Source organism: Mesorhizobium sp. M0715 (assembly GCF_040320355.1).
Lineage (GTDB): Bacteria > Pseudomonadota > Alphaproteobacteria > Rhizobiales > Rhizobiaceae > Mesorhizobium.
Window position 1 is genome coordinate 1 of sequence record NZ_JAMYPL010000023.1, and the last position, 57,671, is coordinate 57,671.

Sequence of the window (57,671 nt, forward strand, 5' to 3'; positions counted from 1 at the left end):
GGCATCTATGCGCAGTCGGCCGGCGCCGCCGTCACGGTGACGGCGGGCGACGTGACGTCCACCGGCAACACGGCCATCATCGCCCAGCAGACCAAGGCAGCAGGCTCGGGTGCGGTCAACGTGACCGTGGGCAACGTCTCGGGTACGACCGGTATCCGCACCCTCAACAACGGCACGGGCGCGATCGGCATCATCACCAACGGCACGGTCGAAGGCGATATCGCCGCGATTTCGGCGCAATCGAACAGCGGCAATGCGATCGGCATCACCCTTTCCGGCGCGACGCACAACACCGCCCTGACGGCCGCGGCGCTGGCCATCACTACCTCTGATGGTGCCACGACAATTCTCAATGGCGGTGCACTGACCGGCCGGGTGGAGCTTGGCGGTTATGCCGACCTCCTGACCAACCACGCTACCTGGACAACCGGCGGCACCAGCCTGTTCGGCGCCGGCATCGACACCGTGACGAATACAGCCGCAGCCTCTCTCAGAACCGCCAGCAATGGCGCAACGCAGGAGACCACCACCTTCAGCGGGCTCGAGTTGCTGTCCAATGCCGGACGTCTCACCATGCAGGATGGCGGCGCCGGCGACCGCACGGAGCTTGCCGCCACTGTGGCTCTGGCGGCCGGTTCGACCTACGCCGTCGACATCAACGCCGCACTTCAGTCGGATCTCCTTCACACCACCGGCACTGCCACCATCACCGGCTCGACCCTGGCGGTGACGGCGCAAGGCATCACCGCCGGCCGCTACACCGTGCTGACCGCCGATCTGGGACTCACCGGCGAGTTCGCCTCTGTGACGGGGATCACCAGCACCGCGTTCCTGTCGGTGACGGATGCCTACGACTTGAACAATGCCTATCTCGATGTGCTGGTGTACGGCTTCACCGATATCGGGCTGACACCCAACCAAATCGCCACCGGCGGCGGCGCTGAAAGCCTCGGGGCCGGCAATCCTATCCATGACGCCCTTCTGGCGCTGCCGACAGCAGCTTCTGCACGCGCTGCTTTCGACCAGCTGTCTGGCGAGGTCCACGCCTCGGCCAAGGGCATGCTGGTCGAGGACAGCCGCTTCGTCCGCGACGCAGTCACCAATCGTATCATGTCCGCTTTCGGCGATGTTGGCGCGGCCGCATTGCCGGTCATGGCTTATGGCGAAGGTGGCCCCGAAATGGTCGCGGCCGACACCGACCGTTTCGCCGTCTGGGACCAGGCCTTTGGGTCGTGGGGCAATACCGACTCCGACGGCAACGCCGCCGCCTTCGATCGTTCGACCGGCGGCCTGCTGGCGGGCGCCGACACGCTGGTGGGCGGCTGGCGCGTCGGCCTGCTCGGCGGCTACAGCCATTCGAGCTTCGACGCCGACGATCGCAACTCTTCGGGCAAGAGCGACAGCTATCATCTCGGCCTCTATGGTGGCACCAACTGGGGCGCCATCGCTTTCCGTACCGGTGCCGCCTACTCCTGGAGCAGCCTTTCGACCAAACGCTCGGTTGCTTTCAACGGCTTCAAGGATGGGTTGTCGGCCGACTATGATGCCGGCACCGCGCAAATGTTCGGCGAACTCGCCTACAGGGCCGATGCCGGACAATTCAAGTTCGAGCCCTTCGCCAACCTCGCCTATGTCAGCGTCCATACCGATGGCTTCACCGAAGACGGTGGCGATGCGGCACTGACCAGCGCCGGCTCGAACACCGAGGCGACCTTCACCACGCTGGGCCTGCGCGGTTCGACCGATTTCGCGCTCGGCGGCATGAACGCCACGGCGCGCGGCATGCTCGGCTGGCGCCACGCGTTCGGCGACGTCACGCCGACCTCCAGCTTCGCCTTCGCCGGCGGCGATCAATTCAGCATCGCCGGCGTGCCGATCGCCAGGGATGCGGCCGTCATCGAGGCCGGTCTCGACTTCAACATGTCGGCCAACGCGACGCTCGGTGTGTCCTATTCCGGCCAGTTCGGTGGCGGCGGTGTCGACCAGGGCGCCAAGGTCGATCTCGGCATCAAGTTCTGACGGCAACGAAGCGCGCCGGCCGGACAAAGGCAACGCCCGAACGGCGGTCGGCGACGGGACCGGCTTTACGGCACGTTCCCGCATATCCCACCCACCCTACTCCGCCCCACCCTACTCCGGCGATGGAACCGGCGGCCGTGATGTCAGCGCCGTGCCGAAGGCGGCGACAACGACGGCTGCGATCCCGGCCAGTTGCGTTGCGGTCAGGCTTTCATGCAGGAACAGGAAGCCGGCCAGTGCGCCCAGCCCCGGCTCCAGGCAGGTCAGCGTGCCGTAGATGCGCGCCGGCATGCGGGTCAGCGCCACCATCTCAAGGAAGAATGGCAACGCGCTGGAAAACAGGCCGACCAGCAGCGCGCTGACCAGGATCGACGGCGCCAGCAGCGCGGTTCCCGCCTGTGCCACGCCGAAGGGCAGCACCAGCACGGCGGCGATCGCCATGCCGTAGGCGGTGGTGCGAGTGCCAAGCTCCGCGCCGGCCTTCTGGGCCAGCACGATGTAGAGCGCCCAAAACCCGCCGGCCGCCAGCGCCAGCATCACCCCGATCGGATCAAGCGGCGCGAGGGAATGAACGAAGGGCGACAACAGCAGGATGCCGGCCACCGCCAGCGCGATCCAGGCAAAGTCGCTGGCGCGCCGCGAGCTCAAGGTCGCCACCAGAAGCGGGCCGGTAAACTCCAGCGCCACCGCGATGCCGAGCGGAATCCTGGCCAGCGCTGCGTAGAACAGGAGATTGAGCGCGGCGAGCGTCAACCCATAGGCGACCAGCCACGGCATGGTGGCACGCGAGGGCCGCATCTGCCAGGGCCGCAGCACCGCGATCAGCATCAGCGCACCGATGACCAGCCTGAGCGTCGTCGTGCCTTGCGCGCCGATCTGCGGGAACAGGCCCTTGGCGAAGGTGGCGCCGATCTGGATCGACACCATGGCGCCCATCAGTGCCGCGACCGGCAAGGGCGCTGCTTCGCGACTGGCAATCGGCGTCGATGTCACGTGATCCCATCCTCCATACCGCCGGGTCCAAACCCGACCGGCGGCATGGAGATAGGGCGAACCGGCCGACCTGTCGTGAGGCAGCCGCAACTGGCTGCTGGGGCAAGGACTGCAGGCACGCTATGAGCCTCCCGGCCGCGAAGCGTTCATTGCCGCGGCGGACAAGGAATAGCTGGAGATGATCCTGTAGGTGTGAGAGCGCAACGACAACGCTTTAGGCGGTGGCAGCCGAGCGCTTGAAGACGATGGTGACCCGCGTACCCTCGGCAGCGCTCGACTGCACGTCGAACTCCGCCCTGGCATTCTCGGTTAGCGAGCGGGCGATCAGCGCGCCGAGCTTGCCGCTCTTGGGCCAGGTCTCGCCGTCCGGCAGGCCGATGCCGTCATCGGCGATCACGATGCGGCAGCCATCACCGTCGACGATGCTGTGCAGCGTGATCGTGCCGCCGTCTCGCCCCTGGAAGGCATGTTTGAGCGCATTGGTCAAAAGTTCGTTCACCACCAGTCCGGTCGGCATGGCGACATTGATCGACACCGGATAGGTGTCGACCTTCATGTCGAGGCGGATGCCCTCGACCGCATGCGAGTTCATCACCGCCGACGCGATCTGGCTGAGATAGACGCCGAGATCGACCTCATCCTTGCCATCGTCCCCCGACAGCGTCTGGTAGAGGATCGCCAGCGCGTCGACGCGCCCTGCCAGCCTCTCGAAACGCTTCTGGTCCGGCTCGGCCGCGTTTCGCGTCTCCATCCGGATCAGTGCGGTGATCATCTGCAGATTGTTCTTCACCCGGTGCTGCAGTTCGCGCAGCAGCGTGTCCTTCTCGCGGATGCGCTCATCGATCGATCGCGCATCTTCGGTTTCGCCATGGGCAGAGACGTCGACCAGCGCCACCAGCCGGAAGCAGGCCTTGCCATTGTCGTCCTCGATGACATTGGAATAGACGTCGACGATCGCCTGTTGGTCTTCCTTCCGCTCCAGCCGGAACGTGCCGATGAAATCGGTGTCCTCGACCACGGCCTCGAACAGCGGCCGGCCCTTCTGCTTGTGCAGGCCGGTGCCGGAAAGCGCCGCCCAGTGTTGCCGAGCGAGCGTCGCCGCCTTGAGGCCGGACAGTTTCTCGAATTCCGGATTGGCATAGACGACACGCTCCTTCGCACCGAGGTCGGAGACGGCAATGGCGATCGGCACCTGGTCGAGGAACTTCTTGAACTGTTCGCTTTCCAGCGCGCTGGCAAGGTCCGGCGTTTCGAGCAGCTGCCCGACCGCTTCGGCCTTCTGTGTATCGGATGTCATCTGCGACGCCTGTGCTGTGTGATCACCATCAATAACAGCGATGCGATCTCCCCGCCATCGCCAAAGCACGAGCCGGCATTTCACGCGCCGCCACGAGCGGTGTGTCGCACAATCTCGAAATCTGCGTAGCCGCGTCGAAATACTTGACCGAGGCCCGCTCACGAGGCCGGCTTCGACGCCAGCCGTGGACCGGTCTTGACGTCGACGATCTCAGGCTTGGCACTGTCCACCGCGCCGTCCCAACCGCCGCCGAGCGCCTTGTTGAGGGCGATGTAGTTGATCGCCAGCAGGACGCGGCTTTGCAGCAGCGAGTCCTCGGCCGAGTAGAGAGAGCGCTGGGCGTCGAGCACATCGAGAAGGCTTGTCTCGCCGGCCTTGTAGAGCGTGCCTTCGAGACTTGCCGCCTCGCCATAGGACCTCGCCGACGAGGCGAGCTTGCCGATCCGGATGCGCTCCTGTGACAACAGCACCAGCGCATTCTCGACATCCTCGAGCGCCGTCAGCACCGAAGACCGGTATGCGATGAAATATTGATCGCGCTGCGCCTTGGCGACCTCGACGGCGGCCTGCAATTGACCGGCATTGAACACCGGCACGCTGAGCGTCGGCCCGAACGACCAGCCAATCGACGAATTCTTGCCGAGATCGCCGAGCTTCAGCGCCGCCGTGCTGATGTCTCCCGTCAGGCTGACCGAGGGATAACGGGCGGCTTCGGCCTGGCCGACCTTGGCGGTGTATTGCGCATATTGGCGCTCCGCCATGCGCAAATCGGGCCGCGACAGCAGGAGGTCGGCGGGAATTCCGGTGGGCATCGGCAGGCGTGGTGCAGGGATTGGGGCGACCCGCTTCAGCCGCTCGTTGAGCGAGGCAGGCGGCCGGCCGGCCAGCACCGCGAGACGATGCACGGCCTAGGCATAGCTTGCCTCCAGCGTCGGCACCGCGGCTTCGGTGCTCGCTGCCTGCCCCATCGCCTTGGCGACATCGGCGGCGGTCGCCGTGCCCGCCTGAGCCATGGTGCGGGTAAGTTCGGCGGTCTGCCTTTGCGACGCGACCGAACGGCGGGCGAGCGCGATGCGGGCCTGGTAGCCGCGCGCCTGGGCATAATAGGAAGCGACATCACCGACCAGGGTGAGAAGCGTCGAGCGCAGTTCCTCCTGTGAGGCGTCCAGCCCGTAACGCGCGGCCTCGACGCCCCTGCGGTTGGCGCCGAACAGGTCGAGTTCCCAGCTGGCGTCAAAGCCGGCCTGATACTCGCTGTAGGTGGCATCAGAGCCTGACGTGGCTTCTGACGACTTGTTGCGGGAGACCGAGCCGGAGCCGTCGGCCGACGGCAGCAACGTGCCGGCACACTGGCGATAGCTGGCGCGCGCCTCGCGGATCCTGGCCTTGGCGGTGGCGACATCGAGATTGCCGGCAACCGCTTCCTCGACAAGCGTGTTCAACTCGGGATCGCGCAGCCGCTGCCACCATTTCGACAGTTGCGCCGGCAGGGCAGGCTTTGTCGGCTTCTGGCCGCTCCAGCTTGCAGGCATCGCCAATATCGGCGTCTGATAATCCGGACCGACGACGCATCCCGCGAGCAGGACAGCGGTAAGCATAGGCGCAAGGAGCCGCCTCGCGGCCACCGAGCCACGTTCCAAGCCTGTCATGTGAAGTTTTCCTTATTGCTGGTTGGCCGTCACCGGCGTCTCGCCCGTATCTGGTTTGGCCGCCCTGCCCTTGAAGATGCGTCGCACCGTGACGAACAATAGCGGCACCAGGAACACGCCGATGACCGTCGCCGCGATCATGCCGCCCATCACGCCGATGCCGACCGAGTTCTGCGCGCCCGAGCCCGCGCCGCTGGCAATCGCCAGCGGCAGCACGCCGAGGATAAAGGCCAGCGACGTCATCAGGATCGGCCGCAGCCGCTGTCGCGCCGCCTCCAGCGTCGCCTCGACCAGCCCCATCCCGGCGGTCTGCCGCTCGATGGCGAACTCGACGATGAGGATGGCGTTCTTGGCGGCTAGACCGATCGTGGTCAGCAGGCCGACTTTGAAATAGACGTCGTTGGACTGGCCGAACAGGCTTGCCGCCAGCAGTGCGCCGAAGATGCCGATCGGCACCGACAGCATGACCGCGAACGGGATCGACCAGCTCTCGTAAAGTGCTGCCAGGCACAGGAACACCACAAGTGCCGAGATCGCATAGAGCGACAGCGCCTGGTTGCCGGAAAGCTTCTCCTGGTGCGACAGCCCTGTCCATTCGTGGGAATAGCCGGCGGGCAGTTGCGCCATAAGCTTGTCGATCTCGTCCATGGCGGCACCCGAGCTGATGCCCGTGGCCGCCGCGCCCTGGATCTCGACCGCCGCCGACCCATTGTAGCGCTCCAGCCTGGGCGAACCGAATGTCCAATGGCTGGAGGCAAAGGCCGAGAACGGCACCATCGCCCCGCTGGCGTTGCGGACCTGCCATTTGTCCAGGTCTTCCGGCTGCATGCGGAAGTTCGGGTCCGACTGCAGATAGACCGGTTTCACCCGCCCGCGATCGATGAAGTCGTTGACGTAGTCGCTGCCCCAGGCGGTGGAAAGCGTGTTGTTGATGTCGGCCAGGCTGACGCCCAGCGCGCTGGCCTTTTCCTGGTCGATGTCGACCGAGAATTGCGGCTGGTCTTCCTGGCCGTTGGGCCTTGTGTTGGCGAGCAGCTTGCTCTGCCCGGCCAGGGCCAGAAGCTGGTTGCGCGTCTGGATCAGCGCGTCATGGCCAGCGCCGTTGACGTCCTGCAGGTAGAAGTCGAAGCCGTTGGTGTTGCCGAAGCCCTGGATGGCCGGAGGCGCGAGCGCGAACACCTGCGCATCCCTGATCTTCGAAAACGCGCCCATCGCCCGGCCGGCGATTGCCTGCGCGGCGGAAGCCGGCGATTTGCGCAGGTCGAAATCCTTCAGCCGCACGAAAGCGATGCCGACATTCTGCCCTGCGCCGCCGAAGCCGAAGCCGGAGGCGGTGAACACCCCGTCGACGACGTCCTTCTCCTGGTTGAGATAATGGTTGGTCACCTCTGCCAGCACGCGCTCCGTGCGATCCTGCGTCGCGCCGACCGGCAGCTGCACGCTGGTGATCAGGATGCCCTGGTCCTCTTCCGGCAGGAACGAACTCGGCAGCCGGGCAAACATCCAGCCCACGGCAACGACGATGGCCAGGAACACGACGAGGAAGCGCCAGGACCGGTTGATGATGCCGTGCGAGCCGTCGCGATAGGCAAGCGTGCCGCGATCGAAGACGCGGTTGAACCAGCCGAACGGACCGGTCTGCGTCGCATGGTCCTTGGGCGGCCGCAGGATCGTGGCGCAAAGTGCGGGCGTCAGCACCAGTGCGACCAGCACGGACAGCACCATCGCCGAGACGATGGTCACCGAGAATTGCCGGTAGATGATGCCGGTCGAACCGCCGAAGAAAGCCATCGGCACGAACACGGCCGAAAGCACGGTGGCGATGCCGATCAGCGCGCCGGTGATTTCGTGCATCGACTTGCGCGTCGCCTCTTTCGGCGGCAGGCCCTCTTCCTGCATCACGCGTTCGACATTCTCGACCACGACGATGGCGTCGTCGACCAGCAGGCCGATCGCCAGCACCATGGCGAACATGGTCAGCGTGTTGACGGAATAGCCGAACAGCGACAGCACGCCGAACGTGCCGAGCAGCACCACCGGCACGGCAATCGTCGGGATGATGGTGGCGCGCAAATTCTGCAGGAAGATGAACATCACCAGAAACACCAGCACGATCGCTTCGGCCAGCGTCTTGACCACCTCCTCGATCGACAGCCGCACGAAAGGCGAAGTGTCGTAGGGATAGACGACCTCGACGCCTTGCGGGAAGGTCGAGCTCAGCCGGGCGATCGTCGAACGCACCGCTTCGGCGGTGTTGATGGCATTGGCGCCGGTCGCCAAATTGACGGCGACGCCCGCCGCCGGCTTGCCGTTGTAATTGGCCTGCGTCGTATAGCTTTCGGCGCCGAGTTCGACGGTGGCGACGTCGTTGAGGCGTACCAGCGAGCCGTCCGTCTGGCTCTTCAGGATGATGTTGCGGAACTGTTCGGCGGTCTGCAGCCGGCTCTTGGCCGTCACCGTGGCATTGAGCTGCTGGCCCTTGCGCGCCGGCAGGCCGCCGAGCTGGCCGGCCGAAACCTGCGTGTTCTGCGCCTCGATCGCGGTAGCCACGTCGCTCGGCATCAGGGCGTATTTGGCGAGTTGGTCCGGGTCGAGCCAGATGCGCATGGCATAGCCGGAGCCGAACAGCTGCGTCGAGCCCACGCCCTCGACGCGCTTCAGAGTGTCGTTGACGGTGGCGTCGACATAGTCGGCGAGATCGGTAGAGTTCATCTTGCCATCGGTCGAGACGAAGCCGATGACCATCAGGAAGCCGGTCGAGGATTTGGAGACGGTGATGCCATTGCTCTGCACCACCTGCGGCAGCTGCGACTGCACCAGTTGCAGCTTGTTTTGCGTCTGCACCTGGGCGGTGTCGGGATCGGCAGCCGTGGTGAAGGTCAGCGTGATCGAGGCCGAACCGGTCGAGGTCGACGTCGCCGTCATGTAGTCGAGATTGTCGATGCCGGTCATGCCCTGCTCGATGACCTTGGTCACCGAGTTCTCGACGGTCTGCGCGTCGGCGCCCGGATAGGTGGCGCTGATATTGACCGTCGTCGGCGCGATCTGCGGATATTGCGAGATCGGCAGCGAGGTGAGCGCCAGGAGCCCGCCCAGCATGATCACGATGGCGATCACCCAGGCGAAGATCGGCCGGTTGATGAAGAATACGGACATCGCTCAGTTCCCGGTCGCGGCGGCAGGCGCCGGTTTGGCAGCGTTGGACGCGGCGGGCGCGGCGGAAGTGCCCTGCCCGCGGTCCTTGACCTCGCCTGTCGTCTCGTCGATCGTCACTTCGACGCCCGTCGCGTCGCCGCCGGGGCGCACCAGCTGCATGCCCTCGACGATGACGCGGTCGCCGTCGCCGACACCCGAATCCACCAGCCAGTTGTTGCCGACGCTGTTGCGCACTGCGAGCACGCGCGTCTCGACCTTGCCCTGCGCATTGATGACCATGGCGGTGGCCTCGCCCTTGGTGTTGCGGCTGACGGCGCGCTGCGGCACCAGGAAACTATTCTGCGCGACGCCCTCCTCGACCAGCGCCCGCACATACATGCCGGGCAAAAGCAGGCGATCGGGATTGGGAAACTCGGCTCTGAGCGCGAAGGTGCCGGTGGTCTGGTCGACATTGGCGCCGGCGAATTCCAGCTTGCCGGTCTGCGTGTAGATGGTGCCGTTCTCGAGCTTCAGCTTGACGCTGACATTGGGGCCGCTGAACTTCAGCCGCCCTTCCGAGATCGCCTGGCGCAGATTGAGCAGGTTGGTGCTCGACTGTGTGACGTCGACATTGATCGGATCGAGGGCACGAATGGTCGTCAGCACAGTGTCCTGGTTGGCGGTCACCAGCGCACCCGGCGTCAGCGTGGACTTGTCGATGCGCCCGGCGATCGGCGCGGTGATCGAGGTCCGGTCGAGGCTGATGCGCGCGGTCTCGGCACTGGCCTTGGCCGAGGCGACATCGGCTTGCGCCTGTGCCAGCGTGGCGGCGGCATCGTCATAATCCTGTTTGGAAACAACGTTCTGCTTCAACAGACCGGCATAACGGTCGAACTTGGCCTGTGCGGTGGGCACCGCCGCTTGCGCCTTCTGCTGTGCGGCGACCGCGCTGTCATACGACGCTTTGTAGCTCGCCGGATCGATGAGGTAGAGCGGTTGTCCAGCCGCCACCTCGCTGCCCTCCTTGAACAGGCGCTGCTGGATGATGCCGTTCACTTGCGGGCGCACCTCGGCAACCAGCGAGGCCGCCGTGCGTCCCGACAGTTCGGCGGTGATCGCCACCGATTGCGGATGCAAGGTGACGACGCCGACTTCCGGTTTGCCGGGCGTGCCCATGCCGGCGGGGGCGCTGCCCTCCTGCGAGCAGGACGCCAGCAGAAGAGTGGCGGCGAACATCGCGGCCCAGGGCGCCAGACGACGCGCCGAAAAACGAGGCTGGCTAGACTTGGAAATCATGGCCTGGATCTTTCCCTGGAGTTGCGTACGCGCTGGCAATGGACCGCTTGGTCGAGGGCATGCCGATCCATATGATGATAGGCCGCACCCGTCGGCGGGCGGCGACGAGCAATGCTTCGAAGCGGCTCATGTCGCGCTCCTTCTCGTCGGCCGGAGCTGCTCGAAGGTCGAGTAGCTGGCCGCGATGCCTACCAACATCATTATGCCGATCAGCGAGGACATGCCAAGCGCCTTGCCGGAGTTCACGCGATCTTGCGGTCATGATGTCCATGGTTGTCGAGCGGCTGCGAGAGCGGAAGCGACAGCCGCCAGGCGGCGAAGCGCAGGCGGATCGCGCCCTTCAGCGTGTCGGCCGGCAGAGCCAGTGGCAGGCCGCGTCCGGCATGGTCGAGTGACAATCTCGGGCTGGCGGACGCGAGCAGCCGCAGCAGTATCATGGCTTCCCACATCGTCGTGCTTCCGTTTGATTTGAACTGGGCATGATTTGAAAAATAGGGATGGCGAAGATACGCCCGCCATCCCTGAAAGAGACCGGCCGGCCCGAGAACGGGTTGGGTACCGGGCCGGCCGGCGCAGCCGGTCAGAGTTCTCAGCCGTTCCCGGGCTGGGGCGGCGGACTGCCATCGTTGGGCAGACCTCGGGGGCCGGCTGCATCATCCGGCGGACCGCCCCAGGGACCGGGGGGTGGTCCGTGGGGACGTTCCGCCGAAGCGAGGATTTCGAGCTGTTCGGGCGTCAGCTTGGCGCGCAGTGCCGCGATCGCGTCTTTCAGCTTGCCGGCCGAAACCGCGCGGGCCGTGACGTCGTCGGCCAGTTTTTCCTGGAAGGCGAAGGGATCGCGCTTGCCGTCAGGGCCGGCTGAGTCGGAGCCCTTCGCTTCAGGACTGCCGGAGCCATCAGGACCACCGGGCCGCCCATGATCGGGCCGTGGCGGCGCCAGCACGGCCTGCAGCGCGCTGGTGTAGTCGCGCCAGGCGTCGAGCTGTTCGGAGCGGATGCCGACGCGGGTCTCGAGCGCTGCCAGCCGGGCGGCCAGCATGAATTCCGGCGGCGGACCCATGCGGCGGGGGCCAAAGCCTTCCGGTCCAAAACCTCGCGGGCCAAAACCCTGCGGACCATGCCGCATCGGCCCGTGCGGGCCGGGTCCGGCCATCGGGCCATGATCGGGTCCATCCTGCATTGCCCCACTCTGCTGGGCCATGACCGGTGGCGGCTCGCCGGGGGCGGCACCCGGATCGCGCTGTGTCGCCAGCACGGGGTGAATTGCGGCGACGGAAAACAGGCCGAGCGCAAGAAGTCTGCTTCGCATGACGGTGTTCCTTTCTCTCATGCTTCGGACAAATGAGAGGATAGGAAGCGTGTTTGTCCGCTTCGCGTCGGCGTATTGCCGAAGGTTTCCGCAAGAGGGCAATTTGTAACTGAATGTTTCCCACGGCCTGCCGGAAACATTCAGTTGCAATTTTCCGTGCCGCTTGGATGCGGCTCTCCCTATAATCGCGGCCAAGGCAAGGGCACGGTCATGCAGTCACAACCCCATATCCTCGTCGTCGACGACGACCGCGAGATCAGGACGCTTCTCCAGCGCTATCTCGACAGCCAGGGCTTTCGTGTCACAGCTGCGGCGGACCGGCGCGAATGCGAACAGAGGCTGGGCGCGGGCCAGTTCGACCTGATCGTGCTCGACGTCATGCTGCCGGACGGCTCGGGGCTCGATATCTGCCGGGCCTTGCGTGACCGCAAGCCGCATATCCCGGTCATCCTGCTGACGGCGCTGAAAGAAGATGTCGACCGCATCATCGGCCTGGAACTCGGCGCCGACGACTATCTCGGCAAGCCGTTCAACCCGCGTGAGCTCATTGCCCGCATCCGTGCCGTGCTCAGGCGCTCGGCTCCCGAGGAGGCGCCCGCCTCCCCTCGCGCGCGTACCTACCGCTTCGCCGGCTACAGGCTGGAGCCGGACACCCGCAAGGTGACGGATGCACAAGGCGTGGCCGTCGACCTTACGGGCGCCGAGTTCGACCTCTTGCAGGTGTTTCTCGACCGCCCCGGCCGGCTTTTATCGCGCGACCAGCTTCTCGACCTGACGCAAGGCCGCGAGCGCGACCCGCTGGAGCGTTCGGTCGATGTGCTGGTGAGCCGGCTGCGCCGCAAATTTTCCGACACCGGCGACGGGCCGCTGTTCAAGACCGTGCGCAATGGCGGCTACCAACTCACCGCGCGCGTCGACACCGTGGAGAGCCACGCGTGAACTCGCTGCGCCGCCGTCTCATCCTGCTGCTGGTCGCCTCGATCGTCGGCGTCGTCGGCCTGGCGACGGCCGCCGTCATCAGCGTGCGCGGCGGCGGACCGCCGCCGGAACTGACCGTGCCCTGGATTGCCCAACAGATGGAACTGGTGGTGCGGCTTTTGCCGGGGCCGATCCCCGACGTCCTGCGGGTGCAATTCGCCGACCATCCGGCGGGCGGCAAGGTGGCTCGTGCGGAAACGGCGATGCTCAATGACATCCTGCACCGCCGTGGCCTCGACTTTCCGGCGGTCGTCAACGAGAAGACGGACGAACCCGGCCAGATCGCATCGATGCACCTGCCTGACCGCCGCTGGGCGATCATGGAGGTGCCGCATCTCAAGCCGCCAAGGCGCGAATGGCTGGTCTTGGCCGGCTGGATCTCGCTGATCGTCGCCGGCGCCACGGCGGTGTCGGTCTATTTCACCTCGGTGCTGATCCGCCCGCTCGAGATGCTGGAGGCCGCCGTCTCCAAGATCGGATCGGACGGCGTGCTGGCGGCGGTGCCGGAAGTGGGCTCGGCCGAGGTCAAGGCTACCGCGCATGCGCTGAACCAGCTCTCGTCGCGGCTGCGGACCGCCATGGAAAGCCGAATGCGGCTGGTCGCCGCCGCCGGCCATGATCTGCGAACGCCGATGACGCGCATGCGGCTGCGCGCCGAATTCCTCGACGACGAACGCGACAAATGGCTTCACGACCTCGACGAACTCGACCGCATCGCCGATAGCGCCATCCGCCTGGTGCGCGAAGAAGTGAACCAGGACGCCGTCGAACCGGTCGACCTGGCAAAGACGGTGCGCGATATCGAAGCCGAGATGGTATCGCTCGGCCATGCCGTCTCGATCGGGCACCTGGACAAGGTTTGCGTGCGGGCCGGCGCGTTTGGCCTGCGCCGCGCCTTGCGCAACCTGATCGTCAACGCCGCCACCCATGGCAAGGCGTGCCGCATCGACCTGGCCGCAGCCGACAATCGCGCCGTGCTGACCATATCTGACCATGGCCCGGGCATACCCACGGAACTCCTGAACAAGGCGTTCGAGCCCTTCTTCCGCGTCGACCCCGGCCGCCTGCAATCCGTCCCCGGAGCCGGTCTTGGCCTCGCCATCGCCAAGGAAATCATCGAGCGCTACGGCGGCATCGTGACGCTGCAAAACCGCCGGGGCGGCGGGCTGGAACAGACGGTGGTGTTCGAGGCAGTGTGAGGAGCGTTACGTGCGAGTTCCCGTTGGACGGAATGCCTGCCTCGGGAGCAGTGAGCCTTACGGCAAGAAAAAGACGGCGACGATGCTGCACCGCGCAAAGCCAATGGTTCCAGCCCATTTCTCGGCGTAACCAGAGCCAATCCACTCGGCAAAAAACACAGACTCCGAAATTTCGCCTGGTTTAACAAAAGATTAGGCCTATCTTATTGCGTCAGCCTACGACGTCCTCCCAATCAGCCGAAGCAGGAATCTTTAGCGCTTGCTCACATAAGTATTTCATCCCGGTAGATTTTTTGTGTTGCGCCGCACAATAGGGTGGCCGAACCATTCCTTTGGGGTTCGTTTGCGACTGGACATACGCTGTGGAGGATTCCGGCACGTTGACCAACTTGTGCTGTTCGTCCGTCGATTTCGAGCCCGGCCCGATCGGACTCGCCGCGATCGGACCCGCAAAGCGAAGGTTTGACGGTGCCGGTGCCCTGGCGGATCTCGTCCGCCTGGTGCCCGAAACGACCGGCTGGCGGATACGTCGCGGACATCAATGCCGCGGAAGCCGCTGATGGGAAGCGCCCGTGACATCCAACTTGATGCGTTGAGAGCCATCGCCGTAACGATGGTGTTGTATTCCCATTTCTTCGCGGAGGGACCTTCGTTCTGGGGCCATATCGGCGTGCGGCTGTTTTTCGTGCTGAGCGGCTTCCTGATCACGCGCCTGCTGCTGGAGGCGCGTTCGGCCACCGAATTCGAAACCGGCCCCGCGCTGCGCTCCTTCTACATCAGGCGGATGTTGCGGATATTCCCGCCCTATTTTGCCGTCCTGGGTTTCGTCTGGCTGGTTGACCTGGATCAATCCAGAGGATCGCTGGTCTGGCATGCGCTTTATCTGTCGAACTTCTGGTATGCGCAGCACAATAACTGGAACCCTTGGGTGCTGGGCCATTTCTGGAGCCTGAGCATCGAGGAGCAGTTCTATCTTGCCTGGCCGCTGGTCGTCCTGCTGGCCCCACGCCGCCGCTTCGAGGCCATCTGCATCGCCGTCATCGCACTGTCGCTGGCCTATCGCTTCTATTGGCCGATCACTGCCACGCCGGCGCTGGCGCGCGAACTGCTGCCGCCGGCATCCATGGACGCGCTGGCTTCGGGCGCGCTGCTTGCCTGCTGGCATTTTAGGGGCGCCGGCCTGCCGCACTGGATGCGGCTGGGCTGGCCTGCCTTCGCCGCCGCATTCCTGGCGATTGAGTGGTTAGTCCCAGAGCCCGCCGATCCGACATTGGAATGGGCCCGCTGGGTGCTGCGAGAAGTCCTGCCCCTGGTGCCACTGATGGTCATCGTAGCCGCCTGTTCGCGCGGCCTTGGCGGCATCCTTGGCAAGCTTGCCGAACTGCCGCCGCTGCTTGGCCTCGGCCGCATCAGCTACGGTATCTATCTCTACCATCCAATATTGCTGTCGCTCGCCGTCAAGGCGCAGCCCTGGATTCCGCTCAACGTCTCGGAGCAAGGGCCAGGGCGATTCCTGGTTGCGAGCGCCGCCACGATTGTCGCGGCCTCGATTTCCTGGGTGGTTTTCGAGAGGCCGCTCAACAGCCTCAAGCGCCACTTCCCTTATGTCGCGCGCACCCGCTCCGCACAGGGCAGCCCTGGCGGCTGGCTCGCGACAGCGGCCGGCGGATCGCCCGATGGCCGCACACCGTCGCTCGAACTCCAGCGCACGGATGCGAGACGATGACCGCCGCGCCGCTCGTCTCCGTCCTGTTGCCGGTCTACAATGCCGGTCCCTATCTCGCCGCCGCGCTGGGAAGCATCCTGCGGCAGGATTACGGCCGCCTGGAGATAATCGCGATCGATGACGGCTCGACCGACAATTCGCTCGAGATACTCGAGCGATGCCAAAAGGCCGACAGCCGCATTTCGATCATCTCGCGCGAAAACCGCGGCCTTGTCGCGACGCTCAACGAAGGGCTGGCGGTCGCCCGGGGCGAACTGGTCGCGCGGATGGACGCCGACGACGTCGCCTATCCCTGGCGTCTGTCGCGCCAGGTGGCGCTGTTCGAGCGGCGGCCCGAACTGGGCTTCTGCGGCGCCGGCGTCGACATGTTGATCCGCGGCCGCATCGCCATCGGCAGGCCGGATCCGGTGTTCCAGTTCGGCCGCATCCCTGTATTGGCGATGTTCTTCACGATCTTCATGCACCCGACGGTCGTCTACAACAGGAAGGTCATCGACGACGGCGTTCTCCACTACGACCAGACCTACAGGCACGCCGAGGACTTCGATCTTTTCAGGCGGCTGGCCAGCCGCTACCCGGCAGCCATGATGCCCGAAAACCTGGTCGTCTACCGCGTCCATGAGGCAAGCGTGACCAGCCGGCACGTCAAGGAGATGCGCAGGACGCATTTGCGCATCGTGGCCGAGAACCTCGAGCGCGAGGGCCTGGCGCAGGCCACGCGGGACCTGCGCGACATCGGCGATGCGGTCAGCCACGACACGGTCGCCCGTGCGGCCAGCTTCATCGTCGCGCTGGAGGAGGAAATCCGCTCGCTGCCGGCGGCGACGCGGCCGAGCTTCGAGGCTGGCGCGCTGAACCTGTTCTATTTCCTTTACCAGCTGGTGGCCGACGAAAAGCAGCCCGCGCTGACGCATGAATTGCTGACGCGGACCGCGAAATGGAATGCCATCCGGCGCCGCGAGCAATATGCGCTGCGGCCCGGCGCCTGGGCGCCCTGGCTCAGCCTTGCCTCGCTGTCGGCCGCCAGACAAGCCGATGCCATGGCATACTTCTTCAAATCCGCGCCCGCCGCGGCGGTTCTGGCGTCTCATCGGTTGAGTTAGGGGCATGATCGTCAAAGCCAACCAACCTCTGCAGCGCGATCGTTCGACGGCGCTTGGCCCTGCCCCGGCCGGTCCCCGCCCGGAACGAGCGGCGCCGGAAGTCAGCTTCATCATCTGCACGCGCAATCGCGTCGCCGTGCTCGATGCCTGTATCAAGTCGGTGCAAGCCGCGTGCCGCGCACATGCCGGCTTCGCCGCCGAACTCGTGGTCGTCGACAACGGTTCGAGCGATCGCACGGCCGAACGCCTGGCCAGCATCGCCGCTGCGTCGGACATTCCGTTCACGCCGGTCTGCGAGCCGCGCCCCGGACTGGCGGCCGCGCGCAACGCCGGGCTGCGGCGCGCGCGCGGCCGTGTGCTGGTCTTCGTCGACGATGACTGCGCGGTCCATCGCGACTATTTGCGCGATCTGGAGCGACACTATGCGTCCGGGGAACAATGGCTCATCCGGGGCGGACGTGTCGAGCTTGGCGATGCCAGGGATTTGCCGTTCACCATCAAGCGGTCGTGGGCGCGCGAGCGGCTGACGCCAGATGTTCATCCCGGCGGTTTCGTGCTGGGCTGCAACATGACGATGCACCGCGACGTCGCGGCCCGCATCGGCTATTTCGACGAACGCTTCGGCGCCGGCGGACCATTGCGGTCGGCCGAGGATACCGATTATCTCGTGCGCGCGATGCTGCTCGGCATCGCAGTCGAGTATGTGCCTGATATGACGATATTCCATCATCATGGCCGGCGGGATCGCAAAGCCATCGAAAAGCTCCACCGCGACTACAGCCTGGGCAATGGCGGGCTCTGCCTGAAGCATATTCGCCATGCGCCCTGGCTGCTTCGCCATTTCTACTGGGCCGCAAGAGGGGCTATCCGGGAATTGGCGGGAGGCCCCGCCTTCGATCGTGAACTCAACCTGCCGCACTGGCCGATCGTCGCCATGAATTTGCTCGGCGCGGCCAGGTTCGCGGTTCTCCTTCTGGCCAGACGGCCGCGGGCCGAGCCAGTGCGGCAAGATCAGCAAGCCAATGCCCAGGCGAGGTGAAACGCTATAATGCCGATGCTGCCGCCAAGCCTGCCGATGCTGTTCCGGGCGTGCGGAAAGCGGCAACTGCGCCTGCTTCCGGCGGTGGTGGTACTCGGCCTGCTCAGCGCCGTCCTCGAAGGGTTCGGCATCGGCCTGATCATCCCATTGCTGGGCATCATCATGGGACATGGGGATGCGGCCGGAATGGGCGGCTTCTCCGCTGTCCTCCAGCATGTCGGATCGGGCTTGAGCGAGCGCGACCGGCTGATCGTCATTTCGGTCGCCATCCTCGGCTCGATCATCCTGAAGAACGTCTTCGCCTTCGCCAACACGCTGCTGACGACCTTCATCTCCGGCAAGGCAAGCCATTCCATCCGCAGCGCCCTGTCGGAGCAGCTGTTGCGGGTCGGCTACCCATTCTTCCTGCGGCAAAGCCCCGGGCGCCTGCTCAACATCATCTCCAACGAATCCTGGCGGGCCTCCGATGCGATCCAGATCATGCTGTCGGCCATCGTCAGCGCATCGGCCGCCATCATCCTCTTGGCTTTCCTGTTGCTGCTTTCGTGGCGCATGACGCTTCTGGTCACGCTCGGACTGGCGCTCGTCCAGATCGCGCACGCCATCCTCTCTGCCAATCTGAAGGAGCCCAGCCGCAGCGTCGCTTCGCGCAACGGCCACCTCGCCTCGCAGATGCTTCACCTTGTGCATGCCGGACGGCTGATCCGCATCTTCGGACAGGAGAACCGGGAAAAGGCGATATTCGACACGGCGTCGGATGCGGTTCGCCGCGCCTCCTTCGCGCTGCTCGTGCGCCAGGGAGCGCTGCCGCCGCTGACGGAGGTTCTCCACGCCATGCTGTTCCTGGTGGTGGTGATCGGCGCCTGGCTGGCGCAGGTGAGTTTCCCGCTGATCATCGCCTTCGTCATCCTGCTCTACAGGCTGCAGCCGCATATGCGGGCCCTGCAGGGGTCGTGGAGCCAGTTGCAGGGCCTGAGCGGATCGCTCGAAGAGGTGACATGGCTGCTGGATCCCGCCGGCAAGCCGCAACCGCCGCAAGGCGACGAGCCGTTCCACGGCCTGCGCCAGGGCATCAAGTTCGACGATGTGACATTCACCTATTCCGGTACGGACCGGCGCGAGGTCGTGCTGCATGCGGCGACATTCGAAATCCGCGGCGGCCGCTCGACGGCGCTGATCGGCCGCTCGGGCGCCGGCAAAACGACGATCGTCAATCTCCTGTGCCGCTTCGTCGAACCGGACACTGGCAGCATCCTCGTCGATGGATCGCCGCTCGACGGGATCGACGCCAGCCAGTGGCGACGGCACATCGCCCTGGCCAGTCAGGAACTGGAACTGGTCGATGGCAGCATTTTTGAAAACATAACCTACGGGCAGGATACGGCGACAGCCGGCGACGCCGAGGCCGCCGCAAGACTGGCCGAAGCGCACGAGTTCATCGAAAGGCTGCCTCAGGGCTACGAGACGCTGGTCGGCTACAGGGGCGTCAATCTGTCGGCGGGACAGAGGCAGCGGATCGCCTTGGCGAGAGCCCTGGTCCGCGATCCCGATCTCCTCATCCTGGACGAAGCCACCAATGCGGTGGACGGGCTGTCGGAAGCGGCCATCGTCGAGACCCTGAAGTCGAGAGCCGGCCGCCGCACGACTATCGTCATCAGCCACCACCACAGCACAATCTCGTTCTGCGACGACGTGGTCATCCTGAGCGGCGGCCGCGTGAAAAAGCAGGCCCCTTTCGGCGCCCTGGCCTCGCTCAGCATGGACGAGCTTTATCAGCACGAGCCGCTCGACTGAGGAGGCACCGGGCCGGCCGCGATCGTTTCCCGGGCGTGTTTGCAGCCTCCGGCCGGCGGGTCGTCGCAAAGGTTCGAATCAGAAGCTTGGGGAAGTGCCGCTGGCACCTTCCGTGATCGCACCAATGCCGTGCGGGACCGAGGCGCGCTACCTTGCCTGTGCGGCGGACCTGTCGATCCGCCTGGCCGGTGCCCCATTGGGCTTACTCTCCGGGTGAGGTGCCGGCCTCCCATGCACAAAAGACCTGAAGCGGGTCACCTGAAGCCCTTCAGCGCCACACTTCAGCTAACGGCGCCAACATTCCTGCGCATGCGCCGCCTGCCCGTCGTCCGTGCTTTCTTCGCCATCGCCCCGGCTATCTCGACCACGCCGTCCTCGCGCGGCCTGCCATTGGTGGCCTTGTGGAGCCGCTCGTAGGGCAGCAGTTCCTTGATGCGGGCATTGAGCGATGCGATTTCAGCTTTGAGGTCCTCGCATTCCTGCCTCTGCACGTCGAACTGTATCTGTTCGGACGCCTGTTGCAGCGTCAGCTGAGAAAGGTTGGCGTTCACCTTGGAAAGACTCATCTTGTCGCTTTCGCTCTCCTGGGTCAGCGCGGACAATCTTTCATCGGCGATCTTCTTTTCGGCCAAGGCATCGTTCAGTTCGCTCTTGAGCCTGGCGATCTCGCCTGCGGCTTCGCTGTTTTCGGTCGAGGTTTGCTCCAGCCGCGATTGCAGGTTCTGGATCTCCGAGCTCAACCCGCGCATTTCCGCCTGGCTGCGAGCCAGCTCGGCTTCCTTGTCGCCTTCCATCATGCGTGCTGCTTCGTTCGTTTCCGACAGCTTCGCCTGTGCGGCCTCGAGCGACTTCTGGAGCCGCATCTCCTCTTTCTCGCTCTTGCCGAGCGCGGCCAGCAGCTCCGCCAGCCGCGCTGCTTCGCTGGCATGGATCGTCGAGAGCTCGTCGAGCCTGTGGCGCGCCTGCGATTCCCGCTTCAGCGCCTTGTCGAGTTCGATCGAGAGGTTGACGTGCTTTTCGCGCAGCATCTTGCTTTCGCGCAAGCGCCTGTTGGCCTCGACCGTCCTGGCGGTCAGCCGCTTGGCGATGTCGCCGAACTCCGCTTCGCGTTTGGCGCTCGCATTGGCTGTCTCCACCAGTTCCAGCCTTACCGCGGCAAGCGCCGCACGAAGCGTCTCCCGGTCCTGAACCAGGCTTGTCTCGCGCTGCTGCAGCGCTTCGAAAGCGCCTTCACGCTCGCGCAGCTTTCTCGTCGCATCGTGCAGCTTCTCCGACAACGCCCTCTGTTCGACGGCCAGGGCGGCATTGGCAACCTCCAGCTCGTTGGCGCGCAGGATGTCGCTGTGCAGGATGTTGAGGAATTCACGCGTCAGATGGTGTGAGGTGCCGATCTCCGACAGCTTGTCGTTGATCTCCTCCAGATAGTCCCTGGCGTCATGGAAGAGACCCTCGAAGGCGCTCAATGCAGCCAGCCGGGTTTGTGTATGGGCCGTCAGTCGTGGCGCGGTTTCGGAACTGTCCGCATCGCCCGCAGCGTCGGCCTTCCTGGCGTTGTCGTCATTTGCCGCGTCGGCCTGGGGTGGCCCGTCATCGGGTGCCGCCTGGGCATCCGGCACATCGTCGCTCTCCGACGGCACCAGGTCGTCGGCGTCGAGACTTGCATCCAGCGCGTCCGCCAAATCGATCTGCAGGTCCTGGATCGCTTTATCCACGTCTTCAGCACGCTTGATCAGGCCTCTGAAGTTCATCACCAAACTCCCCTTACGCATACCTCGCTTCGAACTTAACAAATTGCTAATATATCCTTACATCCGCTGCTTGCGCAGGGGAAGCCCCGTCGGCACAAAGGTAAATTTGGGACATTTGGGGGTTGAAATAGCCCGAACAACCAATGCCGCAGCCGAAAAGAGCCGGATCCTCTGACAGTGTGGAGGTCTGAAGGACGGCAAGACCGCGGCCGCTCAGGAAGAGCCCGTGCGCGAGACCTCGAGGGCAGCGGAGAACTTGCCTGATCCCTCTTGGCAGGCGCAGGATGACTATCGCGGGCCGGGCCGAGTGCTCTACCCAAACGGTCTCAGCTGCTTTTCGGGGCTGGTACCAACTGGATCGGAGGTCGCTCGCCGGACGCGTTGCCCAGCGCGATGGCGACGCGGTCGCGCCCACTACCCTTGGCCTCGTAGAGCGCGTGATCCGCGGCATTGGTCAATTCGGCCCAGCCCACGCCATGCTCAGGGTAGGCGGCGACACCGAAGGAGGCTGTGACGGTGCCCAGCGTTCGGCCGCGATGCGTCAAATGAAGCTTCCTGATTGCCTGGCGCAGCGCTTCCGCCCGCTCGGCACCTTCCTGGACCGAGCTTCCCGGCATGACCAGGGCAAACTCCTCGCCGCCGTAGCGCGACACGACATCGCTATCCCTGGCGTGCTCGATCAAGGTGGCGGCGACCTGCTTCAGGACGAGATCGCCGGCTTCGTGGCCGAACGTATCGTTGAACTGCTTGAAATGGTCGACATCGAGCATGATGATCACCAGCGGCTGGCCCGAGCGCTCCATCCGGCGCAGTTCGCGGCTGCTCGTCTCCTCGAGATATCGCCGGTTGAACAGACTGGTGTTCGGATCGCGGATCGACTGCTGCCGCAGCGTCTCGCGCAGGCGCAGATTGGCCAGGGCGAGCGCCAGCGTGTCGACGACACCGCGCAGGATCTGCTGTCTTTCAGTCAGCCATTGTGGCTTCTCGGACGCATTCGGCTCGCACAGATGAAGGATGCCCAGCGTTTCGCCTTGGGCCGCCAGAGGCATGCAGACATAGCCCTTCTTGCCGTTTTCGGTGATATGCGCGCAGCGCGGCGTGAGCATGCCGGGGCCAGCGACATGTTCCTGGCCGCGCCTGAGCGCCCAGCAGTCTTCCGGCGCGAATTGCGTGGCGCTCGAGCGGACGTCGCCCCAATGCGCCATCTCTTCCACCAGGTTGCGCGACGCGCTGGTCAAGTGGACGGTTCCGCTCAAGCCACCGAGGAACTCGGCCATGGCCGTGCCGACCACCGAGAACGCTTCCGGGAAGGTGACGCAGGCCTGCAGCAGTTCGCCAAGCTTCACCAGACGGGTCGTGGTTTCGGACTTGTCGTGCAGTTCGCGGTTGAGAAGCGCCAGCTGATCGGCACGCTCGTTGACCACTCCTTCCGCGCGGCGCAACTCGCTGATGTCGTTGAGCGTGAGGACCAGGCCGCCTTCGGACCTGCTGAGCGGACTGCAACTGGCGATGACCGGCAGATGCGAGCCGTCGGATCTGGTCAGGCGCACTTCGCCCTGGTGTTGCCGGCCCGTGGCTAACGCCATTTCGATGGGAGAAGCGCCAGCGGCGAACGCACCGCCTCTGGGGTCGCGAACCGTCAGCACCGAATCCCATTGCTGCCCGACGATCTTGTCGGCGCGCCGCCCGATCATCGTTGCCGCCGCTGGATTGGCGCTGGCGACGCGGCCGTCGCCGTTCAGAACCGCGATGCCTTCGGCAGCCGTTTCGACGATGTCCTCGACATGCGCACGCGCCGATGCAAGCTGGTCCGCCATCGTGTTGAAGCCATGGGCCAGCTGCCCGAATTCATCGTTGCGGGCGTGGCTGATGCGCGTCATGGCGTTGCCTTTCGCCAGCGCTTCCATGCCGCGCATCATGTCCCCGAGGCCAGAGCTGAAACGACGGAGCAGCAGCCATGCGAAGCCGACCGCGACCAGCACGGCGGCCGTCGCGCTGAGGCCAACCAGCCAGAGCAGGCTGTTGGTGCTTTGTTCGGCGGCCTGCAGAACGGGGTCATATTCCAGCAGCACGGCGCCGATGATCGTATCCTCGGGATTTTCGATCGGAACGGCCAGTATGGCGTTCACTTCCTCCGGGTCGACAAATCTGCGCGGAATGCCGTCCGCCAAGGTCTGGCCTATTTCGTTGCCGGGGTCGTGACCGAATTTGTCGCCGACCTGGTGCTCTTCGTCGGCGGCATGGGCAAGGATGGTCTTGTTGTTGTCGAGGACCAGGAAATCCCGGTGCAGGCGGCGGTGCTGGTGCTCCATTAATTGCTTGAGCGCCTCGGGCCGCTCGAGCAGCGAAGGCGTCCCATCGGATGATTTGAAAACGATGGTGTCGGCCAATTCCCGCGCGACGTTGGTCGCTTCGGTCAACCCCAACGATTTGGTCGCCGCTATCTGCGTAAAGATCGCAACGCCGCCGACCAGCCCGATCAGGGCCGCGGCGGCCACCATGGAGAGAATGATCTGGCTCTTGATACGCATGTCATGGCTCCGCCGAGAACGACAGCATTGCGCATGTCAAATCGAGCCAGCATCTCATTTCCGGCTTTTTATTACCAAATGCTTATCAACGTCCTAACGATGGCAGGCGAAGCCGCTCCACACGCGGAGGGAGCCGACTGGGCTCCCCACCTCCCCCTTGTGGGGAGGTCGGACCGCAGGTCCGGGTGGGGGTGCTGGCGCCAACCCCCACCCGATCCGCTTTGCGGATCGACTTGCCGGGGCGAGCCACCGGTCTCGCCCGTCCTTCGGACCCCCACAAGGGGGAGGGTAAAGTCACCCCGCCATGGCCATCGGCACGGCGCTTTTGTTGGGGATCTGGATGTCGATTTCCAGCGTCGACATGGTCTCGCCGCGGTCCATCGAGACCTGCAGATAGTCCTGGTCGATCTGCACATGCTTGGCGATGACGGCCATGATCTCCTCGCGCAGGATGGAGACGAGGTCGGGCTGGCTGCGGTTGCGGCGCTCGTAGGCGAGCAGCACTTGCAGCCGCTCGCGCGCCACCGGGGCGCTGGAGCGCCGCTTGAAGATGTCGAGCAGGTTCATGCCGCCCTCCTTCCCAAAAGACGATCGAGGAAGCCCTTGCGCTCGAAGGGCACGATGACGGGCAATTCCTCGCCCTCCAGCCGCCTGGCAGCGTCGATATAGGCCTTGGCGGCCGCATTGAGCGGCTCTGACAGTGTCACCGGCGAACCGAGGTTGGAGGCGCGCAGCACGTCCTGGCTTTCCGGAATGATGCCGAGCAGCGGCACCGACAGGATTTCCAGCACGTCATCGATGGACAGCATTTCGCCACGCGAGGCGCGCGCTGCATCGTAGCGCGTGACCAGCACATGCTTGGCGATCTGCTCGCCCTGCTCGGCCCGCAAGGTGCGGGCGTCGAGCAGGCCGATGATGCGGTCGGAATCGCGCACCGACGACACTTCCGGGTTGGTGACGATGACCGCCTCGTCGGCAAAGCGCATGGCGAGCTGCGCGCCGCGCTCGATGCCGGCCGGGCTGTCGCAGAACACGTAGTCGAACACCGAGCGCAGCTTGTCGATGACTTCGCCGACGCCCTCCTCGGTCAGCGCATCCTTGTCGCGCGTCTGCGAGGCCGGCAGCAGGAACAGCGTCTCGACCCGCTTGTCGCGGATCAGCGCCTGCGAGAGTTTCGCCTGGCCCTGGATGACGTTGACGAGGTCGAACACCACGCGCCGCTCGGCGCCCATGATCAGGTCGAGGTTGCGCAGGCCGACGTCAAAGTCGACCAAGGCCACCCTCTTGCCGGTCTTGGCCACGGCCGCCCCAAGGGCCGCCGTCGAGGTCGTCTTGCCGACGCCCCCCTTGCCCGAGGTGACCACCACTACCTTGCCCATTGAAAAGCCTCCGTTGTTGTTCATTTGTTTTTGGTCGAGCGGCCCTCGCCGCCCGGTCGAAGTCAGCTCAGCGTCGAAACCCGCAGCGCGTCGCCGTCGAGAAACGCCTGCACCGGCTTGCCGCGCGAAACGCCTTCCATCTCCTCGGCGGTGACGTACCAGCCGTCGACCGCCAGAAGTTCCGCCTCGTTCTTGCGGCAGAAGATGCGCGCGCCCCTGTTGCCCAGCGCACCCGCCGAAGCGCGCCCGCGCAGCGTGCCGTAGACATGGATCGAGCCCGCCGCGATGATCTCCGACCCGGAAGCGACCGAACCGAGCACGATGACATCGCCATGCGGATGCACGATCGCCTGGCCCGAGCGGATCGGCGCCTTGATCATCAGCGTGCCCGAAGCTTCAACCTGCGGCTCGCTATCGCCCGCCTTGCTTGCGTCAACCTTGCCGACGCCGGCCTTGCCCGCGCTGCCCGCATCGGCGTGCTGTTCAGGCGCCTTGCCCTCGGCCTTGTCGAAACCCTCCGCCCGCGCCTCGCGGGGCAGCAACCCATCCGTCGTCGCCTCCTTGGCACCGACCAGAACCGGCGGCAGGTTGGGCGCGAGTGCGGCGTGGCCGTCGAGCTCGATGGCATAGACACGAATGCCGCGATGGCCAAGCACGTCGACCAGCGATTCGATCGCGGCGACATCGGGCTTCAAGGTGTTGAGATCAAGCACCACCGGCCGCCCGGCAAAATAGCCGGGCGAGTTGCCGATCCAGTGATCGAGCCCCTCAAGCCACACGTCCAAAGGCGCTTCGGGCGTCAGCGTGAAAGCGACGAAAGAACGGGCACGAAAGCGAATGGATTTGGCCTCGAGGGGGGCGGCAAAGGTCACGGCTGGCGAATCCTTACTGAGAGGTAAACGCTAGCGAGGGAATGGTTAATGAAAGGTTAATGGGAGGGGGATGAGGGCCAATTTGCGAGAAGTTGGAAGGTCAGCCAACGCCAAGGCAGTGACAGTCGATCCGTTTCCTTCACTCAATGCGCTGCGGGTTTTTGAGGCAGCAGCGCGCCACGAAAGCTTTGCGCGCGGGACCCCATTTGCCAATGCGCAATCTTGGGGGTCAGATGCGATGACGAAGCGCCTCGACGATCATCGCCATCGCAGGCGAGAGCTGCCGCCTGCTCGGGTAGTAGAGGTGATAGCCCGCAAATGGCGGACTCCAATCGTCAAGCACGAGCCTAAGGCATCCCGTGGCGATATGGTGGTTGACGAGGTTTTCCGGGACGTAGGCGATCCCGAAACCGCTTATCGCAGCCTCGATCATGGGTATGGACGAATTGAAGGTGAGCTGGCCTTGCACCCGCACACGCAGGTCGCGGCCTTGCTTGGCGAATTCCCAGGCATATAATCCGCCGAACGTCGCCTGCCGCATATTGATGCAGTCATGATCGACCAGGTCCTGGGGCGCGGTCGGAACCGGATGGCGGGAAAAGTACTCCGGCGAAGCCACGGCCACGAGCCTCCAATCCGGCCCGATCCTAACCGCGATCATATCCCTGTCGATGCTCTCACCTAGCCGCACGCCCGCGTCGAAGCGCTCCTCCACAATGTTCTTCATGCCGTTGTCGCTGTAGAGTTCGACGCACACGTCAGGATAGTCGCTGAGCAAAGGCTGCAGCTTCGGCCAGACGGTCGTCTGGAGCGCATGGTCGGACAGCGTGATACGGACCGTTCCGGAGGGCTTGTCGCGAAAGGCCACCAGGCTTGCAAGGTCGGCTTCGATTTCCTCGAAGCGGGGAACAAGAGACTGGAAAAGTCGCTCGCCGGCCTCGGTCGGTGCGACGCTCCGCGTCGTACGTGTCAGCAGACGGACGCCAAGACGAGCTTCAAGCTCCTTGATTGTCGAACTCAGGGTCGACTGCGAGGTTCCGAGCTTGGCCGCCGCCTTGGTGAAGCTGCGCTCCCGCGCGACCGCCACGAACCATAGCAGATCCTTCATACCATCGCGCTGCATAGGGCACCTCCCGTCGGGCATTTATATCACGAGCAGATAAGTCCATGCGGATTACTTAGCCTAATAAAATGGGTTCCTCTGCAATATCTTCTTGGCATCGCGACAGGGATTGGCGGCTGATCCGCCCGGTCGCCTTGCAAGGATGCCAATTGTGGAAACGACGTACGACACAAGGCTTGTCGAAGACCGCGCCGCATGGGGCGCGGTGTTGTCGATGGCGCTGTGTGTTTTCGTGCTCATCGCGTCTGAATTCATGCCGGTCAGCCTGCTGTCGCCGCTAGCGTCCGATCTCGGCATCACCGAGGGCCACGCGGGACAGGCGATCTCGATTTCGGGCGTTTTCGCTGTCGTGACCAGCCTGCTGGTCGTCGGTCTCACGCACCGCATCGACCGCCGACTGGTCGTGACTGGCTTCACCCTCCTCCTCATCGTGTCCGGTTTGGCTGTGACCTTCGCGCCGAACTACGCGTTCCTCATGGTCGGCCGGGCACTGCTCGGCATCGCGATCGGCGGGTTCTGGTCGATGTCGACCGCGATCGTCATGCGCCTCGTGCCGCAAGACATGGTTCCGAAGGGTCTCGCCATGCTAAACGCGGGCAATGCCATTGCGGCCACCATCGCGGCGCCGCTGGGCAGCTTTCTTGGCGCCTATGTCGGCTGGCGCGGCGCTTTCTTCCTCGTCGTGCCGTTTGGGCTCCTGGCGCTGGCCTGGCAGTGGACCAGCCTGCCGGCGCTGCCCCCGCGTCGGAGGAAGCGTCCTGGCAATCCGCTGGCGCTGCTCGGTCGTCTTTCAGTCGCCATCGGCATGGCGTCGATCATGATGCTGTTCATGGGCCAGTTCGCGCTCTTCACCTATCTTCGGCCCTTCCTCGAGAGCGTCACCCGGCTCGACATCGCTGCCCTCTCGGCGGTCCTGCTGGCGATGGGGCTGGCGGGGGTGCTCGGCACATGGTGCGTCGGCCGGCTTTTGCGCACGCGCCTGTTCAGCATCCTCATCGTTATCCCGCTGGTCATGGCTGCGCTGGCTGCTGCGCTCATCGCCCTTGGTGCCCTCCCGGTTCCCACAGCATTGCTGCTCATTGCCTGGGGCTTCTTCGGCACGGCCGCGCCCGTTGGCTGGGGCACGTGGCTCAGCCGAACGCTGCCGGACGACGCAGAGGCCGGCGGCGGGTTGCAGGTAGCCGTCATTCAGCTCGCCATCACCGGCGGCGCCGCAATCGGCGGCACGCTCTTCGATACGGTCGGCTGGTGGGGAGCGTTCACTCTAGGCGCGGTGCTGCTCTGCGGATCGGCGCTCGCCGCCCTCGCCGCGTCCCATATGGCCCGGAGGTCCCTGCCATGACCATCGAGCGTGCGCCGCTTAGCCGCCGGACATTGCTCGGCGCCGCGCTCGCGGTGGCGGCCCTGCATCGCGCAGCCGCCAGCCAGGAAGGCCAATCTCCCGTCAGCCAGGAGCCCACCGACATGAAGATCAGGATGGCCTTCAACGGCCGTATCATGACCGCCACGCTCTACGACAATCCCTCAGCGCGCGACTTCTTCTCCATGCTGCCGCTCGACCTCAAGATCGAGGACTACGCGCATAACGAGAAGATCGCCTATCTGCCGCGCAAGCTGACTGAGGAGGGAAGTGGCCCGTTCGCCAACGAGCAGCCCTACGACCTGTGCTATTTCATGCCCTGGGGCAATCTGGCCATGTTCCACGCCGACTATAGCCATCCCGGGCTGATCAGGCTCGGCCGCTTCGATGAGGGCGAGCAGGCCCTGCACATTCGCGGCGAGTTCCCGCTTCGCATCGAACGCATTTGAGGACGCAAAGGAGATCACCATGGACATTCTTCGCGCTGGCACGAGGCCTTCCGGCAAGGGACCACCTGACTGGTTCACCGGAACGGTGCGGATCGATCCACTCTTCAATCCCTTCGATGCCGGGCGAGTCCAAGGCGCACAGGTGACCTTCGAGCCCGGCGCCCGCACCGCCTGGCACACGCATCCGCTCGGCCAGACGCTGATCGTCGTCTCCGGCCTTGGCCGCGTGCAGCGCGAGGGCGGTCCGGTCGAGGAAATCCGTGCCGGCGACGTCGTCTGGTTCGCGCCCGGCGAGAAGCACTGGCACGGCGCGTCGCCTCTGACCGCCATGACCCACATTGCCCTCCAGGAGGTCAAGGACGGCAAGGTCGTGGACTGGCTGGGACATGTCAGCGACGCCGACTACGGCGCCTGATCTTCTCCACTCGAAAGGAACCAGAATGATCGCAACCATTCTTCACAAACCGGGCGACATCCGCTGCGAGGAAATCGCCGATCCGAAAATCATGCGGCCGACGGACGCAATCATCAAGCTCTCGGCAAGCTGCATCTGCGGCTCGGACCTGTGGCCCTATCGCGGGCTGCAGCCGGTCGACGGCCCGATGCACATGGGCCACGAATATTGTGGTATCGTCGTCGAGGTCGGCGCAGAGGTGCGCACGGTCCGTCCCGGCCAGTTCGTCGTCGGGTCGTTCTGCCTTTCCGACAATACCTGCCCGCATTGCCGCTTCGGCTTCCAGTCGTCTTGTGTGCAGCGCGAATTCATGTCGGGCGCGCAGGCGCCTTACGCTCGCGTGCCGTTGGCCGATGGCACACTGGTCGCCACCGCGGAGGTGCCGCCGGCCGAACTCATCCCTGACCTGCTGGCTGTGTCCGATGTGCTCGGCACCGGCTGGTACGCGGCCGACGCGGCCGAGGTCCGAGAAGGATCGACGGTGGTGGTGGTCGGCGACGGTGCGGTCGGCCTGATGGGCGTGCTTGCGGCCAAGGAGATGGGCGCCGAGCGCATCATCGCCATGAGCCGGCACGCCAGCCGCCAAAAGCTCGCCCGCGAGTTTGGCGCCACCGACATTGTGGCCGAGCGTGGCGAGGAAGGCGTCACGCGCATCAAGGAACTCACCAAGGGCGTCGGCGCGGACTCCGTGCTGGAATGCGTCGGTACGGGAGAATCCTTCGACCAGGCGCTGGCCTGCTCTCGCCCCGGCGGCACCATCGGCTATGTCGGCGTGCCGCATGGCGTGAGCTTCGACGGCCAAAAACTATTCTTCGGCCAAAAGCGCATGATGGGCGGCCCGGCGCCAGTGCGCCGTTTCTTGCCCGACCTGATGGACCGTGTACTGCGAGGCAGGATCAAGCCCGGCAAGGTCTTCGACCTCAAGCTGCCGTTGGCAGAGGTCGCTGAAGGCTATCGCGCCATGGACGAGCGGCGTGCCATCAAGGTCATGCTTTCCGTGTGAGCGAAGATTAGGCGGACGGCCTGTCCGCACCCGCAATCAGAAAAGGAACAACGACATATGACTATGAGATTGAAGATCGCCGCCCTTGCGCTTGCGGTCGCCACACCGGCGTTCTCGCAAGAGTCCTCGATCATTGGCGCATGGCGCATGAGGTCGCTCGAAGCCGGTGCTGAGGGAAACCTCAAGCCTGTGCCATATTCCGGCCAGGTCATCTTCACCGAGGCCGGCACCCTCTCGGTGCAGGCCCAGAACCCCGACGCCAAGGCGCCGGACACGCCTTACACAGCGAATGGCTACGAAGCCTATTATGGGCCGGTCGCCATCAACGACCAGGACAAGACCTTCGTCATCACGATCGAGTCCTCCCTAGTCCGCAACCTTGTCGGGAAGAGCATGAAACGCAAATTCGAAGTCTCGGACAACAAACTGGTCCTCACGCCGGACAATCCGGCCGAAGGCTGGCGTGTGACCTACGAACGCTACTGATCTGAACTGTTGGGTTCAAGGTGTTGCCGATGGCCAAAGTGGCGGGGACTTCAGACCGAAATGGAGCAATGGCGGAACTGGTGCCAATCATGGCGGCTGTCTTCGCCGGCTTCCTTCTGATCGGCTTGGCGCTACCCGTCCTGCCGCTGCATCTTCATCAGCAACTCGGCTTCGGCCCCTTCGCGGTCGGACTGGTGACGGGCAGCCAGTTCGTCGCCTCGATGTTGTCGCGCATTGGGGCCGGAAACTATGCCGATGGGCGCGGCGGCAAGCGGGCCGTCGTCGTCGGCCTCATTGCCGCTGCCCTGGCGGGATTATTTTACCTCGGCTCACTGGCATTGCTCGACCGGCCGGTAGCGTCCGCATCGGCGCTCTTCGCCGGCCGGGCGGTATTGGGCGCGTCGGAGAGCTTCATCATCACCGGCGGCGTCGCCTGGGGCCTCTCCCTTGCGGGCGGACAGAACTCCGGAAAAGTCATAGCCTGGGTGGGCACGGCGATGTTTGCGGCGCTCGCGCTTGGAGCGCCGGTCGGATCTGCGCTTTATGCGGCGAGCGGTTTCACCGCGATCGCACTCGCGACCATCGTCCTGCCGCTTGCGACGCTGCTTGCCATCCTGCCGATGCGTGGCACCAGCACCGCCGCGAGCAGCGTGCCGCAGTCATGGACGAGCGTGGCTCAAGCGGTCTGGCTTCCCGGAGTGGGAGCAGCTTTCAGCAGCCTCGGCTATGGCGCAATCCTGGCCTTTGCCGCGTTGCTCTTTGCCGAACGGGGATGGCAGCCGATCTGGCTTCCCTTCACGGCCTATGCCGCGGCGCTGATCGTGGCAAGGCTATGCTTCGGCCACCTGCCCGACAGGCTTGGGGGCGCACGCGTCGCTGTGATCTTCGTCGCCGTCGAGGCCGCAGGGCTGATGCTGATCTGGCTTGCGACCGGGCCTGTTGTCGCCGCAATTGGGGCGGGTCTCACTGGCCTTGGCTACTCGCTGGTCTATCCCGGTCTCGGTGCCGAGGCAGTAAGCCATCTTCCGTCGCGCAGCCGCGGCCTGGCCATGGGACTCTACACCGTCTTCCTCGACGTGGCGCTCGGCTTCGGCAGTCCAGCGCTCGGCTTGGTCGCCGCGTCGGCCGGGCTGCAATTCGTCTTCTTCGCCGTCGCGATGGCGACGCTTCCGGCGTTGGGCATCGCTCTGCTGCTGGGTCGCCGTAACGCTCTACGCTAGTGCCGGGTATTCTGTGCTCGCGATGTTGCGCAACTACGATCACCTCGCGCTGGCAACGTTGAAAATTGGCGCAGCGCCAGCCAACACGCAAAAAACCCGCCTGTGCGGCGGGTCACTGGCGCAAATCAGCACCATAGATAGAAATGTAGCATAACTGCCCTCACGGGTCAAGAATAAATTCCTATCGCCACTGACGCAAGCTGCCCGCCGGACGCATGCATTCCCAGGCCAGCGGCGCAATCGCAGTCAAGGCCGACATTCGAACGAAAGTAGATCCAGCTTGACGGAACATTAGTCATAGCTAATTGTTGATGTGTGCGGCAGGTGGTGCCCTCCACCGCCTGCCGAAGATCGGCCGTCCGATCGGCCCGCGTCCTCCGCCAGAGGCGCGGGCTTTCGCTTTCGCGGTCCAGCGCAAGTGATGACCGACCAGCCCGTCGCAACCTGAGCGTTTCGAGAAGCCGCGTTGGCGGGCCGTGCTCACGACCAGTCCAAGGCTCTGGCCATGGCGAAAAAGATTGGCGACAGAGCCGAAGATGATGAGGCGTCGCCGTTTTCGCCCTTCTTGAGTGAATGGAGCCGGTATTTCCGTCCTTCAGCTTTCGATCATTTGGCCAGTCCCTCATCGGGGTTTCGCCGCCTTTTGGCCTTGAGGCTGCGGGCGGCTTGCTCCACCGCGGCGCGGTCGTTGCCCAAGCGGTCGAGCAGTTCCTGTGCCTCGTCGCCCGATATGCCGGTGCGCACCGCCAGCGCCTCGACCTCCAGCACGTCGGTGCTGGCGACCTCGCCAGTCTCAGGCAGTGCGTCATCCGCCGTCAGCGGCAGGGCCGCCTCGCGGTCGATCTCGGCCTCGGCCTGGTGCCAGTGCCGTTCGGGGTCGCCCTGCATGCGGCCTTCCCGTTCCCAGATCTGGTAGGCGCGCTCACGAATTCTGTCGTCCCGGTCGTCGCTCATGGTCAGTCCTCCTTAGGTCAGGGTTGAACGCCGCGCCAATGCGGACGCTCCGGAAAATCCGCGCGATCGGATCGCCTGCCTGCGGCGCGCGGGCTCTACTGGCATTGCCGTCTCGGCCCGCCGGAGTATGGCTGGTAGGAGTTGTCTTCCGGGCGATAGGAGCGGTAGCGGCTGAAGCAGTAATCGACATGGTCGGCCGAAAGTGCTTCGCCGCCATCGTCGGCAGCGTAGACGCCCAGGCCGGCGCCGTTTTCGTCGCCATCGCCGGCAGTGGGCTGGACGGGCTGACCGGCGGCTTCGAGATAGGGCGAGACGCAGCGACGCAACTGCCCGCTGTAGGAGAGATAGCTGTTGTCGTCCGGGTGGTAGGAGCGATAGCGGCTGGCGCACCAGGCGAGATGCGGAGGCGGCAATTCGGTCGTCTTGGGCGCGATGGCGCCGGTGACGGTGGGGTCGGGCGGTGTTTCCTGCGGTTTGGCGGGGATGTCGGGCGGCGCGGACTGTTTGGCCGGCAGGCGTTCGAGGCCCTGCCCGGCTTTGTTCACCGGCCGCGCCTTCTTGGTCCACAGCTCCGCCACGCTGACAGTAGCCGTTGCCTGGCGCGGCGGCTTCGCGGCAAGCAGCCAGGCGGCGAAGCCCAGTCCGCTGCCGAAGACCGCAAGGGTCAGCACGAAGCCGCAGACCAGTCCCAAAACCGCTTTCACGACACGCTCCTTAAGTCCCTGCTCATAGAATGCGGGGCCTCAAGGCTGGTTCCAGAAAAACGCCGGGTGCACGCCCTCGCGTGCCGCCGAGCGCGCCCGGCGAGAGCCGCCAAGGGAGGCTCAAAAGAGCGCCCAGACACAGTTCAGAAACAATATTCAACAGTTCGGAAAAACTGGCGAAAAGATCGGATGGCATAAGCATCCCACAACAACTGGAAAAATGGCCGTGCCGGGCGACGCCCGGCCTGGACGGGAAAGTATGGAAATGGATCACGGTGTCGATATCGCCGAACTGGACGCGGAACGATCGGGGCTGGAAAGCGGCCTGGCAGGTGTCGATGCGCTGGTAAGAACGGCCCCCGCGACAGCCAGGCGCGGGCAGATCCTGACGGGCGCCGACTTTGCCCGGCACGGCCTGCCCGGCGAGCGGCTCGACACCGTCTTCGAGCAGCTCGCCGAAATGTTCGCAGCGCTGCCGGCGGTGATCTCCGACGGGCGTGTCTGGACCTATCGGGAACTGGACAGCCGGGCCAACCAGTTCGCCCGCCTGCTGGTCAAGCGCGGCGTGCGGCCGGGCCACCGCGTCGGGCTCATCCTCGACCGCTCGGCGGAGACCTATGTCGCGCTGCTCGCCGTGATGAAGGCAGGCGCTGCCTTCGTGCCGCTGGCCACCGCTTTTCCCGAGGAGCGGATGGCGCTCATCATCGAAGACGCCGGCGTCAGCCTGATCGTCACCATCGCCGCCTATGCGTCGCGCGCCGGCCAGCTGCCGGTTCCGCATCTGCTGATCGACAGCGCGGCCGCCGAGATCTCCAAAGAGTCCGGCGCGCCGCTGAAGCCGAATGCGAAGGCCGCTTCATCAGACGACACCTGCTACATCCTCTACACCTCGGGCACCACAGGCAAGCCCAAGGGCGTCGTCATCAAGCACCAGAGTTTCGTCAATTTCATCCGCGTCGCCGCCGCCTCCTACGGCTACCGGCCGGGCGATCGCGTCTACCAGGGCATGACCATCGCCTTCGACTTTTCCTCCGAAGAGATCTGGGTGCCGTTCGTCGCCGGCGCGACGGTGGTGCCGGCACCGGGCCAGATGCCGCTGGTGGGCGAGGAGCTGGCCGATTTCCTGCGGCTCCATGACATCACCTGCATCGCCTGCAGCCCGACGCTGCTGTCGTCGATGACGTCAGATGTGCCCAGCCTGCGCACGCTGCTGGTCGGCGGCGAGGCCTGCCCGCACAATCTGGTGGTGCGCTGGTCGAAGCCGGGGCGGCAGATCCTGAACACCTATGGGCCGACCGAGGCGACCGTCACCGCTACAATGGGCGCGCTGACGCCGGACAGTCCCGTCACCATCGGCGCGCCGCTGCCGACCTACTCCATCGTCATCCTCGACGCTTCGCTGCCGCAGCTCGCCGAGCCGGGCGAACTGGGCGAGATCGGCATTGCCGGCATCGGGCTCGCGGTCGGCTATCTCAACAGGCCGGACCTGACCGAACAGAAATTCATCGCCGATTTCGTCGGCCTGCCGAACAACCCGTCGAAGCGCATCTACCGGACCGGCGACCTTGGCCGCATCAACGACCAGGGCGAGATCGAGTATGCCGGCCGCATCGACACCCAGGTGAAGATCCGCGGCTACCGCATCGAGCTCGGCGAGATCGAGGCGGTGCTGCTCGACCAGCCCGAAATCGCCCAAGCCGCGGTCACCACCTGGGAGATCGAGCCCGGCCGCGTCGAACTCGTCGCCTATTTCGCAGCGAAGGCCGGCCAGAAGGCGATTTCGCGCGCGGACCTCGCCAGGACCATGAAGCGGCGCCTGCCCGACTACATGGTGCCCTCCTATCTGGAGGAACTGCCTGTTATCCCGATGACGGTTTCCAACAAGGTGGATTTGCGCCAGCTGCCGAAGCCGACAAGCGTGCGGCTTTCGGGCGATCGCGCCATGGTCGCGCCCGGCAATGAGGACGAGCGTTTCCTGGCCGACGCGCTGGCCGCCGTATTGAAATTCGAAGAAGTGTCCGTCGAGGACAATTTCTTCGACGATCTCGGCGCCAACTCGCTGCTGATGGCGCATTTCTGCGCCCGCGTGCGCACCAGGAAGGAATGGGCGACGGCGTCGATGCGCGACATCTATCTCCACCCGACCGTGGCGCGGCTGGCGCTGCATCTGGGCGTGGCGGACGAGATGGCGACGGCCACCAACGAGCCCGTCCTCACCCGCCGGGCCTCGAACTTCGCCTACTGGACCTGCGGCGCCGCACAGCTGCTGTTCTACGCGCTCTACAGCTATGGCGCCCTGTGGGCGGTCAATGACGGCCTCAACTGGATGTATGACGCGCTCGACGATCCGCTGCAGCTGTATCTGCGCTGCGTGGCACTTTCGGCCGCCGTGTTCTTCGGCATGTCGGGCTTTGCCGTTATCGCTAAATGGGTGCTGGTCGGCCGCTGGAAGGCGGAGGCGTTTCCCATCTGGGGCGTGCGTTACTTCCGCTTCTGGGTGGTCAAGACATTGATCCGCACCGCGCCCGTCGTGCTGTTCCGCGGCAGCCCGCTCTACAGCATCTATCTGCAGCTTCTCGGCACCAAGCTTGGCAAGAACGCCGTCATCGAATCGAAATCCGTGCCCGTCTGCACGGATCTCATTTCGATCGGCGCCAACACCATCCTGCGCAAGGAATCGATGATTCTCGGCTTCCGGGCACAGTCCGGCTATATCCACACCGGGCCGCTGACCATCGGCCGCGATGCCTTCGTCGGCGTCGGCTCGACGCTCGACATCGACACCCGCATCGGCGATGGCGCCCAGCTCGGCCATTCGTCCTCGCTGCACCGCGGCCAAAGCATCCCCGACGGCGAACGCTGGCATGGCTCGCCGGCCGTGCCGACCACGGCCGACTATTGCAAGGTGCGCAATGTCGATCCGTCCAACATCCGGCGCTTTCTGTTCGAAGCGGTTCAGCTGATCGGGCTGTTTGCCATCGTCACCCCCTTGCCGCTCTTGTTCCACAGCTATTGGGAAAATGTCGGCGACGACTACCAGGAAACCATCGGCGTCGTCGCGATCGGCACCACGGTGACGCTGTTCGGCTACATGGCCGCATCCTTCCTGGCGGCGACGCTGGTGCCGCGCCTGGTCAGCCTGCTGTTGAAGCCAGGCCGCACCTACACGCTGTACGGCTTCCGCTACTGGCTGCAGACCGTCGCCGAATTCTCGAGCAACTCCCGCGTGCTCGGCCTGCTGGCCGGCGACAGCTCGGCCATCGTGCACTACATGCGAGCGATCGGCTGGAACCTCAACAAGGTGGTGCAGACCGGCTCCAATTTCGGCTCCAACCAGCAGCACGAAAACCCGCTTCTGTGCGAGATCGGCACCGAGACCATGGTTTCGGACGGGCTGTTCATGATCAACATGCACAAATCCGCCGCCGCCTTCAGGCTCGAGCCGACGAGGATCGGCGAGCGCAACTATCTCGGCAACAACATCTATTATCCGCCGGACGGGCGCACCGGCGACAACGTCCTCCTCGGCACCAAGGTGATGATCCCCATCGACGGGCCGCTGCGCGAGAATGTCGGGCTTCTGGGTTCGCCGGCGTTTGAAATCCCGCGCATGGTGAACCGCGACAAGGAACTCATCGCCGGCATCGACGAGGACGACCGGCGCCGGCGCATCCCGTTGAAGAACCGCCACAATCTGGTGACGATCCTGCTATTCGTGGCAACGCAATGGATCATGTTGTTCGCCACGCTGGCGATCTGGGACCGGGCGCTGAACTACTATACCGAATGGGCTGAAGTCGCACTGTTCGTCGCCGTGCTTTTGACCTCGGCGATCACCATTCCGTTCTACATCTTCGTGGAACGGGCGAGCCTTGGTTTCGGCCGGCTGAAGCCGCAGATGACGACGATCTACGACGTCACGTTCTGGCGCCACGAACGCCACTGGAAGCTGGCGGATTCGCCGATCGTGCGCCTGTTCGCCGGCACGCCGTTCCGCCCGATGATCCTGCGCATGCTGGGCGTCAAGATCGGCAGCCGTGTCTATGACGGCGGCAGCAATCTGACCGAACGCTCGCTGGTGGAGATCGGCGACGACGCCACCCTCAACGAGGGCTGCGTCATCCAGGCCCATTCGCTGGAAGAAGGCGCGTTCAAGTCCGACTTCATCCGCATCGGCAAGGGCTGCACGCTCGGACCTTCAGCCTTTGTCCATTACGGCGTGGTGATGGGCGAAGGCTCGGTGGTCGATGTCGACTCCTTCGTCATGAAGGGCGAAGAGCTGGAGCCCAACTCCATATGGCGTGGCAACCCGGCCAAGCTGCATCGCTTCGTCGAACCGATCACCGACGATGGCTCCAAGGCATCGGCCAGGGCATCGGCTTGAAAAAGGGTATCGGCTTGAACACCGGAGACATCCGTCTGGTTGCCGTGACCGAGGCCAACCGTGCCCTGGTCACGGCCCTGGAACTGGCTCCGGAGCAGAGGGATTTCGTCGCCGGCAATGCGGAGTCGCTGGAAGAAGCCGAAACCGACAAAGACGCGCGGCCACGCGTCGTCATGGCCGGGACCCGTGTCGTCGGTTTCCTCATGTACGAGGCGCCCGAGGATGACGACGAGGCACGCATCTACCGCTTCATGATCGACCGCGCCGCTCAGGGCAAAGGCTACGGCAAGGCCGCGCTGCGTAAGGTGCTGGACGAAATCCAGGGGCTCAGCCACATCAGCCACGTCTCGATCTGCTACGAACCGGAGAACGATGCGGCGCGAAATCTCTATCGCAGCGCCGGTTTCGTCGAAGAAGGGCTCGACGAGGACGGAGAAATGATAGCCGATCTCGCTTTGCCGGCCCCGGACGCACGAGTCGTGATGCGGCTGCCCGAGGAAATCGCCTTGGCCGAAGCGATCGCCGCCATCGCACCATCGGGAGTCCGGATCGGATGCCGGATGATCCGCGACGGCGACGACGCCCATCTGCTGCCTGGGGAAGCGCATTCCATCCCCGCGCGTCAGCCTGGCATGCGGCGCGCCAGCGGCGCGGCCCGGTGGATCGCGCACGGACTGCTGGCGGAGCTTGGCGTTGGCGACGTCGCCATCCTGCGCTCGCCAACCGGCGCGCCGGTCTGGCCTGACGGAATAACCGGTTCGCTCGCGCACGACGACGACATGGCCGTGGCGGCGGTTGCCCCGATTGGCGATATCGCCTCGCTCGGCATCGACGTCGAGCCCGCGCAGCCTCTCCCGGATGACATTTTGGCGCTCGTGACAACGCCCGCGGACCGCACGGACGCAGCCGACCGGCATCTTGCCGGCCGCATCCTCTTTGCCGCCAAGGAAGCCGTCTACAAGGCCGTCTATCCGCTCGATCGCAAGGTGCTGGGCTATGAGGACATCACCATCGACCTGAACGCAGGCTGCGCGACGACGAAGACGGGCCGCAAGGCCAGCCTCGCCTATTGCGTTGCCCCGCGCGTGGTGGTGCTGGCATTTGTCGAGAAAAACGCGCGGTAGCGCGCAGCCCTATTCGCCAACGATCTCCCTATATCCCCTCACCTCGCCATCGAGCCCGCGCAGCCGCCAGTTCTCGCCGTCCCGTCCCTCGACATGGCAAGGCCCGATCGGCACCTTGCCGCCGCCCTCCGGCAGGTCGAGCACATAGACGGGGTTGCAGATGCCCGACAGCCGCGCCCGCAGCGCTTCAGTCAGCGCCTGTCCCTGCGCAATCGTCGTGCGCCGGTGCGCCATGCCGCGCGCGAGGTCGCCATGGTGCAGGTAGTAGGGTTTGACGCCGAGGCGGTACATCAGCTCGCGGCAGAGTTCTTCCAGCGCCTCGATGCTGTCGTTGACGCCCTTGAGCAGAACGCTCTGGTTCAGCAGCACGAAGCCGGCTTGCCGAAGCGTGCGGCAGGCGGCCTCGGTTGCGTCGGTGATCTCGCGCGCGTGGTTGAAATGGGTGACGACAGTGACCATCAGCCGGCCCTGCAGCGCCGCGACGAGCCCTGATGTAATGCGCGACGGCAGCACCACCGGCACGCGCGTATGGATGCGCAGCAGCCGCACATGCGCAATGGCTTCGATGCGCGCGAAGATTTCAGCCAGTACCTTGTCGGGCAGCGACAGCGGATCGCCGCCGGTCAGGATCACCTCACGGATTTCGGGGTGATCCGCGATGTAGGCCAGCGCCGGCTCCAACGCCTCGCGCGTATAACCCCTGCCGATCGAGGTCAGCGATTCCTTGCGGAAGCAGAACCGGCAATAGACCGCGCATTGATAGGTCGGGAACAGCAGCACCCGGTCGGCATGGCGATGCGTCAATCGCGGCACCGGGCTGAAGTCATGGTCGGCGATCGGATCGTCGAGTTCCCCTTCCACCTCCTCCAGTTCCTCAGGCGACGGGATGACCTGCGCCCGGATCGGATCGGCCGGGTCGTTCCAGTCGATCAGGTCGAGATAGGCTTTGGGCGCGCGCACCTTGTGGTTCGCGGCCGCCGCTTGCGCCGCCGCGCGCTCAGCTGGCGACAACGGCAGGGAGGCAAGATCGCGCACGTGGCGCACGCCGGCGCGAATTTCGGCCTGCCAGGCGGTATCGGGGTGGAATTTGGTGTCTGTGGTCATCGGAGTTTCTCGGGCGGGTATATTTGGGCCGGACCTATCCGCTGGATGACTGATTAGGTCAACCACGCAGATTGTCAGCGCTGTGATCCTTCACACCCCCCTCTGTCCTGCCGGACATCTCCCCCGCAAGGGGGGAGATTGGATGTCGTTGAGGCGCCGATCTCCCCCTTGCGGGGGAGATGTCCGGCAGGGCAGAGGGGGGTGTTCAAGCGCCAACCTTCCCACCCACCAACTTTCGCCGCATCGACCACGCCCACAATTTCGGGCAAGTTCACACGCGACAGCGCCGCATGGGGAGATGCGGCGCAGCCAGGGAGGACTGCCATGACCAACACACCGGCGCTGTCGCGCTATGTCGATGCCGTTGCTCACTTTCGCATCGACGATGAGATCGCAAGACTTCACGGCGATCCCGCGACGGGCATCAACGCCTGCATCGAATGCTGCGATCGCCATACCGGCCAGAACCGGCTGGCGCTGCGCGCCATCTCCGTCGGTGGCGAGCTGCGGGAGTTCAGCTTCGACGATCTCAAGGAGATGTCGGCGCGCGTCGGCAACATGCTGAAAGCGGCTGGTGTCGGCTCCGGCGACATCGTCGCCGGCATGCTGCCGCGCATTCCCGAACTGGTGGCACTCATCCTCGGCACCTGGCGTATCGGCGCGGTCTACCAGCCGCTGTTCACCGCCTTTGGCCCCAAGGCCATCGACCACCGGCTGAAGACCAGCGGCGCGAAGCTCGTCGTCACCAACATGGCCAATCGCGGCAAACTCGACGAGGTGGAGGATTGCCCTCGGGTTGCGACCATCCTTGCCCCAGGCGAAGCCCTGCCGGCCGGCGACATCGATTTCCGCGCCGCCTTTGCCGCCGTCTCGCCTGACTGCCAGCCGGTGATGCGCAAGGGCGACGATTTGTTCATGATGATGTCGACCTCGGGCACGACAGGTTTCCCCAAGGGCGTTCCGGTGCCGCTCAGCGCGCTGCTGGCCTTCGGCGCCTATATGCGCGATGCCATCGGGCTGCGGCCGGACGACGTCTTCTGGAACATCGCCGATCCTGGTTGGGCCTACGGCCTCTATTACGCCATCACGGGGCCCCTGCTGCTTGGCATCGCCACGACCTTAAACGAGGGCACCTTCACCGCCAAAAGCACCTACGACATCATCGAGCGCCTCGGCGTCACCAGCCTTGCCGGCTCGCCCACCGCCTTCCGCCTGCTGCTGGCCGAAGGACCCGAGGCAGCCGCCCGCGTCAAGGGCCGCCTGCGTGTGGTGAGCAGCGCCGGCGAGCCGCTCAACCCGGAGGTGATCCGCTGGTTCGACGCCCATCTCGCCGCCCCCATCCACGACCATTACGGCCAGACCGAGAACGGCATGATGGTCAACAACCATCACGGCCTGTCGCACCCCGTACGCCACGGCTCGGCCGGCTTTGCCATGCCGGGCTACCGCGTCGTCGTGCTCGACGAGGCCGGCAACGAGCTTAGCCCCAACCAGCCCGGCATTCTCGCCGTCGACATCGCCAACTCGCCGCTGCGCTGGTTCGGCGGCTATCATCAGGCCGAAACCCCTGCCATAGCGGGTGGCTATTACCGCACCGGCGACACGGTCGAGTTCGAGCCCGACGGTTCGATCTCCTTCATCGGCCGCGCCGACGACGTCATCACCTCGGCCGGCTACCGCATCGGCCCGTTCGACGTCGAAAGCGCGCTGCTCGAGCATCCGGCGGTCAACGAGGCAGCCGTCGTCGGTGTGCCCGACCCGCAGCGCACCGAAATCGTCAAGGCCTTCGTCGTTCTGGCGCCCGCCTTTCGAGGCAGCGAGGCGCTGGCCGAGGAACTGGCGCAGCATGTCCGCAAGCGCCTCTCGGCCCACGCCTATCCGCGCGAAGTCGAGTTCGTCAGCGAGTTGCCGAAGACGCCGAGCGGCAAGATCCAGCGGTTCCTGCTGAGGAAGGCCGAGGTGGAGAAGCGGAAGGAGTGACACGGCCGATCTCCCCACTTGTGGCAGGCTATCGCATATGGATTCTTGCGAAGAAGAACCCCCACCCTAACCCTCCCCACAAGGGGGAGGGAATGCTGCCGCGTGCCTTTAATTCTTGTTGGCGCCGAAAAGACAGGCGATGCTTCTGGGTCAGCGCCAACGGAAGTCTCCCTTCCCCTTTTGGGGAGGGGTTAGGGGTGGGGGTCCGTGCCGGGCAGACATCTCAGGAATTCCATATGCGATAGCCCTGCCACAAGTGGGGGTGATCGGCAGTTGCACCGCCGCGCTTCTGCTCCTACCGCCCAGCGGTGCCCGCCATCGCCACAAAGGCGCTCTCGATGGTCTCGAACGTCAGCTCCGGATAGAGCGCGCCGGCTTCCGGCGTGGCCGTCTCGAGCGCGGTCTCGCCGCGTATCCAGAACGCCCGCAGCAGTCCGAGCCAGGGGGCTGATGCGATCATCGCCTCAAGCTCCGCCGCACTCTGGGGCACGATGCGCGGCGAGCGGCCGCTGACCCGGCGCCACAGATCGATCATTTCGTTCTGGGTGATCTCGTTCTGGGCGATGCGGATCTCGCTGCGGATGGCACTGGGGTCGTTCAACGCGCGCAAGGTGACGGCGGCGATGTCCTTCTCGCTGACAAACGTCGCCGGCACATTGCCGTCGCCATAAAGCGTCACCTCTTCGGACGGCAAGGGCGACGAGCCGAAGCGCATCAGGTCGCCCAGCGTCGTCACCCAGGTCGAGAAGAAGCTGTTGGTGTAGATCACCGTATAGGGCAGATCCGCTTGCCTGATCGCGTCGAACACGGCTCGCTTGAGGTCGAGCGGCGGAACCGAGCCCGGTGCAGCGGCGGCAAAGTCGAGGCCGAAGCCGGCGGAAGGTACATAGCGGGAGACGCCGGCATCTCTGAGCGCGCGCACCAGCGTCATCTCGCTGGCCGAATCCACATGCACCGAGCTGATGACGCGATCCACCGCACCGGCGGCGCGGACAAGGCTGTCATAGTCGTCGAGATCGCCGACATGGATTTTGGCGCCGAGCTCCTTCAGCGAACGCAGCCGTTCTTCATTACCGGCTGTTGCCGGACGAACCAGAACGTGCAGGCGATCGCCATTGCCTGCGCTGGCCTTCGCCATCTCGCCACCCAGCAGCCCCGTCGCGCCGATGATCAGGGTGCTGGTCATATCGCCCTCCCATTGCGCAGGATGGAACCGTCCCAGTCGCGCTCGAAGCCGATGTCGTGCAAGCGAGGATTCGAGAAGCGTGAAACTCGGCGAAGCACCCGGCGGCGCTCGACGACTGCAGCGGTTCTGAGTGCAAGACCGCTCATCGCGGCGCGGATGGATTCGAAGGTCGGGTTCATTGTCCGTCTCCTGTATTTGCCTAGGCGCAAGCGTGCCGACGCCGTCCGCGGAGGACGAGCATGACGATTGCTCACACTGTTTCTGGTCGTTCAGCGCAACGGTGAGATGGAGAATCCGATCTGCATGCGCTGCTACACCAACAGATTGAACATTTCTGGGCTGGACGACAAACGACTCTTTGTGCAGGATTTGTGAGCAACGCTCACAGGTGGATCATGCCGCGCAGACTACCGCCCCTCACTGCCCTGCCCGCCTTCGAGGCCGCCGCCAGGCATCTGAGTTTCTCCAAGGCGGCGGCTGAACTCAACGTCACCCATGGCGCGGTCAGCCGCGCAATCCGCAACATCGAGGACAGGCTGGGCATCCAGCTTTTCGATCGGGGAACGCGGTCCGTTCGCCTGACGCCGGTGGGCGCCGCCTATGCATCGGAAGTCAGGACGGCGCTGGACCAGATCGCCGCCGCCACCATCGCCGCCACGCCCGACCGCACGACAGGCATCCTGAATGTCAGCACTTCGGACGGTTTTGCCGGCCGCTGGCTGGTGCAGAGGCTGCATCGTTTCCACCGCGCCAACGCCGATATCGACGTGCGGCTGTCGACCTCCGGCGTGCTTTCCGATTTCGTCAGCGACGGCATCGACATCGCCATCCGCTACGGCAAGGGCGGCTATGCCGGAGTGACAGCGGAATTTCTCGCCGATGAAGAGGTCTTCCCCGTTTGCAGCCCGGAACTGCTGCAAGGCGAACATCCGCTGCGCTTGCCGGCGGATCTCAGGCATCACAAATTGATCCATGATGCCTTTCGCATCGATTGGGCGACATGGCTGCAACATGCCGGCGTGGCAGATGTCGATCCGAAGCGCGGCGTGCGCTTCGATTCCGCCACCTTCGCCGTCGAGGCCGCGGTGCATGGCGAAGGCGTGCTGCTCGGCCGAAGCGCGCTGGTCTCGGCCGACCTTGCGGCGGGGCGGCTGGTTCGTCCCTTCGATCTCGCGTTGAAATCCGCCTCGCGCTACTATGTCGTCTACCGCGACGGCGCGCTGCGCCAGAAAAAGATCAGGGCGTTCCGCGACTGGCTGTTTGCCGAAGTGGCGGCCGACTGGATTGGCGCGACGAAGGGCGATTGAAGCAGAGGTCTACGCTTGCAAACCCAAGCGCTGCAGCGCCGCGCAGACCCCCACCCCGCTGCTTCGCATCGACCCTCCCCACAAGGGGGAGGGTGAGGAAGGCGCCCTGCCCGCCTGCCGAACAGCGCCTTTTTTGGAAATGCGGAAAAGCTGGGCTCCCTACCTCCCCCTTGTGGGGAGGTCGGACCGGAGGTCCGGGTGGGGGTTCTGGCGCAAACTTTACTAGACTGGAGTTCCTCGCCTCACGAAGTCGGGAGAGGAGGTCGGCCCGGCACTACTCCTTTGCGCGAAAAACTTCCGGCACGACGAACACTTCGCCGGCCCGGCCATAGCCGCCGTCGGCGACCTCCTCCACCAGCACCATCGTGAAGGGGCGCGCACCCTCGCCGAAAAAGTCGACGAACATGGCTGTCGTTCGATGGATGAGGTCTTCCTTCTGCGCCCTGGAGAGCGCTGCTTGCGGTAACTTGATGTTGGCGAATGGCATGATCTTTTCCTTTCTGTGGAGTTTCAGGTTCGGGGTGGAGCGGTCGGCGACGCCTCAGACGACGCCGCCATTGGCGCGGATGATTTGTCCGTTGACCCAGAAGCTGTCCGGTCCGGCGAGGAACGAGACCAGCCCGGCAATGTCGTCGGGCTGGCCAAGCCGGCCGAGCGGGATCATCTTGCCGATGGCCTCGATCTGCGCCTCGCTCTTGCCGTCCGTGAACAGGGCGGTCTCGATCGGCCCGGGCGCCACCGCGTTGACGGTGACACGGCGCGCGCCAAGCTCCTTGGCCAGGATGTGGGTCATCGCCTCGACGCCGGCCTTGGTGGCGGCATAGACGCCATAGCCCGGCTGGTAGAGGCCAACGACGCTGCTGGAGAAGTTGACGATGCGGCCGCCGTCGCGAAGCCGGCGCGCGCCTTCCCGCATGCCGCGGAACACGCCGCCGAGATTGATCGCGATCTGCGTGTCGAACGAAGCATCGTCGGTCTGCGCCATCGGCGACGTCTTCATGACGCCGGCATTGTTGACGAGGATGTCGATGCCGCCGAACGCCTTCTCGCCGGCGTCGAACAGCGCCGGGATCCCATTCGGATCGGCGATATCGGCCTGAACGGCGATCGCCTTGCCGCCGCCGGCTTCGATGCTGCGCACAAGCTCTTCGGCCTCGGCGCGGCCCCGTGCATAGTTGACGACGACGGCGACGCCGTCGCGGGCGAGCCGCTGTGCGATGGCGGCGCCGATGCCTTTGGAGGCGCCGGTCACGATCGCGGTTCTGGTTTGGCCACCCGTATCTGTTTGATTGGATGTCATGGAAGTCTCTCCGTGTTGGTGACACGGATATAGGCCGGCCCGCTTTCCGGATAATCAGCCACCTATTGACATCACTATTCGGAAACTGCGAACAAAGGCCATGGATCGACTGGACACGATGCGGCTCTTCGTTCGCGTTCTGGAGCGGCGCAGCTTCACCGCTGCCGCAGCCGATCTCGGCCTGCCGCGTTCAACGGCGACGGAAGCCATCCGGCGACTGGAAGAGCATCTCGGCGCGCGGCTTCTGGAACGAACGACGCGGCAGGTGAACGCCACCCAGGACGGCGAAGCCTACTATCGGCGCTGCCTGTCGATCCTGGCCGAAATCGAGGATGCCGAAGCCGCCTTCCGCAATGCGGAGCCCTTCGGGCTGCTGCGCATCGACGCCAGCACGCTGCTCACCCGCACATTCCTGTTGCCGCGCCTGCCGGAGTTCCTCGACCGCTATGCCAGAATCGACCTGCAGATCGGCCAAAGCGACCGGCTGGTCGATCTCGTGCGTGAAGGCGTCGACTGTGTCATCCGCGTCGGCGAGCTACCCGACAGCGGCATGATCATGCGGCGGCTGGCTGTCATCCGCGAGATCACCTGCGCCAGCCCTGGCTATCTCGAACGCCACGGCACGCCCGCCTCCCCCGATGCGCTCGACGGTCACCAGGCGGTGGGCTTTGTTTCGTCGCGCACTGGCGAGACCCTTCCGTTCGAATTCACCGTCGCCGGCAATATCCGTGAGGTGCGGCTGCCAGGCCGCGTCGCCGCCAACAATTCCGACACCGCCGCCGATCTGGCGCGGCTTGGCCTCGGCCTCATCCAGGCGCCGCGCTATCGCTTCGAAAAGGATCTGGCGGATGGGACGCTCGTCGAGGTGCTGGTCGACTATCCGCCATCGCCAACGCCGCTGTCGGCGCTCTACCCGCAGAACCGTCAGCTCTCGCCACGCCTGCGCGTCTTCCTCGACTGGGCCTCGCGCATCTTCGCCGAGGCCGATCTCTAGGGCGCAAAAACGCCCGCTCCCGGTCAATTCGGTTTTGCAAACCCGGCCAGGGACGCATAGCCGCGTACCACGCTCTTGCGTTCTTCGCGCGAAGCGACGGCGTCGATGTCATCAAAGCCATGCGGCGCCCGGGCCTCGACCAAGTCTATGACCGCTTCCGGCCCGCCTTGCCGATTGGCCAGCACGATGGCCGATGTGGCCGGCCGCCGCTCCCCATCATATCGCGCGAGCGCGGCTTCGACGGTTGGTCCCGCGGCCAGATGCATCGCGAGGCAACCGGCGTCGAGTATTGCCTGGCTGGCTCCGTTCGACCCGACCGGATACATGGGATGCGCCGCATCGCCGAGCAGCGTCACCCGCCCGAACGACCATCGCGGCAGCGGGTCGCGGTCGCAGTTCGGATATTCGTAGAAGCCATCCGTTGCCTGGATGATCGAGGCAGGGTCGACAAAATCAAGCTGAAACCGGTCGCGCACGAAGGGCAGCACATCGTCGATCACGCCCGGGCGGCTCCAGTCGCCGGGACGTAGCGGTGATGTGCCGCTATCACCGGTATTGGCCATCACCGCCCAGTTTGTCAGCCTGGTCTCCGGCTCTTCGCGATCCGGTTCGATCGGATAATACACGAACTTGGCGAAATTGCCGCCGGCAACCGCCATGGTGCGCCCGTCGCGCCAGACCGGCCATGGCGTGGCGCCGCGCCACAGCATCGTGCCGTTCCAGATCGGCGGCCCTTCTTCGGGATAGAGCACGGCCCGGACGGCGGAATGGATCCCGTCAGCGCCTATGAGCAGGTCGCCATGCGCCTCGCCTCGCGAGCCGTCATGCCGGCGGAAATGCGCCACGACCCCGCCTTCGCTCTGCTCGAAGGCATCGACAAGGCTTGCCGTATTGATGATGTCGCCGCCAAGCCTGTTCACCACGGCCCTGTGGATCAGCCCCAGCAGTCTGCCGCGATGAATGCTGATTTGCGGAACCTCATAGCCGGCATCGATGCCGCGCAATTCCTGCCATACGATCTGGCCGAAGCGGTTGGTGTAGACAAGCTCGCGTGTCCTCACCCCCTCCGCGTCGAGCGCCGGCATCAGCCCAAGCCCGGCCAACTCCTTGACAGCGTGCGGGAGCATGTTGATGCCGACGCCAAGTTCGCGGATGTCGTCGGCCCGCTCGAACAGTTCGACCTCGATGCCTGCCTCATGCAGGAACAGAGCAGTGGTGAGGCCGCCGATGCCGGCCCCGGCGATCAATGCTTTCATCAGTCACTCCCTTGCTGTGAAAAATCGGTGCTCGGAAGACGGCCACACACCCGCCGTCGCTTCAGCACGGCATCGTCACCGCGATGCGCCCGACCCGGGATATTCGAGTTGCATGGCGACGAAGTCGGCCGTGCGGGCACCGTGGCTGGCGCTAGCAAGCGCCCTGTGGGCCAGTTGGCGTAGCAATCCGTGCTCCGCCACGACAAGGCCGGCGGCACCGGCACTGCTCCACAACGCAAGTCGCCAACTCATGGGGTCCGATCTCCAGATGGCTTGACGACGAGGGTATCGGCGTTACGTTTCGTCCGAAATGACATAAATCGGGCGAATACTGCCATGCGCAGGCAAGTTGCCGTCGTCGTTCACCCCGGTTTCCAGCTTCTGGATGCGGCCGGGCCGACTACAGTCTTCGAGATTGCGGAGCGCTGCCGCCCGGACAACTATGAACTGGTTTTGCTGGCGCCCGGCGGCGGCGACGTTGAAAGCTCTTCGGGTCTGAAGCTCCTCACCAGGCCTCTGCGCGACGGCCCTTTCGACACCGTTATCGTATCGGGCGGCGAAATCATCCGCTCCATGGAGGCGATGGACGAGATCGTCGCCTGGTTGAGGCGCGCCTCGGCGCGGCGCATCAGCAGCGTCTGCACGGGCGCGTACCTGCTGGCAAAGGCGGGATTGCTCGACGGCCGCCGCGCGACCACGCACTGGGCCAGCAGCGACGACTTCCACCGCCGCTACCCGAAGGTCAGGCTGGATGCCGAGCGTATTTTCATCAGGGATGGCGACATCTGGACGTCGGCCGGCATCTCGGCCGGAATAGACCTGGCGCTCGCCCTCGTCGAAGATGACCTTGGCGCTGAGGTGGCGCGCCGCACCGCGCAGCAGATCGTCGTGCACCAGCGCCGGCCGGGCGGCCAGTCGCAATTCTCGGCCTTCGTCGAGCTGGGCGGGCGAACCGGGCGCTTTGCCGCGCTGATCGAATGGGTGCGGGCAAACCTGGCCGAACCGCTGACCGTCGAATGCCTGGCCGATCACGCGGCCATGAGTCCCCGCAACTTCGCCCGCGCCTTCACCGCCGAGACCGGCGTCACGCCGGCAAAAGCCGTAGAGCGCATGCGCCTTGAGACGGCCCGCACGGCGATCGAGACCAGCCATCTCCCGCTTGAGCGGATCGCCGAAACCGCCGGTTTTGGCGATCCCGGACGCATGCGGCGCGCCTTCCTGCGTACCCTTGGCCAGCCGCCGCAGGCGTTTCGGGCGGCTGCCGAACACAGGGGCTTCAGCCGGGGCGGCCAGGCAGCGGCTCTGCCCGGCCTAAAGGCCGTTCCGGTCCAATGGCGGACAAAAGCGAATGAGCGCACTTGATCCACAACCGAAGTTTCACGAAACTCGTCTCAAAGCCGGTTGCTGCCATTCAGCGCGCCACCTTCCGTCTGTTGGACTGGATATTGCGGCGCCTGGCCTAATCGCCGCAGATGAGGAACCGGATGGCCATTATGAGGAGACTGTTTATAACGGTCGCTGAAATCGCGATGACCAAGGGGAGACGATGCGCTACATACGTCCGCTTTCAATAGAAGATGCCGTTGGCCAGTTGGCCGGGTCGGCTGGTACGGCCGCCATCCTCGCGGGAGGCAGCGACCTCCTGGTCAGGATGAAGGGCGGCTTTGCCGAACCAGAGCTGATCGTCGACATCAAGGCGATCGATGGCTTGAGCGAGATCCGGGAAACGGCTGAAGGCTTCAGCATCGGCGCCGCGGTTCCCTGCGCCGTCCTGGGAGAGAACACCGCCCTCAAGAAGGCATGGCCTGGCGTCGTCGAGGCGGCCAAGCTGATCGGCTCGAAGCAGGTGCAGGGACGCTGCACCATCGTGGGCAATCTCTGCAACGCATCGCCGGCCGCCGACAGCGTGCCGGCGCTGGTTGCCGCCGGCGCCAAGGCAGTGGTCGTCGGGCCGGCGGGCCGGCGCACGATCCCCGTGCAGAGCGTGCCGACCGCGCCGGGCAAGACGTCACTCGCCAAAGGCGAGATCATCGAGGCGATCCTGCTCGACAGCCAAGCGCCGCGCTCGGGCGATGCCTATCTGCGTTTCATTCCACGCACCGAAATGGACATCGCGGTGGTCAGCGCCGGCGTGAACCTGACGCTCGATGAGCACGGTGTGGTCAAATCGGCCCGCGTGGCGCTGGGCGCCGTGGCGGCGACGGTGCTTCTGGTCGAAGAGGCGGCGGAGGTGCTCATCGGCTCCAAGCTGGACGAGGCGACGCTGGAGCGGCTCGCCAAGGTCTGCGCGGGGGCCTGTCGGCCCATCGACGACAAGCGCGGCACTATCGAATTCAGAAGAAAAGTTGCGGGCGTGCTGGCCAAGCGGGCCGCCACGACCGCCTATGCACGTGCAGGAGGCAAATGATGGCTGGAATTGCGGTTTCAACGACAATCAACGGCGACAACGTCGAGTTCCTGTGCCAGCCGGACGAGACGCTGCTGGACGTCCTGCGCGATCGGCTGGGGCTGACGGGCGCCAAGGAAGGCTGCGGCACCGGCGATTGCGGCGCCTGCAGCATCATCCTCGACGACCGGCTGGTGTGCTCATGTCTGGTGCTCGGCGCCGAGGCTGAAGGCCGGCGCGTCGAGACCATCGAGGGCATGGCCCATGGCGATACCCTGCACCCGCTGCAGCAGAAGTTCCTCGAGCATGCGGCGCTGCAATGCGGCATCTGCACGCCGGGTTTCCTGATCGCGGCCAAGGACCTCCTGGCCAAGAACCCCGACCCGACCGAGGAAGAAATCCGCTTCGGCCTCGCCGGGAACCTCTGCCGCTGCACCGGCTACGACAAGATCGTGCGCGCCGTCCAGGACGCGGCCATCGTGATGAAGGGAGCCTGAGATGAATTTCGATCCACGTTTTTCCGGACGTAAATTCACCTCCGTCGGCACGCGTCCGATCCGTCCCGACGGCGTGGACAAGGTGACGGGCCGCGCGCGCTATGGCGCCGACTTCAACATGGCCGGCCAGCTGGTCGGGCGCGTTCTGAGAAGCCCGCACGCCCACGCCAGGATCGTGAAGATCGACATTTCGAAGGCCGAGAAGCTCGCCGGCGTGAAGGCGGTGATCACCGCGGCCGACCTGCCGGACCTCACCGATGGCGATGCCGCCATGTACGACGTTCTCGACAATTGCATGGCGCGCACGAAAGTGCTCTATGACGGCCATGCGGTGGCCGCGGTCGCCGCGATCGACGCCCGCACCGCCAGGCAGGCGCTGAAGCTCATCGAGGTCGAGTACGAGCTGCTGCCGCACGTCACCGATGTCGACGAGGCGGCGAAGCACACGGCGCCCTTGATCAATGATGCCATCTTCACCGAGGGTCTCGAGGAGAAGCCGGTAAAACCCTCCAACGTCACCAAGCGCAGCCAGTTTGGCCATGGCGACGTCCATCAGGGTTTCGGCCACGCCGACTTCATCGTCGAGCGCTCCTTCAAGACCGAGCAGACGCACCAGGGCTATATCGAGCCGCATGCCTGCGTGGCGAATTTCAGCTCCGACGGCACCGCCGACCTCTGGGTCTGCACGCAGGGCCATTTCGTCTACCGCCAGCACTGCGCCCAGCTGCTTGGCATGGAAGCCTCGAAACTGCGCGTCACCTCCTCGGAGATCGGCGGCGGTTTTGGCGGCAAGACCCATGTCTGGGCCGAGCCGGTGGCGCTGGCGCTGTCGCGCAAGGCCGGCCGGCCGGTCAAGCTGGTGATGACCCGCGACGAGGTGTTCCGCGCCTCGGGCCCGACCAGTGCCACCTCGATCGACGTGAAGATCGGCGCCCGCAAGGACGGCACGATCACCGCCGCCGAAGCGACGCTGCGCTACAGCTGCGGCCCGTATGCCGGCTCCTGGGCCGAGATCGGCGCGATGACGGCCTTCGCCTGCTACAAGCTCGATAACGTCAAGACGGTGGGCTACGAAGTGCTGGTCAACCGGCCCAAGACCGCGGCCTACCGCGCGCCCTCCGCGCCCATGGCGGCGTTCGCGGTGGAAAGCGCTGTTGACGAGCTGGCCAAGAAGATCGGCATGGATCCGGTCGACTTCCGGATCAAAAACGCCGCGCAGGAAGGCACAAGATCCTCCTACGGTCCGGTCTACGGCCCGATCGGCATCGGCCCGACGCTCGAGGCGGTGAAGAGCCATCCGCACATGAAGGCGCCGCTGGGCCCGAACCAGGGCCGCGGCATGGCTTGCGGTTTCTGGTTCAACTTCGGCGGCCAGACCTGCACCGACCTCAACATCGGCATGGACGGCTCGGTCTCGCTTGCCGTCGGCACGGTCGATGTCGGTGGTTCGCGCGCGTCGCTGTCGCTGGTGGCGGCGGAGGAACTCGGCATCGACTATAGCCAGGTCAAGGCGATCGTCGCCGACACCTCCAGCCTCGGCTACAACGACATGACGGACGGCAGCCGCGGCACCTTCTCGTCTTCCATGGCGACGATCTCGGCCGCCCGCAATGCGATTCTGATCCTGCGCGAGCGCGCCGCGCAGATGTGGGACATTGCCGTCGACGACGTGGTCTGGGAAAAGGGCCACGCGATCGCCAAGGGCGAGAAGCACGGCAATCTCGGCAAGTTGTCGCTGAAGGAGATCGCGGTCGAGTCGGGCAAGACGGGCGGACCGATCGCCGGCCACAGCGAGCTCGTCGCCGATGGCGCCGGCGTCTCCTTCGCCACCCATATCTGCGATATCGAGGTCGATCCCGATACCGGCGCCACCAGGGTCATTCGCTACACGGTCGTGCAGGATGCCGGCAAGGCGGTGCACCCGACCTATGTCGAGGGACAGTACCAGGGCGGTGCCGCGCAAGGCATCGGCTGGGCGCTCAACGAGGAGTATATCTACGGCAAGGACGGGCGGCTGCAGAACGCCGGCTTCCTCGACTACCGCATCCCGGTCTGCTCGGACCTGCCGATGATCGACACGCAGATCCTCGAAATCCCCAACCCCAACCATCCCTACGGCGTGCGCGGTGTCGGCGAGACGTCGATCGTGCCGCCGCTGGCGGCGATCGCCAATGCGGTGTCGAACGCCGCGGGCGTGCGCATGACGCATATCCCGATGTCGCCGCCGCGCATCCTGGCGGCGATCGAGGCGGCTAGAGCATGATGCCGAAAAGTGCGAAGCGGTTTTCGGATAACATCATGCTCCATCCCGAATAGGGGTCTCGCGAATGGTCGAAGTAACGCTCTGGGGCTCGCTCGCCGCGACCGCCGGAGGCAACAGCAAGGTCGAGATCGAGGCCAAGGATATAAGGGAGCTGTTCAGGAAGCTGGCTGAACAGTATCCCGGCCTCGAGCCCTTGATCGACAAAGGCATCGCGGTGGCGATCGACGGCACGATCTATAGGGATACGTGGTCGAAGAAGCTGCCGGAGGGGGCGGAGATTTTTTTGCTGCCGAGACTGGCGGGGGGATAGGCGAACACCTGGCAGGGTAAAAAGTGCACTGTCACCGTAACTCGACACCGTAACTCGTAATCACGTAATTCAGCGGACGCTCATCAGCGGGCGGCGCGATCTCCGCGGACACCTTTACAATCAGCGCGTCGGCCCGTGCCGGCGCGGATAATCCAACGCCTACTCAGCAAGCCAATCGTTTAGCACCTCGACATGAATAGCAAAGTCTCGTCCTTCGCCGGGTCCACCTTTGTGGACGACACCGGCGACCGCGTCGTTGCTGTCGAGAATGGGACCACCAGACATGCCCTGTGAAAGCTTTTGCGTCACTTCGATCAACTTAACACCGTGCTTGACAGGAAGTGAGCTCACCTTCCCATCTCGTACATTGAGCCTGTCGCCAGGACCAAAGCTTGGATAGCCGACTGCGATCAACTCTTGACCGACAGCAACGGCGTGAGTTGATCGCTCGAAGTCGAAATACTCGGTAGTTGGGATAGCGTGACCAAGAATCGCAAGATCACGATGCTTGTCTCGCTTGAGCACGGTCGCCGTGAATCTGTTAGCAAACTTACTCGGGTGATAGACCTCAATTTCGTCCACTCCCTCTACGCAATGCGCGGCGGTGACAAGGCCGACATCCTTGAGGAAGAATGCACTGCCCTGCAACAACTTGAGCTTCTCGCCCTCACCCTCACAATACTCGATAACCCACACAGCCCGGTCCCGGATCTCGTCCGCAGTCGGCGTCACCTCGATCTTTCGGTCCGGGAAGCTAGCGTTGAAACGGATAGCAATAGCCCGAAATACAGGGTCAGATTGGCCTCGGATGTACTTAAGCCAGGTGATCTTGCCTCCGAGATGCTTGCCAAGGTCGGACGAGCCACCATGGTCTCTCTTGAATTTCGCCTGCGCGGCCGTTCTGCCCAGTGTCTCCACCGAATAGAGCGCTGCCCGAATATTTCGGACATAGCGACGGTCTACATTGATTAGCTCGTTGATCTTGAGCCCGGTAACCATCCGGCGCGAATTTCGGTCGGCGTAGTGTGCCTTTTCGGGGTTTATCGCGAATCCGTTACTGACGACGATGTTGCGCAGGGCCGAAACGAGGAGATCGGGTGCGAAATGGCCCAAGGGCTGAGCCGGTCCCTCGAACAGCGCCGCCATGGGTTGATGGCTCGAAAGCGTGATGTCATCTGCATAGCGTGTGTAGATGCAGCGTACGCCCTTCGCGAAGGCAAGCAGTTCCTTATCCAAGCGAAAACAGATCATGTTGGAGAGGACAGGACTGGTTGGCGCGCCCTGAGGCAGATGAGAGTTGGAGCAGCAGAGACGGGTAATGATGCTTGCTACGCGACTGTCGATGCCGAGAGCTTCAAGGACGCCAGTGACTCGGCTTTCGGTGATCGATGGAAAGAAATCCTTCAGATCGATGTTAAGCACGTAGCGCTTACGCAGGTGCGCCAACGCGTTGGTCTTTACCGATTTTCCAGAGACAAAACCATGGACTGGATTTCGAACGCGATAGAGCCGGTCAAGTAGCGGAGCGATCTGCCTCTGAAGATATTTGAGGCGCTCGTTCGGCGCGCTGATAATCCTGGTCTTGTCCTTCCCCTTGGCGATCTCGAACTGGTGGTACATGCGTCCGCGAAACCACCAGATCTTTTTCAACTCCTTGGCTGACATGCCCAAATAGGTGAGAAGCGAAGCTTCATTGGCCAACTCAGGAGGTATTGTGGCGCGGACAACAGGGATACCAAAATAGGACGTCGGCACGAGGTCTCCCTTCCAATCACGCCATGTGACGCGTTTATTGATGGCGCGCACGATATGTGCAGACATTAGCTCTTACGCCGCAGTTACTACAGCGCGTATGCGAGGGGAGACCTCGTGTGACGAGGCCTATCAGTTCTTTGGTGAGTCTTCAAACCTGCTCGTAGATATTTTGCGGATCATCCGAGTTGCATTCGGCATTACGAATGAACGGCCACTTTTGGCGCAGCTCTCCCGCGTGAATGACAGAGAAGGCGCAGTGCTGTCTTTCAGAGTTTCGCCTGCCATAGTCGCCTCGAGCCAAAAGCAGCCGCCTCTCCCCTACCTTTCCTCCACAATCCGCAAATACGCTGCCGTCACGAACAGCACGATCAGCCCGAACAAGATCCGCCTTGCGCCTTCGGGCATCTGCAGGATGGTCAGCAGGGTCGTCAGCACGGTGAGGATCAGGGCGCCGATGATGGTGCCGGTGTAGCCGCCGCGGCCGCCGAAGATGGAGGTGCCGCCGATGACGGCGGCGGCCACCGAGGGCAGCACCAGCGGTTCGGCGAGCGAGAGGGAAGGGGTCTTGATCAGGCCGATATAGAGCAAGCCGGTGATGCCGGCGAGCACGCTTGAGGTGATGAAGAGCGCGGCTACTACTTGGCAGTAGTGGGCGTGTGATGGCAACGCTTCGCTTCTTGGTGTCGCAAAAATTTGCGCCGTCACCAAGAAGCAGAGCTCTCTCACTGCAAGATGTCCTTCGCCGGCGAAGCGGCCGCAGGCAACACGCCAATTCCACTGATGATGTAGCCCGGATCATCAGAGTACGAGAAGACTTTTGTAATGACACCTGATTTCAGGGCTTCAGCGCTTTGGAGGTTGTAGAGACCGTAAGGTGTCGCAAGTCCCATCATGGCGAACACGTCGTGGCTGCTGACGCCCATTTCGTCGAGGTAGGTGGAAAGCATTTGCTTCAACGTGGGGTCGGACCGCGTCGAAATTGCATCGAGGTCTCTTCTCCCGGTCTGTTCGGATCCTTTGTAGCCATTGACCGTTATTTGATGGAGGCCGATGCGGGCATTAGCAGCTGCAGCGCGAACCTGGCCGCCCATAAATGCAAGTGGGCAAGCCGAGAAGCAATAGGCGCCTCCTGAGTGGACTTCACCTTGCGACCAGCCGTTCTGGACGATTTTTTCTGGACAGCGCGGTACAAGCATTGGGCAGCCGTTTAGCAGCGTTCTGCCCACTGCGGTTTCCAGGCCGGCGGCGCGGATCATGCGCCCAACCGAAAGCGCGGCAGCCACGTCCCCGCCGGGAGACTGAAACACGACAGGAAGTTTCTTGCCCTTCAGCCGTTTCAGAAACTTCTTGAACCGTCTGCCGGTGTCACCTGTTATGGCGCCTTCGGCCGATATCCATTGGATGCAGGTTTGCGTGCAGTCGCCGTTGCGCACCAGAGCAAAATTCATTGGCCACTCGTCGGGCACTTGCTTTGTTTCTGCGGCCGATGCTGCCGCAATCAAGCAAAAAAGAGATGCGGCGATGATGAGGTAAACGGTCGGCAGTAAAGCAACGCGCATTGCCATGATGATAGCTCAATCAACCTTCATAGTCATGGTCACTGTCGACTTGCCGTGGTTGACTTGGCTTTTTCCAGCGGCGACGAAAACAAAGGTGTCAGTGCCCTTGTAGTCACTTTGGGCCTGATAGGTGAGGACCGAGCGGCTGAGGGCCGTGACGACGCCATGCTGAGGGCGGGAAATGATTTTCAGAGTTGTGAGGGTACCGCTGGCTCGGATAGGAAATACACACTTTTGGCCACTATGGACCATGGCGCTGCCAGTCGCGTCCACGCCGAGCCAGAAACGCAATCGCCACGGACATTCGTCCGCCTGCGCTGATGTTGCAAGGCTCATGCCGAGAAAGCCGGCGAGAGCAAGGGCTGAAAGTCTGGTGGAGATCATGGAATAGCACTTTCTTGCCAGATGAGATTTAAATAAAGCATCGGATTGTCGCGTGTCGATCC

47 protein-coding genes and 2 pseudogenes are annotated in these 57,671 nt (G+C 64.4%); 23 read left to right on the top strand and 26 right to left on the bottom strand.

The genetic code is table 11. From position 1 onward, the window contains the following. A partial coding sequence (locus NKI21_RS24100) for an autotransporter outer membrane beta-barrel domain-containing protein (protein ID WP_352867600.1) occupies window positions 1-2,019 on the top strand: 2,019 nt, incomplete at its 5' end. A 111-nt stretch (window positions 2,020-2,130) separates the two neighbouring features. Here the strand turns inward: NKI21_RS24100 and NKI21_RS24105 are convergent. The 7 genes and pseudogenes from NKI21_RS24105 to NKI21_RS24135 form a co-directional block, all read right to left on the bottom strand. Then, on the bottom strand, window positions 2,131-3,012 hold the full coding sequence (locus NKI21_RS24105) for an EamA family transporter (protein WP_352867603.1): 882 nt from the start codon (window positions 3,010-3,012) through the stop codon (window positions 2,131-2,133). A 214-nt stretch (window positions 3,013-3,226) separates the two neighbouring features. Then, window positions 3,227-4,309 (bottom strand): sensor histidine kinase, encoded by a 1,083-nt coding sequence (locus NKI21_RS24110; RefSeq protein WP_128305724.1) that lies wholly within the window; start codon window positions 4,307-4,309, stop codon window positions 3,227-3,229. A gap of 158 nt (window positions 4,310-4,467) precedes the next feature. Further along, window positions 4,468-5,958, bottom strand: a pseudogene (locus NKI21_RS24115) (efflux transporter outer membrane subunit). 12 nt (window positions 5,959-5,970) lie between these two features. Beyond that, entirely contained in the window at window positions 5,971-9,114 is a 3,144-nt protein-coding gene (locus NKI21_RS24120) for an efflux RND transporter permease subunit (protein ID WP_352867606.1), read from the bottom strand. Window positions 9,115-9,117: 3 nt separating this feature from the next. After that, entirely contained in the window at window positions 9,118-10,389 is a 1,272-nt protein-coding gene (locus NKI21_RS24125; RefSeq protein ID WP_352441810.1) for an efflux RND transporter periplasmic adaptor subunit, read from the bottom strand. 242 nt (window positions 10,390-10,631) lie between these two features. Continuing rightward, on the bottom strand, window positions 10,632-10,838 hold the full coding sequence (locus tag NKI21_RS24130; protein WP_352441811.1) for a hypothetical protein: 207 nt from the start codon (window positions 10,836-10,838) through the stop codon (window positions 10,632-10,634). A gap of 140 nt (window positions 10,839-10,978) precedes the next feature. Beyond that, window positions 10,979-11,698 carry a hypothetical protein gene (locus NKI21_RS24135; RefSeq protein ID WP_023814319.1) on the bottom strand — a complete coding sequence of 240 codons (720 nt, stop codon included), beginning with the start codon at window positions 11,696-11,698 and terminating at the stop codon, window positions 10,979-10,981. Window positions 11,699-11,908: 210 nt separating this feature from the next. Between NKI21_RS24135 and NKI21_RS24140 the strand changes: the two genes are divergently transcribed. The 6 genes from NKI21_RS24140 (at window position 11,909) to NKI21_RS24165 (ending at window position 19,537) form a co-directional block, all read left to right on the top strand. Next, window positions 11,909-12,637, top strand: coding sequence for a response regulator (locus NKI21_RS24140; protein WP_031213974.1), 729 nt, complete (start codon window positions 11,909-11,911; stop codon window positions 12,635-12,637). After that, a complete protein-coding gene (locus NKI21_RS24145; RefSeq protein WP_023814317.1) occupies window positions 12,634-13,875 on the top strand; it encodes an ATP-binding protein in 1,242 nt (413 codons plus the stop codon). The genes NKI21_RS24140 and NKI21_RS24145 overlap by 4 nt, the downstream gene beginning before the upstream one ends. A 559-nt stretch (window positions 13,876-14,434) precedes the next feature. Beyond that, on the top strand, window positions 14,435-15,601 hold the full coding sequence (locus tag NKI21_RS24150; protein ID WP_352867612.1) for an acyltransferase family protein: 1,167 nt from the start codon (window positions 14,435-14,437) through the stop codon (window positions 15,599-15,601). Continuing rightward, complete coding sequence (locus NKI21_RS24155) at window positions 15,598-16,704, top strand: glycosyltransferase family 2 protein (protein ID WP_352867614.1); 1,107 nt, start codon at window positions 15,598-15,600, stop codon at window positions 16,702-16,704. Before NKI21_RS24150 ends, NKI21_RS24155 begins: the two co-directional genes overlap by 4 nt. 4 nt (window positions 16,705-16,708) lie before the next feature. Further along, on the top strand, window positions 16,709-17,743 hold the full coding sequence (locus tag NKI21_RS24160) for a glycosyltransferase family 2 protein (protein ID WP_352798441.1): 1,035 nt from the start codon (window positions 16,709-16,711) through the stop codon (window positions 17,741-17,743). Between the two features lie 9 nt (window positions 17,744-17,752). Next, complete coding sequence (locus NKI21_RS24165; protein WP_352867616.1) at window positions 17,753-19,537, top strand: ABC transporter ATP-binding protein; 1,785 nt, start codon at window positions 17,753-17,755, stop codon at window positions 19,535-19,537. Between the two features lie 281 nt (window positions 19,538-19,818). On the opposite strand, the gene NKI21_RS24170 is transcribed toward NKI21_RS24165, so the two are convergent. From NKI21_RS24170 to NKI21_RS24195, 6 genes are all read right to left on the bottom strand, one after another. Next, on the bottom strand, window positions 19,819-21,285 hold the full coding sequence (locus NKI21_RS24170) for a coiled-coil domain-containing protein (protein WP_352554578.1): 1,467 nt from the start codon (window positions 21,283-21,285) through the stop codon (window positions 19,819-19,821). A gap of 326 nt (window positions 21,286-21,611) precedes the next feature. Further along, window positions 21,612-23,816: a sensor domain-containing diguanylate cyclase gene (locus tag NKI21_RS24175; RefSeq protein WP_352867619.1), complete on the bottom strand. Its 2,205-nt coding sequence runs from the start codon at window positions 23,814-23,816 to the stop codon at window positions 21,612-21,614. Window positions 23,817-24,110: 294 nt separating this feature from the next. Beyond that, entirely contained in the window at window positions 24,111-24,383 is a 273-nt protein-coding gene (gene minE, locus NKI21_RS24180) for a cell division topological specificity factor MinE (protein WP_023813379.1), read from the bottom strand. Continuing rightward, window positions 24,380-25,195: a septum site-determining protein MinD gene (gene minD / locus NKI21_RS24185; protein ID WP_031213651.1), complete on the bottom strand. Its 816-nt coding sequence runs from the start codon at window positions 25,193-25,195 to the stop codon at window positions 24,380-24,382. The genes minE and minD overlap by 4 nt, the downstream gene beginning before the upstream one ends. A gap of 62 nt (window positions 25,196-25,257) precedes the next feature. Further along, on the bottom strand, window positions 25,258-26,067 hold the full coding sequence (minC, locus tag NKI21_RS24190; protein ID WP_352722084.1) for a septum site-determining protein MinC: 810 nt from the start codon (window positions 26,065-26,067) through the stop codon (window positions 25,258-25,260). Between the two features lie 229 nt (window positions 26,068-26,296). Continuing rightward, on the bottom strand, window positions 26,297-27,190 hold the full coding sequence (locus NKI21_RS24195; RefSeq protein ID WP_352554580.1) for a LysR family transcriptional regulator: 894 nt from the start codon (window positions 27,188-27,190) through the stop codon (window positions 26,297-26,299). Window positions 27,191-27,332: 142 nt separating this feature from the next. On the opposite strand from NKI21_RS24195, the gene NKI21_RS24200 reads away from it, so the two are divergent. The 6 genes from NKI21_RS24200 to NKI21_RS24225 are packed head-to-tail and all read left to right on the top strand — an operon-like array spanning window position 27,333 to window position 32,162. Further along, window positions 27,333-28,532 carry an MFS transporter gene (locus NKI21_RS24200; RefSeq protein ID WP_502896769.1) on the top strand — a complete coding sequence of 400 codons (1,200 nt, stop codon included), beginning with the start codon at window positions 27,333-27,335 and terminating at the stop codon, window positions 28,530-28,532. Next, window positions 28,529-28,999, top strand: coding sequence for a cyclophilin-like fold protein (locus NKI21_RS24205; protein ID WP_352774029.1), 471 nt, complete (start codon window positions 28,529-28,531; stop codon window positions 28,997-28,999). Before NKI21_RS24200 ends, NKI21_RS24205 begins: the two co-directional genes overlap by 4 nt. A 19-nt stretch (window positions 29,000-29,018) precedes the next feature. Beyond that, window positions 29,019-29,414, top strand: coding sequence for a (R)-mandelonitrile lyase (locus tag NKI21_RS24210; protein WP_352793280.1), 396 nt, complete (start codon window positions 29,019-29,021; stop codon window positions 29,412-29,414). A gap of 25 nt (window positions 29,415-29,439) precedes the next feature. Then, window positions 29,440-30,456 carry a zinc-dependent alcohol dehydrogenase family protein gene (locus NKI21_RS24215; RefSeq protein WP_127296952.1) on the top strand — a complete coding sequence of 339 codons (1,017 nt, stop codon included), beginning with the start codon at window positions 29,440-29,442 and terminating at the stop codon, window positions 30,454-30,456. A gap of 57 nt (window positions 30,457-30,513) precedes the next feature. Continuing rightward, window positions 30,514-30,942: a lipocalin-like domain-containing protein gene (locus NKI21_RS24220; RefSeq protein ID WP_352793282.1), complete on the top strand. Its 429-nt coding sequence runs from the start codon at window positions 30,514-30,516 to the stop codon at window positions 30,940-30,942. Between the two features lie 29 nt (window positions 30,943-30,971). Then, window positions 30,972-32,162 (top strand): arabinose transporter, encoded by a 1,191-nt coding sequence (locus NKI21_RS24225; protein WP_352611120.1) that lies wholly within the window; start codon window positions 30,972-30,974, stop codon window positions 32,160-32,162. A gap of 606 nt (window positions 32,163-32,768) precedes the next feature. Here the strand turns inward: NKI21_RS24225 and NKI21_RS24230 are convergent. Further along, complete coding sequence (locus NKI21_RS24230; protein WP_352611119.1) at window positions 32,769-33,116, bottom strand: DUF2934 domain-containing protein; 348 nt, start codon at window positions 33,114-33,116, stop codon at window positions 32,769-32,771. 95 nt (window positions 33,117-33,211) lie between these two features. After that, window positions 33,212-33,820 carry a BA14K family protein gene (locus NKI21_RS24235; protein ID WP_352793284.1) on the bottom strand — a complete coding sequence of 203 codons (609 nt, stop codon included), beginning with the start codon at window positions 33,818-33,820 and terminating at the stop codon, window positions 33,212-33,214. 259 nt (window positions 33,821-34,079) lie between these two features. On the opposite strand from NKI21_RS24235, the gene NKI21_RS24240 reads away from it, so the two are divergent. Both NKI21_RS24240 and NKI21_RS24245 read left to right on the top strand, forming a co-directional pair. Next, window positions 34,080-38,204, top strand: a complete 4,125-nt coding sequence (locus tag NKI21_RS24240; protein ID WP_352867633.1) for a Pls/PosA family non-ribosomal peptide synthetase — start codon at window positions 34,080-34,082, stop codon at window positions 38,202-38,204. Window positions 38,205-38,218: 14 nt separating this feature from the next. Beyond that, entirely contained in the window at window positions 38,219-39,328 is a 1,110-nt protein-coding gene (locus NKI21_RS24245; protein WP_352774017.1) for a GNAT family N-acetyltransferase, read from the top strand. 9 nt (window positions 39,329-39,337) lie between these two features. On the opposite strand, the gene NKI21_RS24250 is transcribed toward NKI21_RS24245, so the two are convergent. Continuing rightward, the gene (locus NKI21_RS24250) at window positions 39,338-40,432 is read right to left on the bottom strand and encodes a KamA family radical SAM protein (protein ID WP_352774015.1); all 1,095 of its coding nucleotides are present in this window, start codon (window positions 40,430-40,432) and stop codon (window positions 39,338-39,340) included. A gap of 324 nt (window positions 40,433-40,756) precedes the next feature. On the opposite strand from NKI21_RS24250, the gene NKI21_RS24255 reads away from it, so the two are divergent. Beyond that, on the top strand, window positions 40,757-42,412 hold the full coding sequence (locus NKI21_RS24255) for an acyl-CoA synthetase (protein WP_352774013.1): 1,656 nt from the start codon (window positions 40,757-40,759) through the stop codon (window positions 42,410-42,412). A 295-nt stretch (window positions 42,413-42,707) separates the two neighbouring features. On the opposite strand, the gene NKI21_RS24260 is transcribed toward NKI21_RS24255, so the two are convergent. Together NKI21_RS24260 and NKI21_RS24265 are read right to left on the bottom strand one after the other, a co-directional pair. After that, on the bottom strand, window positions 42,708-43,598 hold the full coding sequence (locus NKI21_RS24260; protein WP_352867637.1) for an NmrA family NAD(P)-binding protein: 891 nt from the start codon (window positions 43,596-43,598) through the stop codon (window positions 42,708-42,710). Then, window positions 43,595-43,777, bottom strand: coding sequence for a DUF1127 domain-containing protein (locus NKI21_RS24265; protein ID WP_352867640.1), 183 nt, complete (start codon window positions 43,775-43,777; stop codon window positions 43,595-43,597). The genes NKI21_RS24260 and NKI21_RS24265 overlap by 4 nt, the downstream gene beginning before the upstream one ends. 216 nt (window positions 43,778-43,993) lie before the next feature. Between NKI21_RS24265 and gcvA the strand changes: the two genes are divergently transcribed. Then, on the top strand, window positions 43,994-44,905 hold the full coding sequence (gcvA, locus tag NKI21_RS24270) for a transcriptional regulator GcvA (protein ID WP_352867643.1): 912 nt from the start codon (window positions 43,994-43,996) through the stop codon (window positions 44,903-44,905). A 274-nt stretch (window positions 44,906-45,179) separates the two neighbouring features. On the opposite strand, the gene NKI21_RS24275 is transcribed toward gcvA, so the two are convergent. Both NKI21_RS24275 and NKI21_RS24280 read right to left on the bottom strand, forming a co-directional pair. Continuing rightward, a complete protein-coding gene (locus NKI21_RS24275) occupies window positions 45,180-45,392 on the bottom strand; it encodes a tautomerase family protein (RefSeq protein ID WP_352867646.1) in 213 nt (70 codons plus the stop codon). A 54-nt stretch (window positions 45,393-45,446) separates the two neighbouring features. Next, window positions 45,447-46,205 (bottom strand): SDR family oxidoreductase, encoded by a 759-nt coding sequence (locus tag NKI21_RS24280; RefSeq protein ID WP_352551327.1) that lies wholly within the window; start codon window positions 46,203-46,205, stop codon window positions 45,447-45,449. 100 nt (window positions 46,206-46,305) lie between these two features. On the opposite strand from NKI21_RS24280, the gene NKI21_RS24285 reads away from it, so the two are divergent. Beyond that, window positions 46,306-47,199, top strand: a complete 894-nt coding sequence (locus NKI21_RS24285) for a LysR family transcriptional regulator (RefSeq protein ID WP_352798417.1) — start codon at window positions 46,306-46,308, stop codon at window positions 47,197-47,199. A gap of 23 nt (window positions 47,200-47,222) precedes the next feature. On the opposite strand, the gene NKI21_RS24290 is transcribed toward NKI21_RS24285, so the two are convergent. Then, the gene (locus tag NKI21_RS24290) at window positions 47,223-48,455 is read right to left on the bottom strand and encodes a flavin-dependent oxidoreductase (protein ID WP_128304582.1); all 1,233 of its coding nucleotides are present in this window, start codon (window positions 48,453-48,455) and stop codon (window positions 47,223-47,225) included. 75 nt (window positions 48,456-48,530) lie between these two features. After that, window positions 48,531-48,707 carry a hypothetical protein gene (locus NKI21_RS24295; RefSeq protein ID WP_023813351.1) on the bottom strand — a complete coding sequence of 59 codons (177 nt, stop codon included), beginning with the start codon at window positions 48,705-48,707 and terminating at the stop codon, window positions 48,531-48,533. 84 nt (window positions 48,708-48,791) lie between these two features. Between NKI21_RS24295 and NKI21_RS24300 the strand changes: the two genes are divergently transcribed. The 5 genes from NKI21_RS24300 to NKI21_RS24320 all read left to right on the top strand — a co-directional run bounded on the left by NKI21_RS24300 (window position 48,792) and on the right by NKI21_RS24320 (window position 53,911). Beyond that, complete coding sequence (locus NKI21_RS24300) at window positions 48,792-49,817, top strand: GlxA family transcriptional regulator (RefSeq protein ID WP_352867651.1); 1,026 nt, start codon at window positions 48,792-48,794, stop codon at window positions 49,815-49,817. Between the two features lie 184 nt (window positions 49,818-50,001). Beyond that, the gene (locus tag NKI21_RS24305) at window positions 50,002-50,862 is read left to right on the top strand and encodes an FAD binding domain-containing protein (RefSeq protein ID WP_352867654.1); all 861 of its coding nucleotides are present in this window, start codon (window positions 50,002-50,004) and stop codon (window positions 50,860-50,862) included. After that, window positions 50,862-51,338 carry a (2Fe-2S)-binding protein gene (locus NKI21_RS24310; RefSeq protein WP_352867657.1) on the top strand — a complete coding sequence of 159 codons (477 nt, stop codon included), beginning with the start codon at window positions 50,862-50,864 and terminating at the stop codon, window positions 51,336-51,338. The genes NKI21_RS24305 and NKI21_RS24310 overlap by 1 nt, the downstream gene beginning before the upstream one ends. 1 nt (window position 51,339) lies before the next feature. After that, window positions 51,340-53,601 carry a xanthine dehydrogenase family protein molybdopterin-binding subunit gene (locus tag NKI21_RS24315; RefSeq protein WP_352867660.1) on the top strand — a complete coding sequence of 754 codons (2,262 nt, stop codon included), beginning with the start codon at window positions 51,340-51,342 and terminating at the stop codon, window positions 53,599-53,601. Window positions 53,602-53,665: 64 nt separating this feature from the next. Then, on the top strand, window positions 53,666-53,911 hold the full coding sequence (locus tag NKI21_RS24320; protein ID WP_024501711.1) for a MoaD/ThiS family protein: 246 nt from the start codon (window positions 53,666-53,668) through the stop codon (window positions 53,909-53,911). A gap of 159 nt (window positions 53,912-54,070) precedes the next feature. Here the strand turns inward: NKI21_RS24320 and NKI21_RS24325 are convergent, their stop codons facing one another. The 4 genes and pseudogenes from NKI21_RS24325 to NKI21_RS24340 form a co-directional block, all read right to left on the bottom strand. Further along, a complete protein-coding gene (locus NKI21_RS24325) occupies window positions 54,071-55,732 on the bottom strand; it encodes a reverse transcriptase domain-containing protein (protein WP_352630305.1) in 1,662 nt (553 codons plus the stop codon). Window positions 55,733-55,984: 252 nt separating this feature from the next. After that, window positions 55,985-56,326, bottom strand: a pseudogene (locus NKI21_RS24330) (ABC transporter permease subunit); the annotation flags it as partial. A 62-nt stretch (window positions 56,327-56,388) separates the two neighbouring features. Then, window positions 56,389-57,231: a COG3904 family protein gene (locus NKI21_RS24335; RefSeq protein ID WP_352752233.1), complete on the bottom strand. Its 843-nt coding sequence runs from the start codon at window positions 57,229-57,231 to the stop codon at window positions 56,389-56,391. Between the two features lie 9 nt (window positions 57,232-57,240). Next, window positions 57,241-57,609 carry an Ig-like domain-containing protein gene (locus NKI21_RS24340; RefSeq protein ID WP_352752231.1) on the bottom strand — a complete coding sequence of 123 codons (369 nt, stop codon included), beginning with the start codon at window positions 57,607-57,609 and terminating at the stop codon, window positions 57,241-57,243. Between the last annotated feature and the right edge of the window lie 62 nt (window positions 57,610-57,671).

What these genes read in the sequence shown, in the direction of transcription:
- NKI21_RS24110 (WP_128305724.1), bottom strand. Translation starts at nt 4,309, where the DNA reads ATGACATCCGATACACAGAAGGCCGAAGCGGTCGGGCAGCTGCTCGAA.
- NKI21_RS24120 (WP_352867606.1), bottom strand. Translation starts at nt 9,114, where the DNA reads ATGTCCGTATTCTTCATCAACCGGCCGATCTTCGCCTGGGTGATCGCC.
- NKI21_RS24125 (WP_352441810.1), bottom strand. Translation starts at nt 10,389, where the DNA reads ATGATTTCCAAGTCTAGCCAGCCTCGTTTTTCGGCGCGTCGTCTGGCG.
- NKI21_RS24130 (WP_352441811.1), bottom strand. Translation starts at nt 10,838, where the DNA reads ATGTGGGAAGCCATGATACTGCTGCGGCTGCTCGCGTCCGCCAGCCCG.
- NKI21_RS24135 (WP_023814319.1), bottom strand. Translation starts at nt 11,698, where the DNA reads ATGCGAAGCAGACTTCTTGCGCTCGGCCTGTTTTCCGTCGCCGCAATT.
- NKI21_RS24140 (WP_031213974.1), top strand. Translation starts at nt 11,909, where the DNA reads ATGCAGTCACAACCCCATATCCTCGTCGTCGACGACGACCGCGAGATC.
- NKI21_RS24150 (WP_352867612.1), top strand. Translation starts at nt 14,435, where the DNA reads ATGGGAAGCGCCCGTGACATCCAACTTGATGCGTTGAGAGCCATCGCC.
- NKI21_RS24155 (WP_352867614.1), top strand. Translation starts at nt 15,598, where the DNA reads ATGACCGCCGCGCCGCTCGTCTCCGTCCTGTTGCCGGTCTACAATGCC.
- NKI21_RS24160 (WP_352798441.1), top strand. Translation starts at nt 16,709, where the DNA reads ATGATCGTCAAAGCCAACCAACCTCTGCAGCGCGATCGTTCGACGGCG.
- NKI21_RS24165 (WP_352867616.1), top strand. Translation starts at nt 17,753, where the DNA reads ATGCCGATGCTGCCGCCAAGCCTGCCGATGCTGTTCCGGGCGTGCGGA.
- NKI21_RS24170 (WP_352554578.1), bottom strand. Translation starts at nt 21,285, where the DNA reads ATGAACTTCAGAGGCCTGATCAAGCGTGCTGAAGACGTGGATAAAGCG.
- NKI21_RS24175 (WP_352867619.1), bottom strand. Translation starts at nt 23,816, where the DNA reads ATGCGTATCAAGAGCCAGATCATTCTCTCCATGGTGGCCGCCGCGGCC.
- minE (WP_023813379.1), bottom strand. Translation starts at nt 24,383, where the DNA reads ATGAACCTGCTCGACATCTTCAAGCGGCGCTCCAGCGCCCCGGTGGCG.
- minD (WP_031213651.1), bottom strand. Translation starts at nt 25,195, where the DNA reads ATGGGCAAGGTAGTGGTGGTCACCTCGGGCAAGGGGGGCGTCGGCAAG.
- NKI21_RS24195 (WP_352554580.1), bottom strand. Translation starts at nt 27,190, where the DNA reads ATGCAGCGCGATGGTATGAAGGATCTGCTATGGTTCGTGGCGGTCGCG.
- NKI21_RS24200 (WP_502896769.1), top strand. Translation starts at nt 27,333, where the DNA reads ATGCCAATTGTGGAAACGACGTACGACACAAGGCTTGTCGAAGACCGC.
- NKI21_RS24205 (WP_352774029.1), top strand. Translation starts at nt 28,529, where the DNA reads ATGACCATCGAGCGTGCGCCGCTTAGCCGCCGGACATTGCTCGGCGCC.
- NKI21_RS24210 (WP_352793280.1), top strand. Translation starts at nt 29,019, where the DNA reads ATGGACATTCTTCGCGCTGGCACGAGGCCTTCCGGCAAGGGACCACCT.
- NKI21_RS24215 (WP_127296952.1), top strand. Translation starts at nt 29,440, where the DNA reads ATGATCGCAACCATTCTTCACAAACCGGGCGACATCCGCTGCGAGGAA.
- NKI21_RS24220 (WP_352793282.1), top strand. Translation starts at nt 30,514, where the DNA reads ATGACTATGAGATTGAAGATCGCCGCCCTTGCGCTTGCGGTCGCCACA.
- NKI21_RS24225 (WP_352611120.1), top strand. Translation starts at nt 30,972, where the DNA reads ATGGCCAAAGTGGCGGGGACTTCAGACCGAAATGGAGCAATGGCGGAA.
- NKI21_RS24230 (WP_352611119.1), bottom strand. Translation starts at nt 33,116, where the DNA reads ATGAGCGACGACCGGGACGACAGAATTCGTGAGCGCGCCTACCAGATC.
- NKI21_RS24240 (WP_352867633.1), top strand. Translation starts at nt 34,080, where the DNA reads ATGGAAATGGATCACGGTGTCGATATCGCCGAACTGGACGCGGAACGA.
- NKI21_RS24250 (WP_352774015.1), bottom strand. Translation starts at nt 40,432, where the DNA reads ATGACCACAGACACCAAATTCCACCCCGATACCGCCTGGCAGGCCGAA.
- NKI21_RS24255 (WP_352774013.1), top strand. Translation starts at nt 40,757, where the DNA reads ATGACCAACACACCGGCGCTGTCGCGCTATGTCGATGCCGTTGCTCAC.
- NKI21_RS24260 (WP_352867637.1), bottom strand. Translation starts at nt 43,598, where the DNA reads ATGACCAGCACCCTGATCATCGGCGCGACGGGGCTGCTGGGTGGCGAG.
- NKI21_RS24265 (WP_352867640.1), bottom strand. Translation starts at nt 43,777, where the DNA reads ATGAACCCGACCTTCGAATCCATCCGCGCCGCGATGAGCGGTCTTGCA.
- gcvA (WP_352867643.1), top strand. Translation starts at nt 43,994, where the DNA reads ATGCCGCGCAGACTACCGCCCCTCACTGCCCTGCCCGCCTTCGAGGCC.
- NKI21_RS24275 (WP_352867646.1), bottom strand. Translation starts at nt 45,392, where the DNA reads ATGCCATTCGCCAACATCAAGTTACCGCAAGCAGCGCTCTCCAGGGCG.
- NKI21_RS24280 (WP_352551327.1), bottom strand. Translation starts at nt 46,205, where the DNA reads ATGACATCCAATCAAACAGATACGGGTGGCCAAACCAGAACCGCGATC.
- NKI21_RS24285 (WP_352798417.1), top strand. Translation starts at nt 46,306, where the DNA reads ATGGATCGACTGGACACGATGCGGCTCTTCGTTCGCGTTCTGGAGCGG.
- NKI21_RS24290 (WP_128304582.1), bottom strand. Translation starts at nt 48,455, where the DNA reads ATGAAAGCATTGATCGCCGGGGCCGGCATCGGCGGCCTCACCACTGCT.
- NKI21_RS24295 (WP_023813351.1), bottom strand. Translation starts at nt 48,707, where the DNA reads ATGAGTTGGCGACTTGCGTTGTGGAGCAGTGCCGGTGCCGCCGGCCTT.
- NKI21_RS24300 (WP_352867651.1), top strand. Translation starts at nt 48,792, where the DNA reads ATGCGCAGGCAAGTTGCCGTCGTCGTTCACCCCGGTTTCCAGCTTCTG.
- NKI21_RS24305 (WP_352867654.1), top strand. Translation starts at nt 50,002, where the DNA reads ATGCGCTACATACGTCCGCTTTCAATAGAAGATGCCGTTGGCCAGTTG.
- NKI21_RS24310 (WP_352867657.1), top strand. Translation starts at nt 50,862, where the DNA reads ATGGCTGGAATTGCGGTTTCAACGACAATCAACGGCGACAACGTCGAG.
- NKI21_RS24315 (WP_352867660.1), top strand. Translation starts at nt 51,340, where the DNA reads ATGAATTTCGATCCACGTTTTTCCGGACGTAAATTCACCTCCGTCGGC.
- NKI21_RS24320 (WP_024501711.1), top strand. Translation starts at nt 53,666, where the DNA reads ATGGTCGAAGTAACGCTCTGGGGCTCGCTCGCCGCGACCGCCGGAGGC.
- NKI21_RS24325 (WP_352630305.1), bottom strand. Translation starts at nt 55,732, where the DNA reads ATGTCTGCACATATCGTGCGCGCCATCAATAAACGCGTCACATGGCGT.
- NKI21_RS24335 (WP_352752233.1), bottom strand. Translation starts at nt 57,231, where the DNA reads ATGGCAATGCGCGTTGCTTTACTGCCGACCGTTTACCTCATCATCGCC.
- NKI21_RS24340 (WP_352752231.1), bottom strand. Translation starts at nt 57,609, where the DNA reads ATGATCTCCACCAGACTTTCAGCCCTTGCTCTCGCCGGCTTTCTCGGC.